This is a genomic window from Maritalea porphyrae, from assembly GCF_030159895.1.
In the GTDB taxonomy this organism is placed as follows: domain Bacteria; phylum Pseudomonadota; class Alphaproteobacteria; order Rhizobiales; family Devosiaceae; genus Maritalea; species Maritalea porphyrae.
The window spans coordinates 575401-632186 of sequence record NZ_BSNI01000001.1 but is presented as its reverse complement, the minus strand read 5'-3'; the positions used below and the strand labels follow the sequence as shown (position 1 = coordinate 632186).

At 49.9% G+C, this 56786-nt stretch carries 58 protein-coding genes (1 of these 58 running past the window's edge); 41 read left to right on the top strand and 17 right to left on the bottom strand.

What is annotated here, in order from left to right; all coding sequences use genetic code 11:
• Positions 1 to 12: 12 nt before the first annotated feature.
• Positions 13 to 486, bottom strand: a complete 474-nt coding sequence (locus tag QQL65_RS03175; RefSeq protein WP_284361978.1) for an Lrp/AsnC family transcriptional regulator — start codon at positions 484 to 486, stop codon at positions 13 to 15.
• A 121-nt stretch (positions 487 to 607) separates the two neighbouring features.
• Between QQL65_RS03175 and hppD the strand changes: the two genes are divergently transcribed.
• A complete protein-coding gene (gene hppD / locus QQL65_RS03170) occupies positions 608 to 1732 on the top strand; it encodes a 4-hydroxyphenylpyruvate dioxygenase (protein WP_284361976.1) in 1125 nt (374 codons plus the stop codon).
• A gap of 74 nt (positions 1733 to 1806) precedes the next feature.
• Here hppD and QQL65_RS03165 read toward each other — a convergent pair whose 3' ends face one another.
• Complete coding sequence (locus tag QQL65_RS03165; protein ID WP_284361975.1) at positions 1807 to 2685, bottom strand: MurR/RpiR family transcriptional regulator; 879 nt, start codon at positions 2683 to 2685, stop codon at positions 1807 to 1809.
• A gap of 228 nt (positions 2686 to 2913) precedes the next feature.
• Between QQL65_RS03165 and QQL65_RS03160 the strand changes: the two genes are divergently transcribed.
• The 11 genes from QQL65_RS03160 to QQL65_RS03110 all read left to right on the top strand — a co-directional run bounded on the left by QQL65_RS03160 (position 2914) and on the right by QQL65_RS03110 (position 13990).
• A complete protein-coding gene (locus QQL65_RS03160; RefSeq protein WP_284361974.1) occupies positions 2914 to 3420 on the top strand; it encodes a TRAP transporter small permease in 507 nt (168 codons plus the stop codon).
• Complete coding sequence (locus QQL65_RS03155) at positions 3417 to 4697, top strand: TRAP transporter large permease (protein WP_284361973.1); 1281 nt, start codon at positions 3417 to 3419, stop codon at positions 4695 to 4697. The genes QQL65_RS03160 and QQL65_RS03155 overlap by 4 nt, the downstream gene beginning before the upstream one ends.
• 75 nt (positions 4698 to 4772) lie before the next feature.
• Entirely contained in the window at positions 4773 to 5828 is a 1056-nt protein-coding gene (locus QQL65_RS03150) for a TRAP transporter substrate-binding protein (RefSeq protein ID WP_284361971.1), read from the top strand.
• A 115-nt stretch (positions 5829 to 5943) separates the two neighbouring features.
• Positions 5944 to 6447, top strand: coding sequence for a hypothetical protein (locus tag QQL65_RS03145; protein WP_284361969.1), 504 nt, complete (start codon positions 5944 to 5946; stop codon positions 6445 to 6447).
• 135 nt (positions 6448 to 6582) lie between these two features.
• On the top strand, positions 6583 to 8790 hold the full coding sequence (locus tag QQL65_RS03140) for a hypothetical protein (RefSeq protein ID WP_284361967.1): 2208 nt from the start codon (positions 6583 to 6585) through the stop codon (positions 8788 to 8790).
• A gap of 98 nt (positions 8791 to 8888) precedes the next feature.
• Positions 8889 to 9284, top strand: a complete 396-nt coding sequence (locus QQL65_RS03135) for a COG4315 family predicted lipoprotein (protein WP_284361966.1) — start codon at positions 8889 to 8891, stop codon at positions 9282 to 9284.
• Between the two features lie 91 nt (positions 9285 to 9375).
• Entirely contained in the window at positions 9376 to 9873 is a 498-nt protein-coding gene (locus QQL65_RS03130) for a sigma-70 family RNA polymerase sigma factor (RefSeq protein ID WP_284361965.1), read from the top strand.
• Positions 9870 to 10646: an anti-sigma factor family protein gene (locus QQL65_RS03125; RefSeq protein ID WP_284361963.1), complete on the top strand. Its 777-nt coding sequence runs from the start codon at positions 9870 to 9872 to the stop codon at positions 10644 to 10646. The genes QQL65_RS03130 and QQL65_RS03125 overlap by 4 nt, the downstream gene beginning before the upstream one ends.
• A gap of 81 nt (positions 10647 to 10727) precedes the next feature.
• Positions 10728 to 11234, top strand: coding sequence for an arsenate reductase ArsC (locus tag QQL65_RS03120; protein ID WP_284361962.1), 507 nt, complete (start codon positions 10728 to 10730; stop codon positions 11232 to 11234).
• Complete coding sequence (locus QQL65_RS03115; RefSeq protein ID WP_284361960.1) at positions 11227 to 11883, top strand: MIP/aquaporin family protein; 657 nt, start codon at positions 11227 to 11229, stop codon at positions 11881 to 11883. Before QQL65_RS03120 ends, QQL65_RS03115 begins: the two co-directional genes overlap by 8 nt.
• 112 nt (positions 11884 to 11995) lie before the next feature.
• A complete protein-coding gene (locus tag QQL65_RS03110; protein ID WP_284361959.1) occupies positions 11996 to 13990 on the top strand; it encodes a putative bifunctional diguanylate cyclase/phosphodiesterase in 1995 nt (664 codons plus the stop codon).
• Between the two features lie 4 nt (positions 13991 to 13994).
• Here the strand turns inward: QQL65_RS03110 and mctR are convergent, their stop codons facing one another.
• Positions 13995 to 14630 (bottom strand): two-component system response regulator MctR, encoded by a 636-nt coding sequence (gene mctR / locus QQL65_RS03105; RefSeq protein WP_284361958.1) that lies wholly within the window; start codon positions 14628 to 14630, stop codon positions 13995 to 13997.
• The gene (locus tag QQL65_RS03100; protein ID WP_284361957.1) at positions 14627 to 16015 is read right to left on the bottom strand and encodes a cache domain-containing protein; all 1389 of its coding nucleotides are present in this window, start codon (positions 16013 to 16015) and stop codon (positions 14627 to 14629) included. The genes mctR and QQL65_RS03100 overlap by 4 nt, the downstream gene beginning before the upstream one ends.
• A 259-nt stretch (positions 16016 to 16274) precedes the next feature.
• On the opposite strand from QQL65_RS03100, the gene QQL65_RS03095 reads away from it, so the two are divergent.
• The 7 genes from QQL65_RS03095 (at position 16275) to QQL65_RS03065 (ending at position 22535) form a co-directional block, all read left to right on the top strand.
• Positions 16275 to 17375: a TRAP transporter substrate-binding protein gene (locus tag QQL65_RS03095; protein ID WP_284361956.1), complete on the top strand. Its 1101-nt coding sequence runs from the start codon at positions 16275 to 16277 to the stop codon at positions 17373 to 17375.
• A 94-nt stretch (positions 17376 to 17469) separates the two neighbouring features.
• Positions 17470 to 18021, top strand: coding sequence for a TRAP transporter small permease subunit (locus tag QQL65_RS03090; protein ID WP_284361954.1), 552 nt, complete (start codon positions 17470 to 17472; stop codon positions 18019 to 18021).
• Positions 18018 to 19391 carry a TRAP transporter large permease gene (locus QQL65_RS03085; protein ID WP_284361953.1) on the top strand — a complete coding sequence of 458 codons (1374 nt, stop codon included), beginning with the start codon at positions 18018 to 18020 and terminating at the stop codon, positions 19389 to 19391. The genes QQL65_RS03090 and QQL65_RS03085 overlap by 4 nt, the downstream gene beginning before the upstream one ends.
• Positions 19392 to 19563: 172 nt before the next feature.
• Complete coding sequence (locus QQL65_RS03080; protein WP_284362071.1) at positions 19564 to 20256, top strand: cytochrome c biogenesis CcdA family protein; 693 nt, start codon at positions 19564 to 19566, stop codon at positions 20254 to 20256.
• A gap of 16 nt (positions 20257 to 20272) precedes the next feature.
• Positions 20273 to 20677, top strand: a complete 405-nt coding sequence (locus QQL65_RS03075; protein WP_284361951.1) for a thioredoxin family protein — start codon at positions 20273 to 20275, stop codon at positions 20675 to 20677.
• Between the two features lie 54 nt (positions 20678 to 20731).
• Entirely contained in the window at positions 20732 to 21613 is an 882-nt protein-coding gene (locus QQL65_RS03070) for a c-type cytochrome (protein ID WP_284361950.1), read from the top strand.
• Positions 21614 to 21692: 79 nt separating this feature from the next.
• Positions 21693 to 22535, top strand: a complete 843-nt coding sequence (locus tag QQL65_RS03065; RefSeq protein WP_284361949.1) for a TerC family protein — start codon at positions 21693 to 21695, stop codon at positions 22533 to 22535.
• Between the two features lie 16 nt (positions 22536 to 22551).
• Here the strand turns inward: QQL65_RS03065 and QQL65_RS03060 are convergent, their stop codons facing one another.
• Positions 22552 to 24141: an L-aspartate oxidase gene (locus tag QQL65_RS03060; RefSeq protein WP_284361946.1), complete on the bottom strand. Its 1590-nt coding sequence runs from the start codon at positions 24139 to 24141 to the stop codon at positions 22552 to 22554.
• A gap of 229 nt (positions 24142 to 24370) precedes the next feature.
• Here QQL65_RS03060 and QQL65_RS03055 point away from each other — a divergent pair, with 229 nt between their 5' ends.
• Positions 24371 to 24874: a CreA family protein gene (locus QQL65_RS03055; RefSeq protein ID WP_284361945.1), complete on the top strand. Its 504-nt coding sequence runs from the start codon at positions 24371 to 24373 to the stop codon at positions 24872 to 24874.
• Between the two features lie 67 nt (positions 24875 to 24941).
• Positions 24942 to 25151, top strand: coding sequence for an alkylphosphonate utilization protein (locus QQL65_RS03050; protein ID WP_284361943.1), 210 nt, complete (start codon positions 24942 to 24944; stop codon positions 25149 to 25151).
• A 3-nt stretch (positions 25152 to 25154) separates the two neighbouring features.
• Here the strand turns inward: QQL65_RS03050 and QQL65_RS03045 are convergent, their stop codons facing one another.
• Positions 25155 to 25760, bottom strand: coding sequence for a COG3904 family protein (locus tag QQL65_RS03045; RefSeq protein ID WP_284361942.1), 606 nt, complete (start codon positions 25758 to 25760; stop codon positions 25155 to 25157).
• 20 nt (positions 25761 to 25780) lie between these two features.
• Complete coding sequence (nadA, locus tag QQL65_RS03040; RefSeq protein ID WP_284361940.1) at positions 25781 to 26863, bottom strand: quinolinate synthase NadA; 1083 nt, start codon at positions 26861 to 26863, stop codon at positions 25781 to 25783.
• Positions 26864 to 27008: 145 nt separating this feature from the next.
• On the opposite strand from nadA, the gene eda reads away from it, so the two are divergent.
• The 4 genes from eda to QQL65_RS03020 are packed head-to-tail and all read left to right on the top strand — an operon-like array spanning position 27009 to position 30088.
• A complete protein-coding gene (gene eda, locus QQL65_RS03035) occupies positions 27009 to 27644 on the top strand; it encodes a bifunctional 4-hydroxy-2-oxoglutarate aldolase/2-dehydro-3-deoxy-phosphogluconate aldolase (protein WP_284361939.1) in 636 nt (211 codons plus the stop codon).
• A 2-nt stretch (positions 27645 to 27646) separates the two neighbouring features.
• Positions 27647 to 28369: a molybdate ABC transporter substrate-binding protein gene (modA, locus tag QQL65_RS03030; protein ID WP_284361937.1), complete on the top strand. Its 723-nt coding sequence runs from the start codon at positions 27647 to 27649 to the stop codon at positions 28367 to 28369.
• Positions 28369 to 29070: a molybdate ABC transporter permease subunit gene (gene modB, locus QQL65_RS03025; protein WP_284361936.1), complete on the top strand. Its 702-nt coding sequence runs from the start codon at positions 28369 to 28371 to the stop codon at positions 29068 to 29070. Before modA ends, modB begins: the two co-directional genes overlap by 1 nt.
• Positions 29063 to 30088, top strand: a complete 1026-nt coding sequence (locus QQL65_RS03020) for a molybdenum ABC transporter ATP-binding protein (RefSeq protein ID WP_284361935.1) — start codon at positions 29063 to 29065, stop codon at positions 30086 to 30088. The genes modB and QQL65_RS03020 overlap by 8 nt, the downstream gene beginning before the upstream one ends.
• Here QQL65_RS03020 and QQL65_RS03015 read toward each other — a convergent pair.
• Both QQL65_RS03015 and QQL65_RS03010 read right to left on the bottom strand, forming a co-directional pair.
• The gene (locus QQL65_RS03015) at positions 30066 to 30593 is read right to left on the bottom strand and encodes a DUF6886 family protein (protein ID WP_284361933.1); all 528 of its coding nucleotides are present in this window, start codon (positions 30591 to 30593) and stop codon (positions 30066 to 30068) included. The two genes, QQL65_RS03020 and QQL65_RS03015, sit on opposite strands and share 23 nt — an antisense overlap.
• Positions 30590 to 31216 (bottom strand): trimeric intracellular cation channel family protein, encoded by a 627-nt coding sequence (locus tag QQL65_RS03010; RefSeq protein WP_284361931.1) that lies wholly within the window; start codon positions 31214 to 31216, stop codon positions 30590 to 30592. The genes QQL65_RS03015 and QQL65_RS03010 overlap by 4 nt, the downstream gene beginning before the upstream one ends.
• A 134-nt stretch (positions 31217 to 31350) precedes the next feature.
• Here QQL65_RS03010 and QQL65_RS03005 point away from each other — a divergent pair, with 134 nt between their 5' ends.
• From QQL65_RS03005 to QQL65_RS02985, 5 genes are read left to right on the top strand one after another with little or no spacing between them, the layout of a single operon-like run.
• Positions 31351 to 31743 (top strand): hypothetical protein, encoded by a 393-nt coding sequence (locus tag QQL65_RS03005; RefSeq protein WP_284361929.1) that lies wholly within the window; start codon positions 31351 to 31353, stop codon positions 31741 to 31743.
• Positions 31740 to 32174: a hypothetical protein gene (locus QQL65_RS03000; protein ID WP_284361928.1), complete on the top strand. Its 435-nt coding sequence runs from the start codon at positions 31740 to 31742 to the stop codon at positions 32172 to 32174. The genes QQL65_RS03005 and QQL65_RS03000 overlap by 4 nt, the downstream gene beginning before the upstream one ends.
• Positions 32175 to 32208: 34 nt before the next feature.
• Positions 32209 to 32625: a hypothetical protein gene (locus QQL65_RS02995; RefSeq protein ID WP_284361927.1), complete on the top strand. Its 417-nt coding sequence runs from the start codon at positions 32209 to 32211 to the stop codon at positions 32623 to 32625.
• Positions 32626 to 32647: 22 nt separating this feature from the next.
• Positions 32648 to 33040: a hypothetical protein gene (locus QQL65_RS02990; RefSeq protein WP_284361926.1), complete on the top strand. Its 393-nt coding sequence runs from the start codon at positions 32648 to 32650 to the stop codon at positions 33038 to 33040.
• Between the two features lie 32 nt (positions 33041 to 33072).
• The gene (locus QQL65_RS02985) at positions 33073 to 33489 is read left to right on the top strand and encodes a hypothetical protein (RefSeq protein WP_284361925.1); all 417 of its coding nucleotides are present in this window, start codon (positions 33073 to 33075) and stop codon (positions 33487 to 33489) included.
• On the opposite strand, the gene QQL65_RS02980 is transcribed toward QQL65_RS02985, so the two are convergent.
• Entirely contained in the window at positions 33472 to 33891 is a 420-nt protein-coding gene (locus tag QQL65_RS02980) for a MarR family winged helix-turn-helix transcriptional regulator (protein ID WP_284361924.1), read from the bottom strand. The genes QQL65_RS02985 and QQL65_RS02980 overlap by 18 nt on opposite strands.
• A 144-nt stretch (positions 33892 to 34035) precedes the next feature.
• Here QQL65_RS02980 and QQL65_RS02975 point away from each other — a divergent pair, with 144 nt between their 5' ends.
• From QQL65_RS02975 to hemH, 4 genes are all read left to right on the top strand, one after another.
• Positions 34036 to 34830, top strand: a complete 795-nt coding sequence (locus QQL65_RS02975; RefSeq protein WP_284361923.1) for a creatininase family protein — start codon at positions 34036 to 34038, stop codon at positions 34828 to 34830.
• A 66-nt stretch (positions 34831 to 34896) separates the two neighbouring features.
• Positions 34897 to 36474, top strand: a complete 1578-nt coding sequence (locus tag QQL65_RS02970; protein WP_284361922.1) for a HoxN/HupN/NixA family nickel/cobalt transporter — start codon at positions 34897 to 34899, stop codon at positions 36472 to 36474.
• Between the two features lie 188 nt (positions 36475 to 36662).
• Positions 36663 to 38255, top strand: coding sequence for a bifunctional metallophosphatase/5'-nucleotidase (locus tag QQL65_RS02965; protein WP_284361921.1), 1593 nt, complete (start codon positions 36663 to 36665; stop codon positions 38253 to 38255).
• 200 nt (positions 38256 to 38455) lie between these two features.
• A complete protein-coding gene (gene hemH / locus QQL65_RS02960; protein WP_284361920.1) occupies positions 38456 to 39481 on the top strand; it encodes a ferrochelatase in 1026 nt (341 codons plus the stop codon).
• Between the two features lie 26 nt (positions 39482 to 39507).
• Here hemH and QQL65_RS02955 read toward each other — a convergent pair whose 3' ends face one another.
• Positions 39508 to 39948, bottom strand: a complete 441-nt coding sequence (locus QQL65_RS02955; protein ID WP_284361918.1) for a CopD family copper resistance protein — start codon at positions 39946 to 39948, stop codon at positions 39508 to 39510.
• A 185-nt stretch (positions 39949 to 40133) separates the two neighbouring features.
• Here QQL65_RS02955 and QQL65_RS02950 point away from each other — a divergent pair, with 185 nt between their 5' ends.
• Together QQL65_RS02950 and QQL65_RS02945 are read left to right on the top strand one after the other, a co-directional pair.
• Positions 40134 to 41093 (top strand): SPFH domain-containing protein, encoded by a 960-nt coding sequence (locus tag QQL65_RS02950; RefSeq protein WP_284361916.1) that lies wholly within the window; start codon positions 40134 to 40136, stop codon positions 41091 to 41093.
• 3 nt (positions 41094 to 41096) lie between these two features.
• The gene (locus QQL65_RS02945; protein WP_284361915.1) at positions 41097 to 41546 is read left to right on the top strand and encodes an NfeD family protein; all 450 of its coding nucleotides are present in this window, start codon (positions 41097 to 41099) and stop codon (positions 41544 to 41546) included.
• A 52-nt stretch (positions 41547 to 41598) separates the two neighbouring features.
• Here the strand turns inward: QQL65_RS02945 and QQL65_RS02940 are convergent, their stop codons facing one another.
• Together QQL65_RS02940 and QQL65_RS02935 are read right to left on the bottom strand one after the other, a co-directional pair.
• Positions 41599 to 42456 (bottom strand): OmpA/MotB family protein, encoded by an 858-nt coding sequence (locus QQL65_RS02940; protein WP_284361914.1) that lies wholly within the window; start codon positions 42454 to 42456, stop codon positions 41599 to 41601.
• A 12-nt stretch (positions 42457 to 42468) separates the two neighbouring features.
• The gene (locus QQL65_RS02935) at positions 42469 to 43236 is read right to left on the bottom strand and encodes a motility protein A (RefSeq protein WP_284361913.1); all 768 of its coding nucleotides are present in this window, start codon (positions 43234 to 43236) and stop codon (positions 42469 to 42471) included.
• 256 nt (positions 43237 to 43492) lie between these two features.
• Here QQL65_RS02935 and QQL65_RS02930 point away from each other — a divergent pair, with 256 nt between their 5' ends.
• Positions 43493 to 44677, top strand: a complete 1185-nt coding sequence (locus tag QQL65_RS02930) for an outer membrane beta-barrel protein (RefSeq protein WP_284361912.1) — start codon at positions 43493 to 43495, stop codon at positions 44675 to 44677.
• On the opposite strand, the gene galU is transcribed toward QQL65_RS02930, so the two are convergent.
• Positions 44664 to 45566 (bottom strand): UTP--glucose-1-phosphate uridylyltransferase GalU, encoded by a 903-nt coding sequence (gene galU, locus QQL65_RS02925; RefSeq protein WP_284361911.1) that lies wholly within the window; start codon positions 45564 to 45566, stop codon positions 44664 to 44666. The two genes, QQL65_RS02930 and galU, sit on opposite strands and share 14 nt — an antisense overlap.
• Positions 45567 to 45673: 107 nt before the next feature.
• On the opposite strand from galU, the gene galE reads away from it, so the two are divergent.
• Genes galE through QQL65_RS02910 form a run of 3 tightly spaced genes read left to right on the top strand, consistent with a single transcriptional unit; the run spans position 45674 to position 49108 of the window.
• The gene (gene galE, locus QQL65_RS02920) at positions 45674 to 46675 is read left to right on the top strand and encodes a UDP-glucose 4-epimerase GalE (RefSeq protein WP_284361910.1); all 1002 of its coding nucleotides are present in this window, start codon (positions 45674 to 45676) and stop codon (positions 46673 to 46675) included.
• A 44-nt stretch (positions 46676 to 46719) separates the two neighbouring features.
• A complete protein-coding gene (locus QQL65_RS02915) occupies positions 46720 to 47928 on the top strand; it encodes a lytic murein transglycosylase (protein ID WP_284361909.1) in 1209 nt (402 codons plus the stop codon).
• 10 nt (positions 47929 to 47938) lie between these two features.
• A complete protein-coding gene (locus tag QQL65_RS02910) occupies positions 47939 to 49108 on the top strand; it encodes an SGNH/GDSL hydrolase family protein (RefSeq protein WP_284361908.1) in 1170 nt (389 codons plus the stop codon).
• Between the two features lie 78 nt (positions 49109 to 49186).
• Here the strand turns inward: QQL65_RS02910 and QQL65_RS02905 are convergent, their stop codons facing one another.
• The 3 genes from QQL65_RS02905 to QQL65_RS02895 form a co-directional block, all read right to left on the bottom strand.
• Entirely contained in the window at positions 49187 to 50614 is a 1428-nt protein-coding gene (locus QQL65_RS02905; RefSeq protein WP_284361907.1) for a glutamate synthase subunit beta, read from the bottom strand.
• Positions 50615 to 50626: 12 nt separating this feature from the next.
• Positions 50627 to 55321, bottom strand: coding sequence for a glutamate synthase large subunit (gene gltB / locus QQL65_RS02900; protein WP_379863137.1), 4695 nt, complete (start codon positions 55319 to 55321; stop codon positions 50627 to 50629).
• A gap of 490 nt (positions 55322 to 55811) precedes the next feature.
• Complete coding sequence (locus QQL65_RS02895; RefSeq protein ID WP_284361904.1) at positions 55812 to 56279, bottom strand: Hsp20 family protein; 468 nt, start codon at positions 56277 to 56279, stop codon at positions 55812 to 55814.
• 418 nt (positions 56280 to 56697) lie between these two features.
• On the opposite strand from QQL65_RS02895, the gene QQL65_RS02890 reads away from it, so the two are divergent.
• On the top strand, positions 56698 to 56786 hold the beginning of the coding sequence (locus QQL65_RS02890) for an alpha/beta fold hydrolase (protein ID WP_284361903.1). 907 nt of this gene lie beyond the right edge of the window; only the first 89 of its 996 coding nucleotides appear in the window; the start codon lies at positions 56698 to 56700; the stop codon falls past the right edge of the window.

The window sequence follows — 56786 nt, the reverse complement described above, 5'->3', positions numbered from 1 at the left end:
GGAATGGCGAACTTACCCCAAGGGCAAGCTCGATGTGTCCTTCAAGGTCTCCAACACAATTGAGGTTTTCACGTTCTGCACGGATTCATGAGGCAAAAGAACATCATTGACGAATTCGCGTAAGCCGTTGAGGTCAGGCGCGACGACTTTGATGAAATAGTCCATTTCGCCGGTCAAAGCGTGCGCTTCTTGGACTTCGGGAAGATCTGAAATCAGTGCCGCGAAGCGTTTGGAGTTGTCTGGATTGTGGGTAGCAAGGGTCACGTTAATGATGGTGACAATGCCCAGGCCGACTTTCTCGCGGTCCAATTTGGCATGGTAACCGGCGATCAAGCCGTCATCTTCTAGCCGCGTGCGGCGGCGCGAACATTGAGAAGGGGACAGGTTTACTTGTTCGGACAATTCGTTGTTGGTCAGGCGCGCATCTTTTTGCAAAAGTGCGAGGATCGCGCGGTCAAATCGATCAATTATGTCATAACTGTGCATGTATACGCCTAATATTGCGTGAAGTGTGCGTATTTTTGATGAATATGTGAAATTTTGCAAGCCTCTTGCATGGATTATGCGCAATAATTGACAGCAGAGAACATGATAGGGAGAGTTTGAAATGGGTCCATTTCCTCACGACGCCCCGGTTGCCACCATTAGCGAGAGCAACCCAGCGGGTACAGACGGTTTTGAATTTGTAGAATTTGCGCATGATGAGCCAGAAAAGTTGGAAGAGCTTTTCACCAAAATGGGCTACGCAAAAGTTGCGACACATAAATCTAAGAACATTTCTTTGTGGCGCCAAGGCGATGTGAATTACATTTTGAATGGCGAAAAATCGAGCTTTGGCGGTAAATTCGTCGATCTTCATGGCCCCTGTGCGCCTTCTATGGCATGGCGGGTTGTTGATGCGCAGCATGCGTTTGATCACGCTGTCAAAAAGGGCGCAACGCCATATGAAGGCGATGACAAGTGCATTGATGCGCCAGCAATTTTGGGCATTGGCGGATCGCTTCTATATTTCATCGATACCTATGGGGATAAAGGGTCAGCCTATGACGCGGATTATGATTGGCTCGCAGAAGCCAACCCGCGTCCGGAAGGGGTTGGTTTTTACTATCTCGACCATCTGACCCACAATGTGTATCGCGGCAATATGGACAAGTGGTGGGACTTTTACCGCGACATGTTCGGCTTTAAGCAAATCCACTTCTTTGACATTGATGGCCGGATTACTGGATTGACCAGCCGTGCGATTACCTCGCCATGTGGAAAGATCCGCATTCCGCTGAATGAGTCAAAAGACGAAACCAGCCAAATCGAAGAGTATTTGAAAAAATACAAGGGTGAAGGCATTCAGCATATCGCGGTTGGTTGTGATGATATTTACACCTCTACCGACAAGTTGGCGGACAACGAATTGAAGTTTATGCCTGGCCCACCGCAGACATATTACGATATGTCCTCAGATCGGGTGAGCGGACATGATGAGCCGCTCGATCGGATGGCCAAGCATGGCATTTTGATTGACGGAGAAGGCGTGATTGATGGTGGCATGACGAAAATCTTGCTGCAGATTTTCTCCAAGACAGTCATTGGCCCGATCTTCTTTGAGTTCATTCAGCGCAAAGGTGATGAAGGCTTTGGCGAAGGTAATTTCCGCGCATTGTTTGAATCAATTGAGCGCGAGCAAATTGAACGCGGTGTTCTTAGCGTTGAAGATTCAATCACCGCTGCAGAATAATAGCCGGGCAAATTGCCTCCCAATTTGAACGCTAGAAGGTGCTCCTGGACTAATGTTCAGGGGCACTTTTTGCTTTAGTCACCGATCGGTTGCGGGCCGGTGTCGCCGTGAATGGCGGTCAGGCTGGAGCGAATGCGGCGCAGCTTTTCCTTGGTCTCGTCTGGGCGCAGCCGTGCAACGGTGGCCGCAATAATGTCTATTGTGGCTAAGAAAACCAAGCGAGATGCGGTGGGCTTATAGATGTCTGGGTCTTCTGGCAGGCTAAGGCCAATGGTTAGGTCGCACGCTTGGGCTAAGGGTGAATCTGCCTTGGTCAGTGCGATGGTTTTCGCGCCATATTGTTTAGCAACATTGGCGCTATCAATGTTGGATCGTGGTAGGCCGGTGGCCGAGATAAAAATGATGGCGTCGCGCTTGCCAAGTGTTGCGGCGTGCATCCGCTGTAGATAGGCATCTGAGACCGCAACCGCGGAATAGCCAAGACGGAAGAAGCGATTTGCCGCGTCAAAGGCAACCGTTGTCGATCCGCCGCCGACGCCGCAAAAGATTAGTTTTTCAGCATTGTTGATATGCTCAGCTGCGAGCTTGATCGTTTCTTCGTCCAATTGCGAGCGCGCGATGTTGGCGGTGACGTAAAGCGTTTGGAATACTTGATCGATGAGGTTTTGCGGCTCGTGCTCTGCCTCGTCGCGTGTGTCGAGATATTGCAATGAAACCGCAACATTTTGCGCCAAACGAATTTTGAAATCCTTGAACCCGGCGCAACCCAATGATCTGCAAAAGCGGATAACCGTCGGTTCAGAAACGTTTGCTGCGTCCGCAAGGGCGGCGACTGACATTTCGGAAACGGTCTCTAAGTTTTTCAGGATGTAGCTAGCGACTTGCTGCTCGCGCGCATTGTAGTTGCCGTCATTTTGGCGAATTTGCGAAATGATGTCCAAAGCTGCAGTCAAAAGTTATCTCCCAAGTCGATGCAAAATGTGTTTGCGCTCTAGGCAATGCGGCGGTTTCGCCGCGTTCGAGCACATGCATTTTTTGCGAAAAAGATAAGTGCACGATTCGCGACCCTGTGCACATAAAATGCTTTTTCGTTTGTGAAACTACATAAATTGCCCTTTACACGCAATATAATCTAACATATTTGTAGTTTTACTACATATGAGAGGTGTGGAGGGGATAAGTTGTCAGAATATGCGCGCATGCTGAGTGCAAGACTGAATTGGATCGTGGAGCGTGTCGTTGCATTGCTCATGGTCCTCTTGGTGCTTGATGTTTGGATTGGCGTTGTTGACCGCTACATTTTTCATTGGCAGCTGCCTTGGCCCGAAGTGCTGGCGCGCTACTTGATGATATGGGCCGCGATGCTTGCGATTTCTGCGGGCATTGCAAGGCGCGAGCATATTGGCCTTCTGATGCTGATTTCAAAAATTCCGGATCGGTTCCGCCGCGTGATTGTTCTGGCTTTGGATGCGGTGACTTTTGCTCTTTTTGTCTATGTGGCTTGGTACGGGCTGGCGTTCGCACAAACCGGTGCCAACCGGCAGGCGATGATCTTTGGCGCGACCCTGTTCATTCCATTTTTGTCGATACCCGTTGCAGGTGCACTTTGCGCCATTCAGACATTGCTTGTGGCACTGCGGGATCAGGGCGCACTGCGTGAGCCTTCTATAGCGGGGATGACCGAATGATCGTTGCCCTTGCTTTCGTCGCCTTTGTTGTTTTGGGATTGCCGATTGGGTTTGCTCTTGGCGTGGCCGGGGTGATTGGCTTGTTCCAAATTGGTGGGGAGAATTTCTTTGCACTTGGTCCGGGCAAAATGTTCAACGGGCTAAACATCTTCCCGTTTCTTGCCATGCCGTTCTTCATCCTCGCTGGCGAGATTATGAACCACACCGGCATAACCAATCGCTTGGTGTTGCTTGCGCAGGTTCTGGTTGGTCACTTTAGAGGCGGGTTAGCGCACACCAATATGCTCGCATCAGTCTTCTTTGCGGGTCTTACGGGGGCAGCAACGGCAGATGCGGCAGCGTTCGGCAAAACGCTGGTGCCTGCAATGGTGAAAGAAGGGTATGACCGAGATTATGCCTGCGCCGTGACTGCTGCGGGGTCGATTATCGGTCCAACTATTCCGCCGTCTGGCTTGATGGTTGTTTATGGCTCTTTGATGGGTGTTTCAATTGGCGGACTGTTTGCGGCTGGTATATTGCCCGGTCTAATCATCTGTGCTGTGTGTATGGCGGTGATTGCAATCGGTGCGCGTGCGAACAATTTGCCACAAGCCGAAGAGCGGGCGCGGCTGCCAAAAATCTGGGCGACGTTCAAGCAGTCGATTTTGGCTTTGATTATGCCGGTGATAATTCTCGGTGGTATTTTGGGCGGCATTGTCACACCAACGGAAGCGGCTTCGATTGCCGTTGGCTATGCATTGTTCATTGGTGTCTTCGTTTATCGCAAAATTCGAATCAATGATCTCATTCAAATGCTTATCCGCACGGCGCGGGTGACTGGTGTCATTTTCGTTATTATTGCATTTGCCTCTATTGTTGGCTGGTGGTTGAGCTTCAACCAAATCCCGCAAGCAATCGCGACGCAAATCTTGTCAGTTTCTGATAACCGCTACGTCATCATTGCGCTGATCATTGGTCTGCTGTTGGCCATCGGTATGGTGATGGATATTACCGCCATTTTGATCATCTTGGCACCGGTTTTGGTGCCACTTACCGCTTCGATTGGCCTTGAGCCAATTCACGCCGGCATCATCTTTGTTTTGGCACTCAACATTTCATTGATGACCCCGCCTGTTGGCGCCTGCCTGTTTGTTTTGTCGTCTGTAACGGGCGAACGCTTGGAGCGGATCGCTGCAAAGCTTTGGCCGTTTTTGCTGGCCGAAGTGGCCGTCTTGTTCATCTTTGCATTTTTCGAAGATTTGGCGCTGTGGGTGCCCCGAATGCTCGGATTTGCGTAGAGGGCGCATCGCGCCATTGGCACGCGGGTCAAGCCAAAATTCAACTGGCCCGAGAATCCTAGAGGGAGAAGATAAATGGATTTTAAAAAACTTGGATTGGGATTGGCGTTAGGAGCAACCGTTGTTGCAACTGCGTCGGGCGCATTTGCAGACACGAAGGTGCTCAAATTTGCACATGACAACAAAACCGACCCGTTTGAAAACCCCGCTCATGCTTGTACCGCCGTATTTGCCAATATCGTCAACGCGGACACAAATGGCTCGGTTAAGGTTGAGGTGTTTCCATCAAACCAACTTGGCTCTGCTTCAGAACATGTGCAGTTCTTGCAAGACAATGTGATTCAAGCCACGTTGACCTCAACAGGTGCAATCTCATCTTATTACCCGCGGATCGACGTGTTGAACCTTGCCTTTGCATTTGACCACAACGCGGCCACTTATGATGTGTTTGACGGTCCATTTGGCGCTGCGCTCGCTGCCGATATAGAAGCGAGCATCCCAAATGCGAAAGTTCTTGGTTTCCCAGATACGGGCGGGTTCTTTGCGATTACCAACTCAAAACGCCCAATCAAAACGCTGGATGATTTTGATGGCATTCGGGTGCGCACAATGACTTTGCCTTCACACCAAAAGATCATTCAAGCACTGGGCGGCGAAGCATATCCATTGTCATGGGGCGAAGTTTATTCTGGATTGCAAACAGGCGTGATCGACGGGCAAATGAACCCTGTGCCGATCATTTCATTCGCAAACTTTGCTGAAGTCCAACAATATATGACGCTGACCAATCATTTGTTCTCGCCATATACATTCATGATTTCGGATAGCTTCTGGAACTCGCTAACACCTGAAGAGCAACGGGTAATCAATTACGCTGCCAAGTCTTGCGTAACAGCAAGCCGTGGCATTAGCCGTATCATTGAAGCTTCTGATCGTGGGCTTGCTGGATTGATGGACAAAATCGAAGTGACGGCTTTGACCGCTGAAGATCGTCAAGCCTTCAAGGATGCGGCACAGCCTGCCGTGTTGGCACACGTTGAAGAAGCGCTTGGTGATGAGGGTGTGGCATTGCTAGAGCAATTCCGATCGGCTGTTGAAGACGCAAACAACGCGACTTACCTCAAAAACTAGAACTTGAATAACCCTTTGATTGTTGCACTGGCGGGTCGTAATTGACCCGCCTTTTTTGATTTATGCCAAGGTGGGCGCGTCGTTGGGTGCTAGGTTGGAGGCAAGGAGAATGCCAATGACCCAATACTTTGCCTATTTGAGAAGCTGCATATGGTTTTGGGTGCCACCGCTTTTGGTGAGTTTTTCCTTCTGGCCAAATTTGAGCGCTGCCTATCAGCCCGAGATTTTTTGGCGGGACATTCCGCAGGCGCTTGGTTGGGTTGAGAATGTTTCTCGGTTTGCTGTGATCGGACTGTCGGCAATTATGCTTATTGAATGGCGCACGAGCACACAGAAATTGGGGTTCGCCATATATGTGATTGGCCTTGCACTATACATATTGTGCCAATGGGCAATCGTCGCTGCGCCCGATGGGGTTTGGGCGACAAGCTTTTTTGGATTTTTGGCCCCTGCTTATACGCCAGCAATATGGATTGTGGGCATTGGCATGATTGGCCAACGCGCCATTGATGCCCGCATCGCCTGGCGAAATGTTGTCTTCTTTGGTTTTGCGGGGCTGTTTCTTGTTGCCCACAATGTCCACGCATGGCTGGTTTTCAGCCGCTTGCCAAACCTTTGAAGCGGTAGATCCTACAAGTTGTTGCACAGAAGCCGTTTTCAACTGGTTGCCTAGTTTGCCCATTTTGGCCATTTGGTCTTAGACTGACCAGTGTTTTCACGAAACTAGGCAGTTGCTGAGGGGCAAGGAAATACCATGCGCACAAGAACCAAAGCTGTAAGTCGTTGCTTGTTTTCTGTGGGACTTTTGATGTGCTTTCTTATTGGCACCACAAGTTTGCGTGCTCAAGAGTGTCAGCTTGATCCCGCCGGAATGAGTAGCGTTCCAGATTCTGGCGAGGAACTGCGCGCTTTCATGATTAAAAAAGCGCAATACATTTTGTGCACAACGGCGACGCTGGAGGATCGTTCATTCCGAGTGAACTTCCCAGGCCAAAAGCAGTTGATTGAGAATTATGCAGCACATCACCAGTCTGAATTGGATCTGTGGACGTCGCGCAAATCTGTGCCGACCTTAAAGCAAATTCGAGAAGCTATTTCATCGCGAAAAACAACTGATGGGCAAACCGTTTTTGGCAAGGCTATGGCGAATTTTGCTCTGCACTTGAACATCTCTGAAGCTTTGTTTTGGGAGGGGCAGAAAATTCCTTCGCCCTATCTAGATGACATGCGGGCAAAGGGGATCGACCCGAGCAGCCATGCCGCAGAACTTGCGCTCAGCACGACAATTCCTGAGCCAGATGCATGGTTCACTATTGGCTGGGCATCAATTGATCGCACAAAAAAGGACCTTGAAGAGACCAAGATCAAACAGGGTTTCAAGGACGCAGTTGCGGCACATGAGCGGGCAATTGGTGATTTGGCGGCGGAAAAGAGTCGCATGGCGATGGTGCTGGGTGAACGGCAAAGGTTCGTCAAAGAGAGCGCCGAACACTTATCGAAAATAGATCGGGAAATTGCGGGATTAGGTGCCCGTGGTGTCGATGTTCCTCAGTTGCTAGCCAAAAGACGAATTGATGCCATTTCGCGTCATGAATCTGATCTAGAAAATTTCAAGAATTATGCAGATGAGTTTGTTCGCACTATCGATCAGATTGAAAAGCGAATTGAGAAGACGCGAGATGGAATGGTCAAACCCTCTGAACGCTATATGAGGTATCTGGATGGGCTGGGTGGCACGATATTGCGGGTCGAAACTGAGCAAGCGGTGCTTGAGCCCACCGATGTGGAGGGACTTCGCAAAATCCAGAACTTAATCAAAAGCGCCTATGAGGAAGTTAGTGCGCGTTCGAAGAACAAGCAGAAACTGATGGAGGCACGTCGTGCAGCCAACAAGGCGCTGGAAGCGGCAGTTGCCGACGCAAATGATGCTTCTGATGATTTGGCGCTAAGGGGTGCTTTGTCGGTTGCCTATCAATTTATGATCGAGGTGCAGGCTTCAGCGGCAAATCTCGCCCTAGCCTCGCGTGGAGGGCCCGGAGGCGTTTTGGCGGAAGCAGTTGGGCAAATTGCAACAAACGTGGCTGGCGGCTCGAAATATGTTGTGGGTGGCGTCGCGCTTGCCGGACCCTCATATTATGATGCAACAGGGCTTTTCCGGGATATCCCTCAGCTCAAGCAGGAAGATGCGATTGAAAATGACTCGCCAGCCTACACCTTTGAAGATGGTGAAAACTCGATCAAAACGATCGTCGCTCGGGAAACAATGGCTTTGCCCTATCGCACGCTTGTAGCAATGGCAACCGCCGCTGAAACCGCAAATGCGTCGGGCGCGCATCGTTCGCTTTTGCAGTCGCTTGCTGCCGAAGGATTAACCCCGAACGACGGCCTTTTGAGGCAAATGGCCAAAAAAGATATGGCTTCGCGCGAGGCTGCACAAAAGCTGGGCGAAGCCATTGGCAAAGCCGGGTTCAAAGGCGTGGTGAAGTCTATCTTGGCTGAAGCAGGTCAGAACATTGCAAAGGAGCTGACCAAAGAGGGGTTTAAGCGTGCCGCAGCGGAAGTCATTGAAGGCGGAGCGCTGGTAGATTATGCGGCAGCGCAGATGGCAGTTTCTGAAGCATACGCGCGAATGATGATCGCTGGCGACGCTTATTGGGAGAATGAAGCCGCGATTGAGACACTATTGGGGTTCATCAAGTCGCTTACTGAGCGGCAGCATTTGGGAGAAATGCAAGCCACAAAGAATGATGCATTTTATCCCTTGCCGGGTTATCGCTTCGTGATTTCCCTTGTGCCGGGTTCTATTCCAAATACAAATAGGTTTGATGCAGATGTATATCTTCATGGCGTAAAGCTTGGGCGAGATCAAAACTCTACACAGCTCGCTTGGAAAATCCCAGACGATGCGAAATTTGGCAAAGATTTGCCCGAAACGCTGACATTGAGGATCGAAATTAAGTAGCCGCATGAAGTCACTCTGAACATTTTCAAGATTTTTGGGAATAAAAACGCACTGGAACTGTTGTCTCCATATTCATCAAACAAATATGGGAGATCAAAATGTCGATATTTTCAAAAATTTCAGGTGCCGCAATTGTTGCGATTGTTGCAGGTGGCGTAGCGTTTGCCGCGGGTCATATTCCGGTCCAGCAATATGAAACGGACCTTGGCAAGGTGCTCGCCGACAAGAACAATATGACGCTCTATACTTTTGACAAGGATGAGACGGGCGTTTCCAATTGCTATGATAGCTGTGCGGATAATTGGCCGCCGCTATTTGCTGATATTGACGAGCATGATGGCGATTATAGCGTTGTTGAGCGCAAGGACGGCACGAAGATGTGGGCCTATAAAGGACAGCCGCTTTATCTTTGGGTTGGGGATACAGAGCCTGGTGACACTTCTGGCGATGGTGTTGGTGGCGTTTGGCACGTTGCAAAGCCATCCATGTACTAGTGCAGTTGCAAGGTGCAACATTGCAATCGCACCTTGACGGATACAAGTTGGCTCGCCGATGATCGGCGGGTCAATTGGAGATAATTTAGCGTTGAATTTTCGGGTGGAAGATCAGTTTGCGGTTCATATCCCCGCGTTGCAAAGATTTGCGCGGACGTTGACCAGTGCGCCAGATCTTGCTGATGACTTGGTGCAGGACTGTTTGGAACGGGCAATCCGAAAGAAGTCGCTGTTTCGGAGCCCCGCAAACCCGCGCGCTTGGCTCTTTAAGATCATGCATAACTTGCATCGGAACCAAGTGGTGCAGAAACGCCCGCATATTGGCAGCGTTGAATTGGTAGATGCCGCTGAACCGCCTCGCCAACTGGCTGCATCCGAACTGAACGATGTAAAAGCCGCGATGGAAATGCTGAGCCAAGAACACAAACAGATATTGATGTTGGTGGCGGTTGAGGGGCTCAGCTACAAAGAAGCCGCACAGATATTAGGCATCCAAAAAGGCACAGTGATGTCTCGATTGGCTAGGGCGCGTGATCAATTGCGTTCGATTATGAATGGTGATCAACAAACCAGAGGTGAAACAAGATGAATATATCTGATGATCTTTTGGTCGCCTATGTGGATGGCGAATTGAGCCAAGCCAAGCGCGAAGAAGTTGAAACTTATTTGGCGCAGAATCCAGAGCAAGCAGAACGTGTTAAGCAGTGGCAGGCAAATGATTTGGCGCTAAAGCAGGCTTTTTCGTTGGATGACGTGCCGGATGTTCAAAGCGAATTGCCAACTGCGCATAATGATAACAATCGTTGGCAACAACTTACTCGGTACGCTTTGGCTGCTTGCTTGCTGCTCGCAATAGGTTTTGGCGGCGGATTAGGTCTGTCTCAGTTGCCGTTCGGGGATGTCAAATATCAATTGCGCGTGGCCGCTTGGGCCAATGAGGCACATGAGGTTTTTGCCACGGACAAGAACCGTCCGGGTGAGTTTGATCAAGATAGTTTAGATGTCGCGACGGGATGGCTCCAAAAGCGGGTGGGTGTTGACGTGTCGATCCCAAATCTTGAGAGTAATCAGCTTCGGTTTGTGGGTGCTCGACTTGTTGGCCAAGGCGGTTTGCCCGGTGCGTTGATGACGTACGAAACGGCGAGTGCGGAACGCATATCGGTGTTTGTGCAGGCGCATAGCGAGCAACTGGCCGAGGTTGGCTATTGGTTTGTTCCAAGTGAAGATAAAACCACCTGCGTTTGGCTCAATCAGAATATCGCGTTCTCGGTCACAGGTGACATGAGTAACGATGATCTCAAGGCAATTGCTTTGCGGGTGCGCGATAGTCTTGGCCTTGGGTATCAGGGACGCAACGTATAGAAGACGCTGTTCTCCAATTGTCATTAAACTGTCATTGAAGCTGATTAGAGCCGCATAAACTGAGATGTTTTGGGGCATGCAATGGCAGATCAACCAATCGGAATTTTGTTCTTGTGTACGGGCAATTCGGCGCGATCCGTGATTGCTGAGCGATTGATGGCAGAGCTAGGTGGAAAAGAGTTTTTAGCATATTCTGCAGGCTCTCAACCAACAGGCAAACCAAACCCATTCGCGCTCGAAGTGTTGGCGAGTAACGGTATCGACATTTCGGGTGTTCGCTCCAAGAGCTGGGACGAGTTTACTGGCGCAAATGCACCGGCGATCGATATTGTGATCACTGTGTGCGACAGCGCAGCAAGTGAAACTTGCCCTGTTTGGCCCGGCCACCCGATTACCGCCCATTGGGGCGTTGCCGACCCTGCAGCAATTGAGGGGGACGAAGAGAAAAAGCGATTGGCTTTTGCCACAACATATTCTCAGATGTTGGCACGGATATCGGCTTTGTTGCGACTTGAATATACCAATCGCGATGAAGAATTTCGCCAGGCACTTCGTGATATCGGCAGGATGGAGACGGCCCATGTTTAGTCGGTCGCAAATTTTGGTTGCTGAGTTTTTGGGCACGGCGCTTTTGCTCGCAACCGTTGTCGGTTCTGGCATCATGGCAGAGCGGCTAGCAGATGGTAACGTTGCAATAGCCTTGCTGGGCAATACCATTCCAACGGGTGCAATTTTGGTGGTGCTGATTACCATGTTTGGTCCAATATCGGGCGCCCATTTCAACCCCGCCGTGACGTTGGCTATGTTCCTAAATGGAGATCTCAAGCGGATTGATGGAGTGCCATATGTTCTGGCGCAGATCGCTGGTGGGATATTTGGGGTTTGGTGTGCACACATGATGTTTGCTGAGCCATTTTTTCAATTGTCGCAAAAACCGCGCTTTGGCGCGGGTCAGTGGTTCGCTGAATTTGTAGCGACGTTCGGACTGGTGTTGGTGATTTTTTTGGTTGTTAAGTTCAAACGTGACGCAATTGCGATGGCTGTTGGCCTTTATATCACCGCGGCCTATTGGTTCACCGCCAGCACGTCGTTTGCTAACCCAGCCGTGACCATCGCGCGTGGATTTTCGGATAGCTTTGCTGGCATTGTGCCCAGCTCAATCCTGCCATTTATCTTGGCGCAGCTGTTTGGCGCAGTTGCTGCGTGGGGCGTGTTTCGGTTCCTTTCAGCGGAATAATATCGTTAAATAACAATAGTTTAATATAAGTTTTGAGTGCGACTTTGTTGCAAAACTGTCATATTGCGGTGTTCTACTTTGTCTCTGGGTCGAGTAGAAATTGCGGGGTTGTATGAGCCGAATTGGATTTGCCGGTTCTTTTGTTTTGTTTCTATCGGCCTTTGCTTTGGCCGTTGTCGCGTCAGCCCTTTTGGCTCCCGGAATCGTGCAACAATTGTCATCTTTGGATGCACGGCTACTCGCCCGTGACTGGGTCGTGTCCATAAAAAGCCAATTTGATTTGCCCGGTGAGCCGATCGAATTTGAAGTAAGTCTGATGGATAGGCTTGCAGCAACGATGTTGCAGCAAAAGGACAGCGAGCCAAGTGAAGTCAACTTGTTCCGGCCACTAGAATTTCAATCACTTGAGCACTTTGGCAATATTCGCGGCTATGCGGTTTTCACCAAATTTGGTGAGCTGTTCATCGCCGGCGGTACGCCACAAATGCGCGATATGTCCAACGTAAATTTCGCAAAAGCGGCACAAGATGCTATGCGTCACCAGAAAAGCATGGTTTTTTCACGCGGGGCGGTTGGCAACAAAGACAAGCCTTCACTGATTGTACTCATTCCGTTGCAACGCTTTGGTGCTTCACGTGGTGTGATTAGTGTCGAAGTTGAACGCCATCATATCGAGGATGTTATGGAGCGTGGTGTTCAATTCACCGGACTAGTCACCGCAATATTGCTGGCTGTTCTGTCCGCGATTGTGATGATCACGTTGTTTTATTGGGGGCGGCAGCGACGGCTTGCAGAGAGAGAAGCGATACGTCTAGCGTTTTATGACCCGCTGACAGGATTGCCGAACCGGCGTCGTTTTCACAAAGATTTGCCGCAACGTGTGGCTCTGGCAGCCGCGCAGAAACTCCAGTTTGGTCTCCTGAGCATTGACGTCGATAAGTTCAAACAGATCAACGATCTATATGGTCATGGTGCGGGCGATCTGGTGCTCATGGAAATTGGCAAGCGTTTGCATGAACAAGTTGGCACCAAGAATGATGTATATCGACTTTCTGGCGACGAATTTGTGGTCATCCTTGATCATGTTTTTTCATCGACCGATCTTGCTGCGCTTTGCACAAAACTCGTTGATGCAATGAAATTGTCGATTGAAGTGGAAATGAGCCATATCGTGGCTAGTATTTCAATTGGAGCTGCCGTTTTCCCACTGCATGGAGATGATGATCGACAATTGCTAAAGCGGAGTGATTTGGCGCTATATCACGCGAAAGATGCAGGGCGCGCTGGCTTTACGATTTATACGCCACAACTTGAAGAAGAGCAGAACCGAAAGGCGTTGATTGAGCGTGAATTGCGCATTGCGTTGGAAGTGGGTGGCCTTGAACTGCATTATCAGCCACAGGTTTGCGCGATGACCGGCCGGTTGATGGGTTTTGAGGCTTTGGCTCGGTGGTGCCACCCGAAACTTGGCAACATTAGTCCAGATGAATTTGTTAGCGTTGCTGAACAATCTGGATTGATACATGTGCTCGGAGAATGGGCGCTTGCCACCGCGTGCAAAGAGGCTGCGACTTGGGAGTATGACGATCTTACCATCGCTGTGAATTTATCGCCGTTGCAGTTGCGCGATGCTCAAATTGTCAATTGTGTGCGTCGTGTTCTTGCTGAAAGCAGGCTATCGCCTCATCGCCTTGAGTTGGAAATCACTGAAGGTGTCTTTGTATTTGATACCGCGCAGGTGAGGCACACATTAGATGAGTTGCGGGCGCTGGGCGTTGGCATCGCCATGGATGATTTTGGCACCGGATATTCGTCGTTGAATTATTTAACGCGCATACCACTGACCAAGCTCAAAATTGATCGCTCATTTGTGTCGAATTTCCACTTGGGCAAAGCTGACGATGCAGTGGTGCATTGCGTTATTGGTTTGTCAAAGTCATTGCGATTGTCGGTGGTAGCTGAGGGCGTTGAAAATGAAAGCCAGCTGCAAGCACTTCAATTGGCAGGATGCGATATTTTGCAGGGCTATTATTTTGGCAGGCCAACCAACACACCCAAGGCATTTATTGTCGCGGCATATTCTCAATCGATCATGGCTGCTGGTTAGAGCGCTAAGCGCCCAACAAACCATGCGTGATGGCGTAACGCGTTAAGCCAGCAGTCGTTGAAATACCAAGCTTTTTCTTGATGTTCTTACGGTGCGTTTCGACCGTGCGAATTGAGATGTCGAGTTTGGCGGCCACGTCCTTGTTGCTTTTGCCTTCCGCCACAAGCAACAGCACGGCCTGTTCTCTCGTGGTGAGCAAAGAGTTGGCGCCAGTATCGTTTTGCTCGCCCATTAGAACCTGAGAAACGCCGGTTGAAAAATAGGTGCCGCCAGCGGCGACCTTTTCAATCGCTGTGACAATCTCCGACGTTGACACATCTTTGAGTACATAGCCGGACGCACCATACATGGTTGAGGTCGAAATATATTCTCGGCTGTCGTGCATCGAAAGCATTAATAGCTTGGTAGCGGGTAGCTGATCTTTGAACAGTTCGATGGCGTCGATCCCGTTCATATCCGGCATGTTGATGTCCATCAGCACAACATCGGGTTGGTTCGATTTTGATGTGGCTAAGCCAGCTTTAGCTGAGGATTCAGCACCCACCACTTCGATGTGATCATAGGTTTCTAAAACCGAGCGGATCCCTTCAAGTACCAATGGGTGATCGTCAATCAACAAGACTTTGATAGCAGTGGTCATGCGCCTTGCATCTCCAAGTTTTCTTTCGAGCTGGTGAGATAAATCGAGCGGGGCAAACGTGCAACCAGCCGCGTACCTTTGGGGGTCGAGATAACCTCCAAATTACCATTAAAGTGTTCCATGCGCTCTTGCATGTTGCGCAATCCCAATCCGCCGGACGGACCAACCATTTTGTCTTTCTGGTTCTGTTTGGGCATGAAGCCGCGGCCATTATCGATGATGACCATCTCAAGGCCCGCATTGGTGCTTTTGAGGCGAAGTTTTACCGCATCTGCGCCGGAGTGGCGTTCGATATTGCTCAGGGCCTCTTGCGCTACGCGATAGATCGCGGTTTTTGCATCTGATGGCAATACGTTCTTAAAGGCGACACTTTCAAAGTCCACGTCGATCTGCGTGCGTTCTTCAAAATTGTTGATCAGTGCTTCAAGTGCTGCGCTCAACCCCAAATCATCAAGTTGGCCCGGGCGAAGGTCGTGAGAGATTCGCCGCACTTCTTTGATGGCGGTGTTAAGTGCGCCTGCGCCGCGCTCAATTGTTTCAAGCGCGTTTTGCTTGCCTTCGCGTACCTGTCGCTCGGCTAAATCCAGCACGTAGCGCACCCCCACCATGTTCTGGCTGATCCCATCGTGCAGTTCACGGGCAATGCGTGAGCGCTCTTCTTCTTGAGTGTCCACGATCCGCTGGGTCAATTCTTTGAGCTTGCTGTCTGCCAAGCGACGTTCACGCAAATTCATAATAATGCCGGTGCCAAACACGGCAAGAACGGCCGGCACAGTGATTAGGGCAACCAGCAAGAATGTTTGGTTTACGGTATTAGAAAGCGACTGATTGGCGGCTTCAGTCTGCGCGAGAATGTCATCAATGTAGGCGCCAGTACCAATCATCCATTGCCACTTGTCCATACCAACCGCATATCCCATCTTGTCAGAGACTTCGCTTGATGAGGGCTTTTCCCAAACATAGCGATGGAAGCCGCCTCCATTTTGCGCATATTCAAGTAGGGCGGCAACGTCTGGGTGATCGGCCCAGTTTTTGCCGACGCGGAATGGTTGGCGCGGGTGCACGACATTGGTGCCGTCATAATGATAGACGTAAAAGTAGCCATCCTCGCCAAAGCTGAGACGTTTGAGAATTTGCTTTACTTGTTCCTTGGCGATTTCGTCGTCTGGGCTAGCATTCTCGTAGACGGGTCGAATGGCGGTCATCGCTAATTCGATATAATTCTTCAACTCATCCTGTTTGGCGCCAAGCATCGACTGCTCAAAGGTTTGAATGCCTTCTTTGGAAAGTTGGCTAGATTGCCAAGTGACAAGCGTTGTGATGGCCAAAATGGCCAGCAAAAGTGGAATCGTCGTGAGTGCCAGAATCTGTTGTCGAAACGTCATTTTAGCGCCATCTCAAAAGCAATGTTGAAAGGCATTTTAGCATTTATTGGCAATTTCATCTCCGTATTTATGGGTAAATACTTAAAACGAAACGCTTGGACTACCCAATAACCGCAAATCGTTGCGATTGGCTCTTGAAAGTTTCACAATTTTTCTATGCACTGTGCCCCAAGGTGCAGGCGAGGAGCATGGGCCTTGTTGTTGATTGCATGGGCGCTAGGACGCGATGCAGTTGAATTAATCTCTTTGGGAGGATTGAATGAAAAGACGTGAGTTTTTCAAAAAAGCAGGTGTAACAGTTGCAGGCGCTGCGGGTGCAGCGACTTTGGCTAGCCCTGCATTGTCACAGGGTCGCACACAGTGGATCGGTGTTTCTGCGTTCGGCAAAGCGGGTCTTTTGGGCGCTGCATACGAGAACTTTGCAAAAACAGTTAGCACACTGACTGAAGGCAGCCTTGAAATTAAGCTTTATCACTCTGGTGAGCTTGTTGGTGGCCTTGAAGCATTGGATGCTGTGCAGTCAGGTACTGCCCAAATGGGTTATGGCGCGCCATACTATTGGGCTGGTAAATCTGATGCGATCTCATTTGTTGCGGCTATGCCTTACGGCTTGAACGCGCAAGAGCAAAACGCTTGGTTCTACTATGGCGGCGGCATCGAGCTTGCTGACGAAACAAGCTACAACCCATTGGGTCTGAAGTTCTTGCCTTTGGGCAACTCAGGCAACCAAATGGGCGGTTGGTACGCTAAAGACATCAACACTGTTGCTGATCTTGAAGGCTTGAAGTTCCGTATGCCAGGTCTTGGCGGTGAAGTATTGAAAACATTTGGCGTGAACGTTGTTCTATTGCCAGGTTCTGATGTGCTTCCTGCGCTGACTTCAGGTGCGATTGACGGTACAGAGTGGATCGGCCCAGCGGCTGACCTTGGTGCTGGTTTCTTTAAAGTTGTGAAAAACTACTACTATCCTGGTTGGCACGAGCCTGCCACAGTGCTTGACGCCTTCTTCGATAAGGGCGCTTGGGATTCACTAAACGACACCCAGCGTGCTGCAATTGAGCAAGCTGCGATGGCGACAAACTTGGGCGTTCTTTCACGCTTCCAAGCTGTAAACAACGCATCGCTTAAGAAGCTTGTTAACGAGCACGGCGTTCAGTTGAAGCCTTACTCTGACGAATTGCTACAAGCGATTGGTGAGCGTACACCAGAAGTGACTGCTGAGTTGGCGAAAAAGTCACCAGAAGCAACCAAGCTTTACAACTCAATCGTTGAGTGGCGTGAAGGTATGGTTCAGTGGTCAGGTATTTCTGAAGGTAAATTCATGAATGCCCGTACATCAGCACCGTTCAAAACCATCTAAGGTTTGAATCGGGTTTGAGAACCTATTGGCGGGGTCGATTGGCCCCGCCTTTATTATACCCTATAGTGAGAAAAATTTCGTTGGGGGGAATTAAATGTCTGGGCTCATAAATGGCATCAGACTCGTGGCAGGGGTTATTGACTGGATCAATGAAGCGATCGGTCAAATCCTAGCGTGGTTGGCGCTGCTACTTGTTGTAAACGTCTTCTTAGTTGTTGTGTTGCGCTATGTGTTTTCATATGGCGATGTTTGGATGCAGGAAACCTACATCTGGATGCACGCATTTATCTTCATGCTCGGCGCGGGATACACGCTGTTGCATGATGGGCATGTGCGTATTGATTTGATCTATTCGGGCGCATCAGATCGATACAAAGCGTTCGTCAATTTCTTCGGTTCGATTATCTTGGGCGCACCGGTTCTTTGGCTGATTTATACACGCGGTATGGACTTCTTTTATCGCTCGTTCTCTCGCCTCGAAACATCACCGGAAGCTGGCGGTTTGCCTGCGCTTTATGTGCTAAAGGCAGCAATTCCTGCTCTTGCAATCGTTTTGAGTTTGCAGGTTTTGTCGATGGCGCTTCGTTCGCTTGACACTATAATTACGGGCCGCAAAATAGTTGAAGAAGAAGAGCCGCTAACATGACCCCAGAAGTTTTAGCATTTGTAATGTTTGGGGTGACCATTTTTGTGTTGCTCCTTGGTTTCCCTGTGGCGCTGTCACTTGCCGGTTCTGCGATCATCTTTGCCTATATTGGCGACCAGTTGGACTTGTTCCATTTCGCATTCCTCAATCTGTCACCGACACGCATATTCTCAACGATGAAAAATGAGCCGCTCGTTGCGGTGCCGCTATTCGTTTATATGGGGGTAATCCTCCAGCGATCGGATATTGCAGGGCAGTTGCTTGAATCGATGGGACAATTGTTTGGCACAATCCGAGGTGGTTTGGGCTACTCAGTCATCATTGTGGGCGCATTGCTCGCAGCTTCAACAGGCATTGTGGGCGCAACTGTTGTGACCATGGGCCTTATGAGCCTACCGGTGATGCTGAAGGCTGGCTACAATCCCAAGATTGCTGGTGGTATTATTTGCGCATCAGGGACGTTGGGACAAATCATTCCACCGTCGATTGTTTTGGTGTTGCTTGCCAACATCTTGCAGGGCGTGAACGAAGAAGCGGCTGCGTTGACGGGTAATCTGGCACCAGAGCCAGTCACCGCGATTGACTTGTTTGCCGGTGCGTTGTTCCCCGGGCTTCTTTTGGTTGGCCTATATCTCCTTTGGATTTTCATCCTCACCATTGTTCGTCCTGATGATGTGCCATCAATGAAAGATGAAAGTGTTCACGCGCCAAGCGTTGGGCAACTTATCGGTGCGGTTGCACCACCACTTATCTTGATCGTTTTGGTATTGGGCTCAATTTTGGCCGGTATTGCAACACCAACAGAATCCGCGGCGGTTGGTGCCGTGGGTGCGGCGGTGCTTGCTTGGCGTGCGAAGAAGTTCAACTTCACCTTGTTCAAAGAGGTGGGCATTGAAACAGTAAAAGTGTCGTCCATGGTGTTCTTGATCATCATCGGTGCGGGTCTTTTCTCAACCGTGTTTAAGGGCTTTGGCGGCGATGACGTGATCGCTGAGTTCTTGCGCAACCTTCCTGGTGGTGCATTCTCTGCGCTATTGCTGGTGATGCTATTGATGTTTTTCTTGGGCTTCTTCCTTGATTTCATCGAGATCATCTACGTGGTTGTACCGATTGTTGGACCAATTCTGATCGCGCTGGGATATGACCCACTGTGGCTTGGCGTGATGATTGCCATCAATTTGCAGACTAGCTTCTTAACGCCGCCATTTGGATTTGCACTGTTCTATTTGCGCGGGGTGGCCCCCGCCGACTTCAAGACCAGCGATCTATATTCTGGGGTGATGCCATTTATCCTCATTCAAGTGATCGCACTTGCAATTTTGTGGGCATTCCCTGGCGTTGTGACTTGGTTGCCGACAACCTTGTTCTAGGGCCGCGAACATTACAAAGAATATGGGCTGCGCGAGGGAAACCTTGCGCAGCTCTTTTTTTGCTCACGGCTTCGTGAAAATTGGTTAGCAGCCTTACGCATTGTCGTGCGCTACAAATAGCCAACAATTTCAATCAAGGGCTGTAGGTTTGCTAGATTTCGTTTTCGCATATGTGGCTGGGCTATTGACCCTGATCAACCCTTGCGTCTTGCCGCTTTTGCCAATCGTTTTGGCAGGGTCTGTTTCCAAGAACAGGCTAGGGCCGGTTGCAATGGCCCTCGGACTCGCAGTTTCATTCACCGTAGTTGGATTTCTTGTTTATGCGGTCGCCCAGAATATCGGGCTGGATCAGGACGCGATCAGTCGATTTGGTGCTGGTATCATGATTGGCTTTGGTGTGGTTTTGATCGTGCCGCAGTTTGAGCGGCAATTTTCAAAAGTGACGTCTGGCATGGCGGCAGGTGGCAACAGTCGGATTAATTCTATCGATGGCGATGGGCTTGGTGGCCAACTTCTCACCGGCGTACTTTTGGGTGTTGCTTGGTCGCCGTGCATTGGGCCGACGCTAGGCGGTGCAATTGGCTTGGCAAGCCAGGGTGAGAATCTTTTTTATGCTTTGATGATTATGGCCGTTTTTTCGCTTGGGGCAGCCACGATTGTGCTTGCACTGAGCTACGGTTCTCGAGAATTGATCGGGCAGCGCCGTGATTTTCTCAACGGCCTATCTCAATATGCAAAGCCAATTATGGGGGCAGCTTTATTGGCTGTCGGGTTGGCAATTTGGTTCCATTTTGACCGGGTTGTTGAAATTTGGGCGCTCGATACGTTGCCGGAGTGGTTGATCGATTTATCAGTACGATTTTAGTTAGATGGAGGTCGCGATGCGACAATTGATGAAAAGTTTCATGGTGGCTTGTGCCATTTTGGTTGGCGTGACCGGTGCGGCATTTGCTGATACTAAGCACACTGAATTTACGGCAGATGTTTTGGCCAAAGTGGAAAAAAGTGGGGACCCTTACCTGCTCGATTTTTACGCTTCGTGGTGCAGCACGTGCCGGACGCAGGACAAAGTGCTTGGTCAACTTCAGGCCGAGAACAACAAGTATTTAGATGTCACAATATTGCGCGTGGATTGGGATGACCCAAAGTCAAAACCGCTTATTCAAAAACTCAAGATTCCGCGCCGCTCAACGCTGGTTATGTTCAAAGGCACAACAGAACTTGGCCGCGTTGTGGCCCAAACCAGCAAATCCAAAATTCGTGATTTACTTGAACTTGGCCTCTAGCCGTTTGACAGCCTTTGATGCCGCGTAGATAATTTGCCTTTAGGGGAGATTACTATGCGGCGTCGATATATCTTTTTGGCACTCTTGTTGGTTTTTGCACTAGCAGGGATTACCTATTTTGTGTCGCCGCTGGGCGGCCCAAGCCGAAACCTCAATCTTACGGGCGACGTTGTGCGCGGAGAATATGTGATCCGCGTTGGCGGATGCGTTGCTTGCCATACGGACATTGCCGGCGGCGGTGCCCATTTGGCAGGTGGGTTGCCACTAAAAACGCCTTTTGGCGATTTTGTTCCGCCTAATATCACTTCAGACAAACAAGCTGGCATTGGCGGATGGAGTGTGGCCGAGTTTTCAGACGCTATGACCATTGGCGTCGGTCCCGGCGGCAAGCATCTTTATCCTTCTTTCCCTTATGACAGTTACACCAAAATGTCTGATCAAGACATTGTGGACCTTTATGCGGCGCTAATGGCGACCGAGCCGGTGCCACAAAGGGCTGCGGAACATAGTGTTGGCTTTCCGTTTAATATTCGGTTGGCCATGCAGGGTTGGAAACGGTTGTTCTTCACCCCAGAGCGGTATGAACCCGATGCAGATCGATCAGGCCGCTGGAACCGCGGCGCTTATTTGGCCAATGGTCCGGCCCATTGTGGCGCTTGTCACACTCCGCGCAATTTATTTGGCGCGGCGCTCAAAGATCAACACTTTAAAGGCACACCTTCTGGCACTCGGCCATTCTTCCCAGCGATTGACAGTGCGACCCTTAAAGATCGTGGTTATGATGAAGCGACGTTGGTAGATGCGCTTACGGGCGGTTTTGACCCAGACTTTGATACGCTTGGTGGGGCAATGGGCGAGGTGATCAATGAGAGTTTAGTTCATTGGACTAAAGAGGATTTGTCCGCATTGGCTGCATATTTACTCGATCAGGATTGAACCCATTCGCCATTGGGGGTTGAGTTTCAATCGCTTAATCGGCATTAGTTTTAAAAAGATTTGATAGGCGGAGTTTTAAATGGAAAGTCTTCTCTCACTGGAGAACTGGTTCACGCTTTTGATGTTGTTTGGGTTGCTGGCCGTTTTGGGCTTTGACAATCTCTTATATATCTCGCTGGAATCTCAGCGGGTTGAAAAGGACAAGCAACAATATGTGCGGCGTATGGGCATTGGACTGGCGGTCTTGTTCCGTATTGTGCTGTTGTTCTTGTTGCTGCGCCTGATTGAGTTTTTCCAAGAACCGTTCTTGATTTTGAACCTTACGGGTTTCGTCGAAACAGAGATGAATGTGCATGCATTCATCGTTCTCGTGGGTGGCGGTTTCATCATTTACACCGCCATTCAAGAGATCTTCCACTTGATCTCTGTGCACGACTTACACGATCAACATGGCGATAAGCGCAAGCGCGGCGTTGGTGTGACAATCTTCTGGCTCGTTGCGATGAACCTTGTTTTCTCGTTTGATAGCGTGTTGTCGTCAATCGCGTTGACAGACCAGTTCTGGGTGATGGCGGTCGCGATTGTTTTGTCTGGTGCGATGATGATCGTTCTTAGCGATTACGTTTCAGACTTTTTACAGCGCAATCGGATGTACCAAGTGCTTGGTCTATTCATCCTGCTTCTTGTCGGGATATTGTTGCTTTCAGAAGGTGGGCACCTTGCGCATCTGAAACTGTTTGGCTTTGAGATTTTGCCAATGGCAAAGTCCACATTCTACTTCGTGCTGTTTGTGATGGTGGCCGTGGATGTGGTGCAAAGTCGTTATCAGAAAAAGCTGATGCTTGAGCGTGAGCGTCGCGAAGCGCTTATTCGTGACGTGATCAGGAAAGAAAACGAGGGCGCGGCTGATAGCCACGCCTAAATCGCGAAAATAGAGCTTACGCTGACGCGCGGATCTTTAGCGCGTCAATAAGGGTCATTGTGGTGTGATCCTTAAAGGCTGGGTCCTTATCTGGGAAGTCGGTGCGGAAATGTCCGCCCCGGCTTTCTGTGCGTTTAAGGGCCGCCGCTGCCACAAGGGTCGCTGATGTGGTCATGTTGAGGTACGAACGCGTAACGTCTTTTGCGGTTTCTTCCAATTCTTGGATTTTGCGCAGCGCAAGACGTAGACCCATCTCGTTTCGCTCAACGCCCACATAGTCAGTCATAACCTGACGCAATTGCTGCACCGCATCCAAATTACGCAGTACGCGCTCTGCTTCTTCGCCCTCTTCCTCATCCCATTCGATGCCAAGGTACGGGGGCAGGCTTTTGTTGACCGGCTCTAGCCCGGAGATATCCTCAGCGATCCGCGCGCCATAGACCACCGCTTCAAGCAAGGAGTTTGAGGCAAGACGGTTCGCGCCATGAAGTCCGGTGCAAGATGCTTCGCCACACACCCACAAACCCGCAAGGGACGAACGCCCGCGCTCGTCCACTTTGACGCCGCCCATGTGGAAGTGGGTGGCTGGGGTAACCGGGATCATGTCGGCAACGGGGTCGATGCCCGCTTCTTTGCAGTAATTCGCAACAGTGGGGAACGCGGTCAATATCCGTTCACCCAGCACCTGTCTGGTGTCTAGGAAAATCTTGTTACCGGCTTGTATTTGCCGGAAATTGGCACGTGCAACCACGTCGCGCGGGGCAAGTTCGGCGTCTTCATGCACATCAAGCATGAAGCGCTCGCCCTTGTCATTTAGAAGGATCGCACCTTCGCCGCGCAATGCTTCTGTTGCCAATGGTGCTGGGTCTTGCCCCACGGCCATAGCTGTTGGATGGAACTGCACAAATTCGCTGTCTGCAATCAAAGCGCCAGCGCGTGCCGCCATACCCATTGCGTGTCCACGCACACCTGGCGGGTTTGTGGTCACTGCATAAAGGCCACCAAGGCCGCCTGCGGCCAATACCGTTGCGCGTGCCCTTATTAGGACGGGTTCGGCGTAGCGGTCGCCCAGCTTACGGGCGTAAACGCCAATCACGCGCCCATCGGCGCGAGCAAGGTCCACGGCGGTGATGCCTTCAACAATGCGGATCGATGGGGTGTTGCGCACTTCTTCGATTAGCGCCGCCATGATTTCGCGTCCGGCACGATCGCCGGATACACGCACCACGCGATTGACCGAGTGTGCTGCTTCTTTTGACAAAACGAAACTGCCATCTTCAGCGCGATCAAATGGGGTGCCCCATTTGGCCAGATCGGCAATTCGCTCCGCCGCTTCTGCCGCGACTGATTGTGCGACTTCAAAATCGACTATGCCTGCGCCAGCAATATCGGTGTCGCGGGCATGCGCCTCTGCGCTGTCACCTTCACCAACCGCCGCTGCAACGCCGCCTTGCGCCCAAGTCGAAGATGCACCTGTGCCCAGCGGTTTGGGCGATAAGACCGTGACAGGGCGCGGTGCGAGCTTGAGCGCGCAAAACAATCCGGCCAATCCGGCGCCGACGATCAACGCACCTTCAGCGTTTAACACATTGTCATAAATGGTCATTAGCGGTTCTCTTGATGATTGAAGGAAATGTTCTCAAGCCGAATGCTTGGAGTTTGCTGACTAGATTCGTTTTGCTGGCAGGAACGTTATAGATTTGATGGGGGGATTGGAAGGGCGCGCTGCGTCGCATGTGGTGGCCAACAGGCGATTGTTTGCCACATGTCTTGCAATTTTGCCTGTGTGTGCCCACTTGGAGTGCAAGGAACAGTATTTGCAAAGGGACCGATTGATGAAAAAAGCAATTGCCGCGGCCGTGTTGATATCGGCCTCTTTTGTGGCGACTTCTGGCCATGCCGAAGAAGTTGGAAAAATCGGTGTTGATTGGGTCGGAAATGATATTTTGGTCGAAGCGGTGCACGATCATGAAATTGAGGGCGTGACCTGCCATTTGGCCTATTTTGATCGCGGCTTTTTTGACCGTTTGTCCAAGGGCAATTGGTTTGAAGATCCTTCAAACTCATCGATTGCTTGTCGGGTGACCGGACCCGTGACGGTCGGAGACATCTCTTTGTCAAAAGGCGGGGAAGAAGTGTTCAAAGAAGGGCGTTCGTTCCTTTGGAAAAAACTCGTCGTCAAACGTATTTATGACAAAACAAACAACACGCTGATTTATCTTTCGCATACGCGCGAAGTGGCCGACGGTTCAGCAAAAATGTCAATTTCAACGGTTCCGTTATATGGCGCGGAAGTGACCTGGAGCGATAAATACTGGCCATCCGGGAAACCTGAATAGTTTTTAAGCGACAGGATTACACAACTGCTATATGCCTCGCTCAACAGATTGAGCGGGGGATGCTGGAATGAGCGCACGTGATTGTAATGGTGCTGAGTTAGAAGACGGCGACAATGTTCAAGTCAACAAAGACTTGAAGGTAAAAGGCATGTCAAAAACGCTGAAGCGTGGCACGTCGATTAAGAATATTCGCACCACGAACAAAGACACCGAAGTTGAATGCCGGATCGGCAAATCCACCATCGTGCTCAAAACCGAGTTTTTGAAGAAGGCTTAGGCCCTAGTCGATAATTGCATGTGTTAGTAGGCGGTATTTTTTGATTTCGCCCGCTGACATGATGTGAATGTCGTCAGCAGGTGCCGCCTCTAGCGTGAACCAATAAAAATCATCGCGTCCAAGCATGCGTTTTAGATAATTTCGATTCATATCATGTTCCGGTGAAGACCGCAGATAATCGGCGCCGTCTTTCACCCCATCGCTCCAGGAATGAACGCCAATAATGGCACCGCGCTCCATAGTGCGTTTTACGCCAGCTAAAAACAAATCCACACCGCCAGAGTAGATCTCTGAATCTGCCTCAAGGTGGGTTTTAAACTTGTGTTTGCGTAAATAGTAGCCAAGCTTGATCATCACTTCATCGTCGCTAGAGCCGTCAATCTCCAGCATCACAATCGTATCGATATTGGGATGCTTTTTGTGCAGTTTGACGAACTGGCTGTAGGTGCGAGATGTGATTTCATTGTCCATATAGACAATATTGTCTTCAACTTCGAAGTGGGTGCCCGCTGTCGCATGTGTTGGCGCAAACAGAATTGCCGCGAACAATGTCGCGGCAATCAGAAACAGTGTTAGCGGATGCTGGCGAAAACTCTGTTGATCTGTCATTTCGCCGCCTTCCATTTGATTTACGATTTGCGTTTGGCTTTTTTGTCTTTGCCAAATTCAATCATGCGTTCAACCGCACCGCGCGCCTTTTCCGCAATGGCGGGGTCAACGGTTACTTCTTCAGTGCCAGTGTGCAGTGACCACAAGATGTTTTCAAGGTTGATGCGTTTCATATGTGGGCAGATGTTGCATCCCTTAAGGAACTGAACGCCCGGTGTTTCTGCCGCCACGTTGTCGGACATCGAGCACTCGGTGACCATCACCACGTTTTTCGGCTTTTTGGTTTTTACCCAGTTGATCATACCCGACGTGGAACCTGAGAAATCACAGGCGTCGATTACATCGGTTGGGCATTCAGGGTGTGCAATGATTTTGGCACCCGGATAGGCTTCACGCAATTCAGCAATGTCGCCTGCAGTGAAAGTTTCGTGCACTTCACATGCGCCAGCCCAAGTGATGATTTTCTTCTTGGTTTTCTTCGCTGTGTTTTGCGCAAGATATTGATCTGGGATCATCATCACCGTGTCGCTGTCCAAACCCTCAACAATGTCCAATGCGTTGGATGAGGTGCAGCAAATATCGGTGACCGCTTTCACTTCAGCTGAAGTGTTTACATAGGTAACAACGGGCACGCCAGGATATTGCTCGCGCATGGCCATCACATCTTCTGCTGTGATTGAAGACGCCAAAGAACAACCCGCGCGCGCATCAGGAATAAGAACCGTCTTTTCCGGGTTCAGAAGTTTTGAGGTTTCCGCCATGAAGTGCACGCCGCACTGGATGATGGTGGATTGGCTCACTTTTGTCGCTTCAATGGCGAGCTGCAAGCTGTCGCCCACAACATCGGCCACACCGTGATAAATTTGTGGTGTTTGATAGTTGTGCGCCAGAATTACTGCGTCTTTTTCACGTTTGAGCTGATTGATCTGGCGAATCAGTGGTGCGTAGAACTGCCACTCAATCTCAGGAATACGATCTTTGAGATGTTCGTAGATCGGGGCGGTTTCTTTCTCAACGGCCTTAGTGAATTTAAGGTCAAACAGCCCTTTGAGCACGTCACGTGCTTCATCAAGTGGGGTTGTTGAATTGATCAGTTGAGCCATCGTTTTGCCCTTTCCCAAGCTAGTTGATGCGGAACTTAGGTATTTTTATTGTGTATTTCAATTGATCCTTCGTGTTAAAGCCCAAACCAATGTCGATTATCTCGCAATTGTGAATTGCGTGCACCCATATAGAGAAAAGCAGATCATGGCCCAAAACGTAGCTCAACTTACCCCAATTCTTTCCGCAGCACCTGTGGTGCCGGTTATTGTTCTTGATGATATTGAGGCAGCAGCGCCGCTTGCGCTTGCATTGGTGAAAGGTGGGCTACCTGCTTTAGAGGTTACCCTGCGCACGCCAAATGCACTTGCTATCATCAAAGAGATGGCAAAAGTCGAGGGCGCATTTGTCGGGTCGGGCACAGTGCGCAACAAGGCGCAAATCGAGCAGTCAATTGAAGCTGGCGCGCAGTTCATGGTGTCGCCGGGTGCGCCACTACAATTGTTAGAAGATGCCCTTCAGTATGATGTGCCGCTTTTGCCCGGTGTTTCCACTGCGACTGAAGCAATGGCCGCATCAGATGCTGGCTATTCTTATTTGAAGCTGTTCCCTGCCGAAGCCGTCGGTGGTGCGAAATTGCTTAAGAGCTTTGCTTCGCCATTGCCCGATCTTAAGTTCTGTCCAACCGGTGGTGTGAGCCCGCAGAATGCGATGGACTATTTGTCACTACCCAACGTGATTTGTGTGGGTGGTTCATGGATTGTGCCGGGCGATGCGATTAAGAATCGCGACTTTGACAAAATCGAAGCATTGGCGCGCGAAGCGTCACAAATCGGCAAATAGCCATGCTGAAGCGGCTTGGGTTTTTGCTGGCGGCGTTGCTTGGGATGATTTGTCACCCTGCGTTCGCCGACAGCAAAATCTTTGTCGCTTCGTCGCTTGTCGATGTTGTTGATCCCCTTGTTGAGGCTTCAAACATTGATGGTTTGACGATTGTTGTCGGCAGTAGTTCCAGTCTTGCGCGCCAAATCAAGGCCGGGGCACCTGCGGGTCTGTTTATTTCCGCCAATGAAGATTGGGCGCAATATGTGGCGGACGACAAAGAATTGCGGCCGCTTTTTTCCAATCGCTTGGTGCTGATTTCACATGAGCAACAAAGTATAGCCGATATTGCTCAGCTGCCTGAATTGCTCAAAGAAGGTCGATTGGCTGTTGCTGATCCGGATCATGTGCCAGCTGGCATCTATGCGCGACAAGCGTTGGAAAGCCTATCCGTTTGGCAAAGCCTGCACCATCGCCTCGCACCTGCAGACAATGTGCGTGCCGCCGCTCAATTGGTAGGTGCGGGCGCTGCACCCTTTGGAATTGTTTATCAATCAGATGCGCAGCTGTTGCAGTTGAATGTCGCATATGAGTTTGGCGCGGACACACATATGCCGATCATCTATTGGATGGTGGCCATGGGTCATGACCAACCTGAAGTTGGTGCCTTTGTTTCATTCCTTGGCAGTGAAGAAGCGCGTGATATAGTTGCATCTTATGGGTTTGTACCGCTTGAGAGGCAGTAGTGTCGGCTGAGATTTGGTCCATTGTATTATTGTCGCTCAAAGTGTCAGCATTTGCACTGATTTGGGCGGTGCCAATTGCTTTTGGGTTGGCCTACTTGCTCGCGCGAAAGCAGTTTTGGGGTAAGCAATTGCTCAGCGCGGTCATCATGTTGCCGCTTGTGATGCCACCGGTGGTTACAGGACTTGTGCTCCTATATGTGTTCGGCCCTTTAGGACCGGTTGGACTTGTTTTGGCACCGTTGGGTGTTTCGTTTGCATTCAATGCGGCTGGTGCAAGTCTTGCGGCCGGATTGGTCGCACTGCCATTGATCGTGCGACCGATAAGGCTGTCATTGGAGGCTGTCGACCCAAATCTAGATGAAGCGCTGGCTGTGGCTGGCCGTAGCCGGCTGCAGCGCTTTTCAATGCTTTATTTGCCAATGGCGCTCCCGGGTGTTGTTGCTGGCGGCATTTTGGGCTTTGCAAAGGCTATGGGCGAGTTTGGCGCGACGATAACATTTGTCGCCAATATTCCCGGTGAAACACAGACTTTTTCCCTAGCGATCCATTCGGCTTTGCAAAAATTTGATGGCGGCGAGACAGTTTTGCTGTTGAGCATTGTTTCGATTTTAATTTCTGTGATTGCCGTCTTAGGTTCTGAGTATTTGTTGAATTGGCTGCAAAAACGCATGCTTGGCGAGCAGGTGGTGCGTCATGCTTGAGGTTGATATTCAAGGCATTCGCGGCAACAGCTCTGCACTATTTCAGTTTCGCGCGCTGCCGGGGATCACGGCTATTGTTGGACCTTCGGGCGCGGGCAAGACATCTCTTTTGCGGGCGCTGGCGGGATTAGATGTTCCAACAAGCGGCAGAATTTCACTCAATGAAACGCCGCTTACTGGTGCGCCAGAGATGCGCGACATTGGCATGGTTTTTCAAGAGCCAAGATTGCTGCCGCATTTGAATATACGATCTAACATTGAGCTTGGACGGCAGTCCATCGTATCGATTGATCAGTTGGCGCATGATCTTGGGATCAATGCGCTACTAGATCGTATGCCGCATGGTTTGTCGGGTGGCGAAAAGCAGCGCGTGATGATTGCCCGCGCATTGTTTGGTTCGCCCAAATTGATGTTGTTTGATGAGCCACTGAGCGCGATCGATCCAAGGTTGAAAACTGACCTGATTGCACTTGTACGGCAACATTTTGCTGATGCGAAGATTCCCGTGCTTTATGTCACCCACCAGATGGATGAGGCGGCGCAGCTGGCAAATGAGTTGATTGCGATAGACGCTGGTCAAATCGTTGCGCAAGGTCCAATTGCCGAAACGATGGCCAAATTGGATGGTGCGGCCTTTTTTGAGAATGGGATCACCAGTGTTTTAAATGGACGGGTCGCTGCAATCGATAAGCGTTTTGATTTGGCGCAGATCGCTATTGGTGAGCAATTGGTTGATTTGCCTGCCCGCAATATGGCTGTCGGGGAGGAAGTGCGATTGCGCGTTTGGGCACGCGATGTGCTGTTGGCCAAAGAGCGCTTAGTCGGGGTAAGCGCGCGCAATCAATTGCTGGGCGCTGTTGAAACAATCTCAATGACTGATCAGGCCCACGCGGACATTTTGGTGCGGGTTGAAGGTTCGCTCGTCCGGGCACGGGTGATGTGCAAAACCGTGTCTGATATGGAAATGGCTGTGAACCAGCCAATTTTTGTTGTGTTCAAGTCTGCGTCGGTTGAATAGGCGCAGCATTGCGCATTCTAATCATAGAAAATGCAAAGCTAGAGGACAAAATAGTTTCTTTGAAACTGTGTAATTCTTCAAGCACTTCCAGGCGTGTACCTAGTCGGTTCAGATGGCGTAAGGGGTCGTCGATTTCTTGTACATCTTCTGGTATTTGATCCTGGTTTGAGGTGAAATATCCAGCGTTGGCATCTTCGATTTCAAATCCGTCACTGTCGAACATGTAGGCAAAAAGGGGCGTGCTTTCTGCGCGTTCAAACCACGCCCTTTCAATTGCTATGATTGAATTGGCGTGACGTAATTTGTGCCGATCTTGCTCGTTGGTTTTCTCGCCTGCCCAAACGCAAATTCGAGGGCAATTACGCGGCAGCAAATAGTTTTGGACGCGGTGGGCGCTGATCGCCCAAACACTCATATTTCCATTGCGATCTAAGCGGGGCCGGAACGAAGAAATGTTAGGTTCTTCGGAAATGTGGTAGAGCTTTTGATCGAGAAAATGGATCAATATTCTTTACCTTCACGTGGCTTGTAGCGCGGCAGTTGCCAACCAAATTGAATGGCACCTGCGCGCAAGATAAAGCCAATTACGGTGCCCGAGATGGCAGCGATTGTTGGAGTTACGCCGAGATAGACCAAAGAAATATAACCACCGGCGGCAAATAGCGCTGCGGTCGCATAGATCTCATCTTGAAGAATGAGGGTGTTCTCGTCGCTCACCACATCACGGATCATCCCGCCGAAGGTGGCAGTCATCATGCCTAAGGCGGTAGCCACGAAAAAGCCTTGGCCATGTTGGTGCGCAATGTGGGCGCCTAAAACGCCATAGGCCGCCAGTCCAATCGCATCAAGCCACAATAAGGCGATATATCGGCGCTGGATCAAATGAGAAGCAAAGAAGGCAACAACAGCAATTGCAATGCAGGTGATGAGGTAAGTCTGGTCGACCGTCCAGAAAACCGGACGATCCAATATGAGGTCTCGGACCGTGCCGCCACCAACACCGGTTAGGGTCGCCAACAGCGCGAAACTGATGATGTCGAGTTGTTTGCGGCTGGCCACCAACGCGCCAGTGGTGGCGAAAATCGCGACGCCGAAAAGGTCCAAATAGTAGATCGGAACGCTGAACATCTTTATTTTTCTCTCAAATCACCTAAATGGAGTTTAGCATCTGATCTGCGTCTTGGAAGTAAAATTGCGCATTGCTTTGACAGTGCGATTGGATAAATTGGCAAGATATTTTGTTGATTTGGATTATGAACTTTATGGATTTATTGAGCGCATTTGGGCGCCACCTTAATAGAAAGACCGTTGCCCTGTTTGGCGTTGCTACAATCGCTGGGCCGTCTCTTGCGCTCGTCTTAGACGACCCGGTTTATTATTGGGATATGTTTTATTGTCTGACCTTCATGCTGGGTGCGTTGTTTATGGTTGCTATCCAATCGGCAAACAAAGCGGCCGAACATCCAGTTGTGGGCGCGAAATGGGGCGTCGGCTTCGTCTTCTTTTTGGCGATGCTTGCAGCAAGCTTCTTTTTCAATCACCCGGCATCTAGCGTAGGCACCAAACTCGTTTATTTGACATTTGGCGTTTTGTTGCCTGGTTCTTTATATTCAGCGACAAGTTGGGTTCTGAAAAAGCGGGATGGTGGTATTTGAATTTTCAGACAAGGTTCGCAGAGCACTTTTTTCATCGTGCCAACTGGTGGCTTATCGCTGTGTTGGTTTGGTTTGCCATTCACTGGCGGTTCGATTTTGCCTTCGACATGGGTGAGGCGCGTGACGCCCTGCCGCCTATCATTTTGCTGTTGAGTTATTTCGCCTTGTCGCCAGCTTTCTTTTTCGCACTTGCGGGTGTTGATCCATATGCCGCTTCACGCAGTTGGGGTTATTTGGTGGAAGCAAGATGGCCCGTTTATGTGCTCGATCACATCGTAAATCTGATAACGCTCACTTGGCTATATTGGTTGCTTGACGCGCCGTTAGGGTGGGGGTTGTTTTTGCCGCTGACACAAACGGTTTATTTGGTCTTTTACGCCGCGCGCGGCTATCTTCGCCGCATCGCATATTACAAGTTTGAAGATGAATGATATGAGATTTCGAGAATTGTTTTGGGCGCATTTGATGCAAGGTCATTCGCGAGCATTGTTTTATTTCAACATACTGGGGTTAGCAGCTTGTTCGCTTTTTTTGGTGGTTGCCTTTCCTTCAGAAGACATCTTTGCATTGCTATTCAGCTTTGCACTCTGGTCGCTGTGGTTAACGCTTAGCACTCCATTGATATATGCATTGGTTGAGGTGCCTGTCGATCATCCCAAGAGGCATTATGCATATTATGCTCGCGCCAGTTGGACGGTGCTTGTTTTGCATCAAGTTGCCACAATTGCTGTCGGTGGAATTTGGTTCTGGGGAATGGGCTTTTTTGACCAATATGCACCGATCTACACATTTTCACTGCTTGGGGTGATGGCAATAATAGGGCTCGGGATGACCACATATTATCACCGCAAATATTTCGGGGTTCCGCTCGATGCGCTTTAAGGAACTGTTTTGGGCGCATTTGATGCACAAAGAGATGCGCTGGATAAACGCAGCAGTTCTTTTGGTTGTCGTCTCGCTGGGCGTCGCTGTTGTCTGGCCGGAAAGTGCCATGACGCTAGGGTTGTTTTTGGGGTTGTCATTTTTCTTGGTGATGCTGGTCGTGCAAGTGCCTTACTTTTACGCGCGAGCTCAAGTGCCATTGGACGCTGAGAGTAGAGGTCTTCACTATTATTACAATGCGCCTTGGCGTGTATATCTTTCGCAGCAAATCGCTTTGATGTGTTTAAGCATTTTGTTTTTGGTTTGGGTGCGCAACCCGATATGGCCGCGAATGGCGTTGGTTATTGCTGTCCTTATTTTGGGCTTTGCGGTGTGGCGGTTTTTCAAACTTCTAACACGGAAGAAGTCAGTTTAGTTTTTGTATTTTTTTGGTGGTCTGAATATTGAATGGATAAGTTGTTGCTAGGCATCGATGGAGTTCGTCTCTGGCATTGGGGTGTATCGCTTTTGCCAATCACCGTTTTTGCGCTTTTGAACGGAAATGAAGCATGGATGAAAGCCCAATTGCAGGTTGGATTTTTGGTTTTGTCGGTTGGCATCGTTTTCCGAATGGCCAGGGAGCTAAAGCGCCTGGTTATGCGCGCTGAGCTATCTGACAGACAAGCAAAGCTTCTGTCGGATTTGATTGATTTGGGAAAGTTTGTGTTTGGCGTGGGGGCGTCAGTCTTTGCGTTAAACGAAAGTGAGATTTCCGGTTCAGAGTTCCCAATTGCCGTGTTGGCGTTGCTGGCCTCACTTGCGATCCTTGTGGGGACGAGTTTGCTGTTTCACCGAGTGCAAGAGAGCTCAAAAACTGTCCGCTAGCTTGTGCAGTGCTTTTTTGAGCTTTTTGTTTTTCTTGGGCTTAAGTTGGGCGCGCAACTGTTTGTCGAGCGTGCGCCAATGATGTTCGAGCGCATCGATTAGGCGTTGGCCCCCATCGGTTAATGTCACGTCCAGATCGTCTCCATTTTGGGATGGAGTGCAGATGATGAGACCAGCATTTTGGAAACGGAACAATGTGGTGCGCAGGGATTGCTTGTCTAACCCCAATTCAAACATCATTTCGGAAAACTCTGTTTCTGGATTGCCATTGAGCCACAACAAAATCGCATCATCGCCGGGCACAAGACCAAGTTCGCGCAAAGGTGCGATGGCGGCTTGACGGCTTAGGGCGCCGGCTTCAATGAGTGCGAACAGCAATGTATTTTCGGTTTTCTTGGCCATAATTATTTGTAGCGCAATCGAATTTGCAATTGAAATCAAGGCTTAGACTATCGTTAATCGGTTAATTTCAACTGACCCGCTTTGCAAATGATGGAATAACTGCGAAAACCAAAGTAAAGCGATTTGGGCGGAGTGAACAATCTAATGCCAGTCTTTAATCTGATGGATTTAAAGCGCGATGAATTGGCTGCGCTAGTTGACGAGCAAACCATTGGTGTGCTGCCCGTTGCCGCAATCGAGCCGCATGGTCCCCATTTACCGCTTTCGACAGACTGTGACATTGCACAAGGTCATCTACGCGCTGCGCAATCAGCTGGCTGTGCAGCAAATGTGTTGGTTTTCCCAATACAGCAAATTGGAGCCAGTGACGAACATGACCACTTCGTAGGTACGCTAAGTTTTGATGCGGATCAGCTTTTGCAAAACTGGTATGAGATCGCAGCGCGGTTTTATGCCTGGGGAGGGCAGCGATTGATCATCATGTCATCGCATGGCGGGAACAGTGCGGTTGTGGACCAGTTGATATTGGCACTGCGGCGCGATTTTGAGATGCTGGCAGTATCGTCGGCTTGGTTGCGCTTTGGTCAGCCAGAAGGCTTGTTTGACGCCCATGAGCGCAAATATGGCATTCACGGCGGTGACATCGAAACCTCTTTGATGTTGCACTACGCGCCAGACAAGGTGGATATGGATAAAGCACGAGACTGTGCGAACTCGCTTGGCGAAATCGAGGCGCAAAGTAAACATCTTACTGGTTTTGGCAAACACCGTTTTGGCTGGATGAGTGACGATCTGCATGAAGAAGGTGTGGTCGGCAATGCGAAGGCAGCGACGGCTGAAAAAGGTGCCGCGAGTGCTGCACATGCCGTTGAGGGCTTTTTTGAACTTGTTGAAGACGTGGCGAAATTTGACCTGTCGCGTTTTGAAAATAAAGAATGACGCGTTGATGCCGCAATTGGTGTTTATGCGGCATTTGAACAAAGATGAGCCGGGGCAAATGGTTTTATGTTGCGCATAATCGCAGTGATTTTGATGGTGCTGACCGGTATTGGCGGCGCTTTTGCTCATCCGCACATTTTTATCGATGCACGTGTTGTTATTGCGTTCAATGATGCGGGGCAAATCACCGGTCTTCGCCAAGCATGGACCTTTGATGCGCTTTATTCGGCCTGGGCGATTCAGGGCCTAGATGAGAATGAAGACGGCACGGTAACCAGCGACGAGTTACAGCCCTTGGCCGACGACAACATGCTCGGCCTCAAGGAGTTTGACTATTATACTGTTGCTGGTTTGTCGGGTGGTGAAAATGTTAAATTTGCGACCGGGCGCGATGCGCGAATGGAATATGATGGTACCAATCTACAATTGGCATTTGCGATAGACTTTGAGCAAGCCATTGCTCCTACGTCTGACGTTGAAATTGAGGTTGCAGATCCAGAATACTATTCCGCTTTTCAGTTTGCTGAAGGGGATGCGGTCTATTTCGACAATGCGCCCGAGGCCTGTTCGGCGGAGGCCAATGGACCACGCCCAATCGATCCCGAGATCGAAGAACGCTTGTATGCGCTAGGAACCGATGTGCTCGAGTTGCCTGCAGATTTAGCGCAAGCGGTCAAAGATCTTTCAAACATCATTATAGTGCGTTGTGATGGCACAAATGTTGGCGCCGTGACGCCCGTTGTGAGTGAAAAGCCAAAGGGGTCTCCTTTTGTGGCGCCGCCGCAAGAGCCGAACATTGGCGGACAAACCACCGGGTTTTTTGGCTGGATCAACGTGCAGCAAAAGGCATTCTATCGCGCGCTTACTGACAGTTTGGCGCGCATGCGCGCGGATGGAAGTGCGTTTTGGGTTTTGGGTGGCCTGAGCTTTCTATATGGCATTTTCCATGCCGCCGGGCCCGGGCATGGCAAGGTTGTTATTTCATCATATATGCTGGCGAATGAAAGCGAACTCAAGCAGGGAATAGCGCTGAGTTTTGCTACCGCCTTGATGCAATCCATCGTTGCAGTGTTATTTGTTTTGGTTGCGGCAAGCGTGCTGCAATTGACCAGTTTTGCCATGTCGGACGCGGCGCATTGGATGGCCGTGAGTTCTTATGGTTTGGTGATGTTGCTTGGCCTTTGGCTTATCTGGCGGAAGCTATTTAGTAAGTCAAAGCATGCCCATGTGCACAATCATGACCACTCTGACCATCACCATGATCATGACCACGATGCTGAGCATTGCGAACATTGCAACCACGCACCGGACCCAGAGCAATTCCGAGCAAAGCCTTGGCGCGAGCAAGTCGGGTTGGTGGTTTCTGTCGGGTTGCGCCCCTGTTCTGGCGCTTTGGTGGTCTTGGCTTTTGCGCTGAGCCAACAACTGTTGCTAGCCGGCATTGCAGCGACTTTCTTGATGGGGCTTGGCACCGCGATTACGGTTTCTGCACTTGCGGCGGTTGCCGTCTACTTCAAGAGCTTTGCAAAGTTGCGGGCCGAAGCTGGTGGGCGCGTGTGGTCGGAGGTTTTCGCAACAGCAGAATTGGCCGGTGCTTTTGTGGTTTTTGGGTTCGGCGCGATCTTGCTTTACTCGTCATTTTGATCCAATTCGATTTGTCCAAATGGTCTAATTTTGTGCTGGCCACTGTCACAAATCTGTCATAAGCTCTAGTGCAAGCCAGTGTCTGTGGGAGGAACGGCGCGCACAAAAATCATCGCAAATTGTCAAAAATCTGCCATGAGGCGCGGCCTATAAGGGGCTGGTTGAATTTTATTTGGAGGCTCATAAAAATGAAGAAAAAAGCACTCGCGCTTGCGCTTGGTACCTTGATGGCCAGTGCCACGGCGCCAGCATTCGCAGATTATACGCTAAGTATTTTGCACATTAATGATGTTCACTCGCGCATACAGCCGATCAACAGATTTGATTCAGGTTGTCGTCCATCTGATAATGCCGAAGGTAGCTGCTTTGGCGGTATGGCGCGTGTTGCCACCGCAATTGATACGCGCCGTTCTGCGCTAGAGGGCGCTGGCAAGAATGTTATTACGCTCGACGCTGGCGACCAGTTCCAAGGTTCCTTGTTCTATACAACGTACAAAGGTTCTTTGGCTGTTGAGTTGATGAACATGATTGGTTTTGATGCCATGGCCGTGGGTAACCACGAGTTTGACGATGGTCCGGAAAAACTTGCAGAATTTGTTGACGCTGCGGATTTCCCTGTGTTGTTTGCCAACACCAATTTGGCGAATGAGCCATTGTTGGCCGGCAAAATTCCATCACACATCATCAAAGAAGTTGGCGGCGAGAAGATCGCAATCATTGGTGTACTCGCAGAAGATACTGCAGAAACATCTTCACCGGGCAAAAACGTCCCGTTCATTCAAGCTGAAGACATTTTGAAAAAGCTTGTCACCCAGCTCGAAGCTGATGGCATCAACAAGATTATTTTGCTGTCTCACGTTGGCATCAACCGCGATATGGAAATCGCAGCGGCTGTTGACGGAATCGACGTGATTGTTGGCGGACATTCTCATACATTGTTGGATGAATATCCAACAGTTGTTGATGCGCCAAACGGCAAGCCTGTCCAAATCGTTCAAGCATATGCTTACTCAAAATATTTGGGTGAGTTGACTGTTACTTGGGACGATAATGGCGATGTAACCGAAGCTGAAGGTCAACCTTGGTTGTTGGATGCACGTGTTCCTGAAAACAAGGAAATGCTTGCGCTGATTAATGAAAAAGCTGCGCCTTTGGAAGAGATCAAAGCCAAAGTAGTTGGTGAAACAACGGACATAATTGATGGTGATCGTGCGAATTGCCGCGCTAAAGTTTGTTCAATGGGCGTATTGGTAACTGAAGCGATGCTTAATCGTGTACAGGACCAAGGTGTGAGTATCGTTATCCAAAACGGTGGTGGTTTGCGTGCATCAATTGATGCTGGCGAAATCACTATGGGTGAAGTGCTTACTGTGTTGCCATTCCAAAACACGTTGGCGACATTTGAACTTAAAGGTGCAGACGTTATTGCAGCGCTGGAGAATGGTCTAAGCCAAGTTGAAAATGGTGCAGGTCGATTCCCACAGGTTGCAGGTATCAGATATGTTTGGGATCCTAAGGCAGAGCCAGGCAGCCGTGTCGTGTCTGTTGAAGTCCTGGGTGATGAAGGTACATATGGTCCGCTGGTTGAAGACGCAACATATGGCGTAGCGTCAAACAACTATATGCGTGGCGGCGGCGACGGATACAGTGTCTTTGAGACAAAAGGTATGAACGCCTACGACTATGGTCCGGGCCTCGAAGATGTTGTTGCTGAGTACATTGCTAAACTTGGCGGCGCATATACCCCGATGGTTGATGACCGCATTCGTGCTGTAGAATAGTCACTGCACTAAACAAATTGTTGCAAAAGGGCGATCCATTGGGTCGCCCTTTTCGTATTTGCTTTTAGGAATGTACCCACTATGTTAGGCGGCGAAGGTTAGGGGATATCTGCGACAATTCGAACACTGCATTTTGCTGTGTGCGTCTTTATGTTGTGGCCACCTAGCGGACGCCGAACCATAAAGAATAATGAGGCAAAATGTCGTCGCATCTCCCAAAAGATCATCCAGCAGTGCAACCCAAGAAAATAGGGGTGTTGCTTTTAAATTTGGGCACGCCAGATGCCACAGATTATTGGTCCATGCGCCAGTATTTGAAAGAGTTCTTGTCGGATAGCCGGGTGATTGAAATTCCAAAGTGGATTTGGTGGCCGATACTGAATGGTATCGTTCTGACGGTTCGTCCCAAAAAATCGGGCGCCGCGTATGACAAAATTTGGGACTATGAAAATGGCGACAGTCCGTTGCGCGTGATTGCTAAGAGGCAGGTCGAAAAATTGCGCTCAAGTTATGCTGACCAGCCAAATGTGGTTGTTGATTATGCCATGCGTTATGGCAATCCATCGACGCAATCGAAATTGGAAGAGCTGCAAGCACAAGGGTGCGACAAGATCTTGCTTGTGCCGCTGTATCCGCAATATTCAGCGGCCACCACGGCCACGGCAAACGACAAGGCGTTTGACGCGCTTAAGCAATTGCGTTGGCAACCAGCGGTGCGAACCGCACCTGCCTATTTTGAGAATGATGCATATGTGAGCGCACTTGCAAAATCGATTGAACAGGGTCTGGCGAATTTAGATTTTGAACCTGATCTGGTGATCACCTCATATCACGGCGTGCCCAAAAGCTATTTGATGAAGGGCGATCCCTATCACTGCCAGTGCTATAAATCGACACGTCTGGTGCGCGAAAAGCTTGGATGGCCCGAAGACAAGATGATGGTTACGTTCCAGTCTCGTTTTGGTCCGGAAGAATGGCTGCAACCTTACACCGACAAAACGTTGGAAGCGCTGCCCGAAAAGGGGATCAAAAAGATAGCGATCCTTACGCCTGGATTTTCTGTTGATTGTCTTGAAACGCTTGAAGAAATTGCGATGGAAGGCAAAGAGGAATTCATGGAAGCGGGCGGCGAGGAGTTTGCCTATATTCCGTGCCTCAATGATTCTGAACTAGGTATGGACGTGATTGAAGACGTGGTAAAGCGCGAACTTGCCGGCTGGCTCTAAGCTATCGGTTGGTTCCACGCCCTATTTCACCAGGTGAAATAGAACATGCCTTTTGCAAGGATCACGATTAACACCATGTGGGTGAATACGCTGATGTGAGTTAGCTGGAACTTCTTTGAGTTCATGCACCCATTTTTGGCATTGGTGAGCGCCCACACAAAATGGCCGAGCACGCTTAGGGCTAGTGCGATTTTGAGGCTTAGTAGGATCGAAAAACTGTCCTGCCATAGAACGCCCATGCCCTGAAATTGGGTGTAGCCTAGATATCCACCTGACAGAAACAGGGTGCCAACGATATATGGCATAATTTGTCGTGCACGTTTGACCAGACCGGTTTCGATTTCCACCATCGTGTTTTCGGTTATGTGTTGGCGCATACCCTCTAGGATAAATACTTCAAAGAATACCACGCCGATAAAAGCAGTGGCGCAAAAAAGGTGAATAATCAGGGCAATTGGATATAGCATCTGGGCCACTCGTGATGGATATTTAGGTTGTTTTGCTAAATATGATTATAAAAATCAAGATAAAAATGATCTAGGTCAAACACCATGCAAGAAGGGGCGCGATTTTGGGGGTTCAACATTGCTTTTCTTGATAAAACCGCTCATTGTCCCCACATGTTTGGAAAATTGATTTTTGGGAGAGTGTGATGGACGGTTTTTCGATTGCAATCATCGTAGGCGCCGTACTGGTAATATTGGTCCTTGTTGCAGGCGTGAAGACCGTGCCGCAGGGTTTCAATTATACAGTTGAACGGTTTGGCCGATATACGCGCTCACTGAAGCCTGGTTTGAATCTCATTATTCCTTTTGTTGATGGCGTTGGCCGAAAGATCAACATGATGGAGCAGGTGCTCGATGTGCAGCACCAGGAAGTGATCACCAAAGATAACGCAACAGTTACTGCAAATGGCGTTACTTTTTATCAGGTTATGGATGCCGCTGCCGCGTCATATGAAGTGAATAATCTTGAGCACGCGATCCTTAATCTCACCATGACCAATATCAGAACGGTAATGGGTTCTATGGATTTGGATGAACTTCTTTCCAATCGCGAAGAGATCAATGCGCGCTTGCTCAATGTCGTCGATGCCGCGGTGTCACCTTGGGGCGTAAAAATCACGCGCATCGAGATTAAGGACATTGATCCACCAAAAGACTTGGTCGAATCCATGGCTCGCCAAATGAAAGCCGAGCGCGAAAAACGCGCGACCATTCTTGAAAGTGAAGGTCGTCGCCAAAGCGCGATTTTGGAAGCTGAGGGTGAAAAACAAGCTCAGGTTCTAGAAGCGGAAGGGCGTAAAGAGGCCGCGTTCCGGGATGCGGAAGCGCGCGAGCGGGCGGCGGAAGCGGAAGCAAAAGCGACACAGATGGTGTCCGAAGCAATCGCGTCAGGCGATGTGCAGGCGGTGAATTATTTCGTTGCCAACAATTACATCAAAGCGTTGGAAGGTATCGCCAAGTCACCAAACCAAAAAGTGTTGATGATGCCGCTTGAGGCGGCCAGCGTGATCGGTGCCGTTGGCGGTATTGCAGAAATCGCGCGCGAGGCATTTGGAGGTGACAAGCCAAAACGGCAGCCCGGGCGCGTGCCAAACTCGGAGAGTTAAGACATGGATTTGATGGCGCTAATTGCTGAATATGGCGGCTGGTCTTGGATTATTGGTGGGTTCATTTTGCTTGCCATTGAACTGGTGGTGCCCGGCGGCGTATTTGTCTGGTTTGGCGTTTCTGCTGTGCTGGTGGGGTTGGCAACGCTCACCCAGGCGTTCAATTGGCAAACGCAGTGGATTTTGTTTGCCGTTCTGTCGGTGGCAAGCGTTGCGATTTGGACGCTATACTTCAAGGGGCGTAAAGACGCATCAGACCGACCTTTTTTGAATGCACGAAACCAAAAATTGGTTGGTCAAACTTTCAGGCTCGACGAGCCGATTGTCGATGGTAAAGGGCGGTTGAAGGTTGAAGATAGTTTTTGGCGCGTAACTGGGCCCGATCTTGAAAAAGGAACCAAAGTTACCGTGGTCTCTGTTGAGGCGACCGTGTTGAAAGTTGAAGCGTCTTAAGCGCAATGGAATGAATAAGAACAAAGAAACGGCGCCATAAGGCGCCGTTTTTTTATGGTTTTAATTCAATTGGCACTGGCGGGCTTTCCTGCATCACGAGGATCGAGATGCGGCGGTTGGCCGAAAGATAGGGATCGTTCGGGAATAGAGGGTCAGCATCGCCTTTGCCGACGACGGAGAAAATCCGTTCAGATGGCATGCCAAATTCTTCCATTAGGCGACGCACGACATTTGCACGATCAGACGATAGCTCCCATGGTCCATAGGCTGCTGTCTGATAAGACGCGCCGGCGGCGGTGTGGCCAGTGACTCGAATTTGGTTCGGCAAGCTTTTCAAAATAGGTGTCATGATCGCAATAGCCTGACGGGTGGTCTCATAAGGGTACTTTGACCCTTCGGGGAACATGGTGCGGCCTTCTTGATCCACAATTTGAATGTGCAAGCCTTCTTCGGTTTCTTCGATAAGCAAATTATCCGCAACGAAGGTGATTTCGGGCAACTCCTGCCATGCTTGGCGCAATGTTGTCGTTGCTAGCGCAAATTGGCGTGGGATCTCTACATCGGATTTTTCGATGTCGTGCGTGTTGGCTTCCGGACCTTGTTTGGAGCGATCATTGTGTTTAACTTCGGCAAACTCTGTCTGAGTATTCTGCTCGTCAAGTGTCAGCGACTTGACAAAGTCGCGCTGCGGGTTGCCATCGCGTTCGATAATCCCGGCACGGGCTTGAATCTTGATCACCCCAAATGCTTCTTTGATTGATCCAGCGACCACCTGAAGTTTTTCGTCGTCCTGAATTGAAAAAGAAATAATCAAAACAAAGAAACACACCAAAATGGACATCAAGTCGGCAAACGTCACCAGCCATTCTGGGATGTCACTGCCGCCTGCTGCTTTTTCTTTCTTGGCCATCTTTGCTTCCTATTAAGCCGCTTCGTCCAGTGACTCGCGTTGCTTCTCTGGGAGGTAAGCGGTAAGCATTTCCTTGATGAGGGCAGGGCTCTTGCCATCGCGGATAGACATAATGCCATCAATAACGAGCGTCTGGTTGATATCCTCTGTAACCAGTTTTGCTGATAATTTGTCGGAAATAGGCAAGCAAACAAGGTTGGCAAGAACCGCGCCATACATTGTGGTCAAAAGAGCAACCGCCATCGCGGGACCAATGGCGGATGGGTCTGACATGTTTGCAAGCATCTGCACCAGACCAACAAGCGTTCCGATCATCCCGAATGCAGGTGCTGCATCGCCCAATGACTTAAAAACACGCTGCCCTTCTGAAAGGCGCGTAATGTATTGATCGCGCTCAAGTTCCATCGTCTCGCGGATAAAAGCAGCGTCGTAGCCGTCAGCAATATACTGGGCACCTTTTTTCAAATTCGGCTCTTCAACTTCAACATTCTCAAGACCTAGTGGACCGTTCTTACGAACAATGTCACCCATTTCAGCGATCTGCTCGATCAGTTCACGAGGGTCGACCTTTTTATGAGTGAACGCCACCTTGCCACCAGTTGAGAAAGCGGTGACGACACCAGCCAAGGGAAAGCGAATAAGTGTTGCGGCGATGCCGCCGCCCACCACGATCATGATCGAAGGCGGATCAACGAATTGCGAAAACGAGCCGCCCATAAAAATCGCAGCAGCGATAAAGCCTGCACCGGCGAGCATGCCAAGAATTGTGGCTAAATCCATTAGACCCTACTCCTTACTGCAGCCCATTTACGGATGGGCGCTAGGTCAATTACGTGAGGGCAGTTTAGCGCGTTAAGGCTAATCAGCTGTTAATGGGGGACGGGGCTTGGATCACGTTTTGCAACACATGTTTGTGATGCAACCTATTGATAAAAAGCATTTTTTTATGAAAATGCCCGCACCCGAATTATCACTTCATTAACCATAATCGAGCAGGATGCAGGTAGATTTTTGTAAGTAGAACAGGCGGAAAATCGTGGCAATAAATTCAAAGGCTGGTTATCAGCGTTTGATAGCGGCAAGCACATTGTGCCTTGGCGCATCTGTTTGTGCGCCTGTTTTCGCTCAAGACATTTTGCATGATTGGGACCTTTCAAGCGAAGTCACCTTGCGTGGCGGGTTTGAAAATGTAAATGGCGAGAATTCGCATTTTGTTATAGCTGCGCCTCAGTTTTCCCTTCAGCGGCAAAATGATGACTTGTCCATATCTCTTAGTGGCAATGCCGAGTTGGACCAAGTTGGTGGCGACCAGTTTTCTGCTCGTTCTCTGGGCACTCAGGCGACGGTTGGCCTTAGATTGAATCAGCATGCCGCAGCCGAACTGGGCATTAGTTATGGCATCACCCAGCCACGATCATCCGATCCCGATTTACCCACAGATGTAAAAGTGGCTGGGCATGAGCAACAGTTTGGATTGGTGGCGCAATATAGTCACCAGTTCAGCAAAACAGCGATGCAGTTGCGTGGCTCAGTCGGTCGATCGCAAACTGCAAATTCATTGCTCAATGATAATAGTTACCAATCTAACGCTGACCAAAACGCTTGGACCTATGGCATTGGTGGGCGAATTTCACGCGAATTGACCCCAACCATTCAAGCGTTCGTGGATGCGCAACTCAGCCGCTCTCGATTTGATGCAACAAGTACCACACTTGGAGCAAGTCGGAACAGTTGGACTTACGAAGCTGAAATTGGTGCTGAAGTCAGCTTTGACCAACGGTTACAGGGTACCGCATCGTTGGGGTATTTGCGGCAGAGTTTTGATGACACCAGTCTTGACGCTTTGCAGACCTTTACATACGGGGCCAACCTTGATTGGCAAACAAGTGACACGTCACAAGTCGTGCTTGCTGTTGATACGAACATTAGTCCTTCGCCATCATCGGGCGAAGCCATGCGGATCGTTGATACGGGACGGCTGACGTTTAATCAGCAGATCAATTCTAGTTTGCAGGGGTCGGTGTTTGGGGAATTGCAGCGAGAGCACTATCAAACAAGCACAGATGAAATTAAAACGACGCGCGCTGGATTGGGTTTGCAATATCAAGCGAACAAGCAATTGTCGGCTTTTGCGAATTACAGCTTTTCGTTGCGCGAGGCGCCCACTGATGTGCGCCGCACGCATTTGATTGAGGCGGGGTTGCGCTTTAATCGGCAATAGTGAAGTTGTCGAGCAGTTCGGCGGCCACTTCGCGCAGTTCTGACTTGAAGTCTGCTGCAATATCTTCACGGTCCATTGCAAAAACGACGTTCGCCGTTAAGAAGCCAACTTTCGAACCGCAGTCAAAACTATGCCCTTCATATTTCACGCCTGTGAAATTTTGTTGACCCATCAAGGTCACCATCGCGTCAGTGATTTGAATTTCACCGCCTGCGCCTTTTGACTGCTTGCTCAGCAGATCAAAAATCTCGGGCTGTAGGATGTAACGACCCGAAATGATGAGATTTGAAGGTGCTTCGTCAGCAGAAGGTTTTTCGACCATCTCAGAGATCGTAAAGCCTTCGTCCGGCCCGTCGCCGCGGCCGACAACGCCATAAGATGAGACATCGTTGGGTTCAACTTCTTCAACCGCTATAACGTTGCCGCCATTTTGATTGTAGCTTTGCATCATTTGGGTCAAAACGCCCGGCTTTGATCGCATAAGCATATCTGGCAGCAAAAGCGCAAATGGCTCATTCCCGACAATGTCACGCGCGCACCATACCGCATGCCCAAGGCCCATTGGCTCTTGTTGGCGCGTGAAACTTGTTTGGCCTGGCTTGGGCAAACCCTCACCAAGCATTTTCAGCATGTCGTGTTTTTGTCGCTGGTGTAGCGTGATTTCCAATTCAACCTGGCGGTCAAAATGATCTTCAATCACGCCTTTGTTGCGGCCAGTTACAAAGACAAAATGTTCAATTCCGGCTTCTCGGGCTTCGTCCACGGCATATTGAATCAGAGGCTTGTCCACCACTGGCAACATTTCTTTTGGCATGGCTTTGGTGGCAGGTAAAAAACGCGTGCCGAGGCCAGCAACGGGAAAAACGGCGGTCCGAACTTTTTTGCTCAATGGGCTTTCCTTTTACAGAATTTGTACCACAACTAGTCATTGTGTAATGCAATCGCAACCCTTCAAGTGATAGACGAGGTTTGATTAATAATGTTTGAGGACGTGCAATGAGCATATTGGTAACAGGCGGCGCAGGTTATATTGGCGGTCACACCGTGCTTCAGCTCGCAGATGCCGGTGAGAAGGTTACGGTGCTGGATAATCTAACCACGGGCTTCCAGTGGGCGGTGGATGATCGTGTTGACTTTGTTGAGGGAAATGCTGGCGATACCGAAGCTGTAACAGCGCTTTTGCAGGAACGTGGAATCAAGTCGATATTGCACTTTGCGGGGTCAATTGTTGTTCCAGAATCCGTTGAAAACCCTTTGAAATACTATCACAACAACACAGCCACAACGCGCAACTTGATTGAAGCTGCCGTGAATGCAGGTGTGAAGCACTTTATTTTTTCGTCGACTGCTGCAGTTTATGGCATGGCGGGCATGGAGCCGGTTGGCGAAGAAAATCCACTTAGTCCAGAATCACCATATGCGAAATCAAAACTGATGAGCGAAATGATGCTTGCGGACGTCGCATTTGCGCATGACATCAAATATGGCGTGTTGCGCTATTTCAATGTGGCGGGAGCTGATCCACAAGGACGGTCCGGGCAATCGACGCCACTCGCGACCCACTTGATTAAGGTGGCGTGTCAGACCGCGCTTGGTCAACGTGACAAGATGAAGATTTTTGGCACAGATTACGAAACGCCTGACGGCACTTGTATACGTGATTATATCCATGTGACTGATTTGGCCGAAGCACATGCGTTGTTGCTAAACTATTTGCGCGATGGTGGAGAAAGCACGACGATGAATTGCGGCTATGGTCGTGGCTATAGCGTGAAAGAAGTTGTTGGTGTTGTCAAAAAGGCGACAGGCATTGACTTTGTTGCCGAGGAAACAGGTCGTCGCGCTGGAGACCCGGCTGCGATTGTTGCGCAAGCGGATCGTGCACGATCTGTCCTTGGTTGGGAGCCAAAGCACGATGATTTGCGTGAGATTGTAGACCATGCTTTTGCTTGGGAAAAATATTTGCTGACCCGCAATGATCGCCCTGAATTGGGCTAAAATCTGTGCCACGATGCTCATCTGACAATGTGGAGGTGAGTTTTGTGCGCTTGCTATGGGCGACGATTGTTTTTGTATCGCTTTTTGTTGGTGTAGCTTATGCCGCACCAACACAGAGTTTTGTGCAGTTCGTCTCGAGTTTTGAGAAAAAAGCGGTTGCGGCCGGAATCCCAAAATCACTCTATCGACAATTAACTCAAGGCTTGGTGCCTGATCCTGCGATCAAAGTCGCCGAAGGCAGCCAGCCCGAGTTTGAGCGCCCAATTTGGGACTATTTAGACCGGCGGATCACGCAAGACCGCATAAGTCGAGGTCGCAATGCTTTTGCGCGCAACGAGCAAGTATTCCAGAAAGTCGGCGCAAAGTATGGCGTAGACCCGTATATGCTCGCAGCGATTTGGGGCGTTGAAACAGACTATGGGGCGATTATGAGCAATGATCGCTATTTTAAGCCCGTATTGCGCTCATTGTTTAGCTTGGTTCATCAGCGGCGTGGGCGCGTGAAACTTGATGAAGCAGAATTGATCGCTGCGCTGAAGATTTATGCCAGAAACGAAGCGCCAGCGAGCGGACTGAAAGGGTCTTGGGCTGGAGCGCTAGGACATTTGCAAATCATGCCCTCTGCATTTCTTACCCATGGGACCGATTTTGATGATGATGGAAAACGCGACCCGCATGGGTCATTGGCAGACGCGTTGGCCTCAAGCGCGAAGTGGTTATTGGGACTAGGATATCAGGCTGGCCATGATTGGGGTTACGAGGTGAACCTTCCGAATGGGTTTGACTATATGCTTGCGGGCCGCGATCAATTTCGACCGGTGTCGTTTTTTGCGGACCGTGGCGTTCTGCGTGTTAAGGGCCGAAAGTTTGGTGATCGAGATGAGCAAGTCTTTCTTTATGTGCCAGCAGGTGCGAACGGGCCAAAATTCTTGATGACGAAGAACTATTTGGCCCTCAAAGGGTACAATTTCGCAGATTCTTACGCGCTTGCTGTTGCGCACCTTACGGACCGCCTTAAAGGTGCAGGACCTCTGATTAATGACTGGCCGCGCAATAGCAAATTTTTAAATCGCGAACAGCGTATCAATTTGCAAACGAAATTGACGCGTTTGGGCTATTATCAGGACAAGATCGACGGGCGGCTTGGGCCAATTAGCCAGCAGGCATTGCGAGCGTGGCAGCACAAAAATGGATATGTTGCGGATGGCTTTCCCACCATGGGCGTATATGATGCTGTGATGAAAGCAAAATAGATTGTTTGAGATGCGAATAGCGAACTGTTTACGATTGTTTGTTGTGACTTTGCTGCTGGCAATGCCATTGGGGCTGCCGGGCGTTGTGGGTGCGACGCTAGCTGATGATCGCATCGTGGTTGCGCAAAATAGTGAACCCAAGAAACGCTCCCTTTTTGATATTTTATTTGGGCGAAACAAACCTGCAACGCCACCAAAATCGACAAAGAACACAAATTCGACAAAGCGGAAGTCGTCGCCAAGCATTACCACTGTGCCAACAGTCAAAATGATCGAAAAGGCGCCGGACGCAAAAACCCTTCTGGTCGTTGGTGATAGTTTGGCGATTGATCTTGCAAAGGCACTTGATCGTTTTTACGCGTCGGAAACCCAGTTGGCGATTGTAAGCAAAGGCGTCGGGTCGTCGGGGTTTGTGCGGGACGATTATTTTGACTGGAATGCTGCAATTGATGATTACTTGGTCAACCAGCCATTCGATCTGTTGGTTGTTGCGATTGGTATTAATGATCGTCAGGAGATTAGAGCGGCAGATGGTCGTCACCAACCTTTGACCCCTGGTTGGCGCCTAGAATATGAGCGGCGGCTAAACCTGTTTTTGTCAAAAGTAGCGCAAGCGCAAAAGCCGGTGGTGTGGATGGGTCTGCCACCAATGCGCAAAACATCTTACTCAAAAGCCATGAGCCAAATATCGTCCATGCACCGCCTGGCAGCATTTGCAAACGGTGCGGAATATGTCGACATTTATGAGCGATTTGTCGATGAGGATGGCAATTATTCGTCTTATGGCCCGGACTTGAATGGCCAAAATGTGCTGATGCGCAAAAGCGATGGCATCCACCTTTCATCTGCAGGCAGTGATAAGGTTGCCTTCTTTGTCGATAAGGTTGTTAGTCAATACTATCGCGGCGGCGAGATATCTGTTGCCGTTGTCGATCCATTAGAAGGCACAGATGCATTTGATATGCTGCGCCCACCTTTCCAAGGCATTGCGCAAATTCGCAAACTAGAGCTCGCCGGCGCTATCCGTGAGCTTGGGTTAAAGCACAAAAGCCGGGAACTGGTGCTGGCGACAAAGCCTGAAACGATGGCATTGCCGGTTGAGCAATTGTTTGGTGCGCCAGAAGGGCGTGCAGATGCGTTTGGCGTTGGTGTGGCTTTAGAAGAACCAGCAACTGAATAGCATAGAAACGATTAAGCCGGCATCGATGGGGTCACATAGATGCCGGCTTTTGCCAAGTCAGTTGCGCTGATTGTGGGTTCAGCGCGGCAGACTTGTTTTTCCCATTAGGTCAAAGTCGATTGAGCGTGCTGCCTGACGGCCCTCGCGAATTGCCCAAACAACCAAGGACTGGCCACGTCGCATATCGCCTGCTGCGTATACGCCCTCGACGCTTGTTTTATATGACATGGTGTCGGCAAACAGGTTTTTGCGTGGGTCGAGGTCGGCACCTAGCTCTTCGAGCATGCCTTCAAAAATTGGATGCGCGAAGCCAATCGCCATCAAAACAAGATCTGCCCTTAGGATGAACTCGCCGCCTTCAACTGGTTGACGCTTTTCATCCACACGTGAGCATTTCACGCCGTTTACGTGGCCCATTTTGTCGCCCATGATCTCAAGCGTTGCCGCCTGGAACTCACGGTTTGCGCCTTCAGCTTGCGACGACGAAGTGCGCATTTTGATTGCCCAGTTTGGCCAAGAGGTGAGTTTGTCCTCTTTTTCTGGAGGTTGTGGACGGATATCAAGCTGGGTAACAGACACTGCGCCTTGGCGGAATGCTGTACCAACGCAGTCAGATGCAGTGTCTCCGCCGCCAATCACGACAACTTTTTTGCCAGTGGCTAAGATGGGGTCGAGGCCTTCAACGTCTTCGCCGCCATTGCGCTTATTTTGTTGCACGAGGTACGGCATAGCGTAATGCACGCCAATTAGGGTCTCACCTTCGCAACCTGGATCACGCGGATGCTCAGAACCGCCACATAGCAAAACAGCGTCGTGGTTTTTCTTTAGGTTTTCGACCGTGCGTGTCACACCGATATTTTCATTGTAGTGGAACGTCACGCCTTCAGCTTCCATTTGCTCAACGCGGAAGTCGATATGACTTTTTTCCATTTTGAAATCGGGAATGCCATAACGCAACAGGCCACCAGCTTTCGCTTCACGTTCAAATACGTGCACGTCGTGGCCAGCTCTTGCCAGTTGCTGGGCGGCGGCGAGCCCTGCAGGCCCAGAACCGACGATGGCAACTTTTTTGCCCGTTTTGGTCTCAGGCACTTGCGGCTTAATCCAACCGTTTTTGATTGCGCGGTCAGCGATGGTTTGCTCGACCGTCTTGATGGTCACCGGTTGATCTTCCAAGTTTAGCGTACATGCCTCTTCACATGGTGCAGGGCAAATGCGGCCCGTAAACTCAGGAAAATTGTTAGTTGAATGCAGATTGATGGCAGCGCGTTCCCAATCGCGTTGATAGACCAAATCGTTCCAATCAGGAATTTGGTTGTTCACTGGACAGCCAGTATCGCCATGGCAATAGGGAATGCCGCAATCCATGCATCGAGAAGCTTGGCGAACAATTTCGCCTTCGGTTAGCGGTACTGCAAATTCGTTATAGTGACGAATGCGATCAGATGCTGGCTCATACCGTGCTTCTTGACGATCAATTTCGAGAAAACCTGTGTGCTTACCCATTTGCTTTCTCCCTTACGCTTTTGCCGAAGATTGCTGGCTTTTTTGCTGTTCCATCTCGAGGATGGCGCGGCGATATTCGACCGGCATAACTTTTACAAACTTGCCACGATAGTTTTCCCAGTCGTCAAGAATGTCCTTGGCGCGTGTTGAACCAGTGTAGTGCAAGTGGTTTGAAATCAGCTGATATAGACGCTCATCATCGTGTTTGGTCATGTCGCCAGAAATATCAACGCGACCATGCCACTCGATGTCTCCACCATGGTGGTGGTGTTCGCGCATCAGCTCTTCTTCTTCAAGAACAGGCTCGATATCCACCATTGCTAAGTTGCAACGTGAGCGGAAGGTTTGGTCTTCATCAAGCACATATGCAACGCCGCCGGACATGCCGGCCGCAAAATTGCGACCTGTTTCGCCGATAACAACAACGATACCGCCGGTCATATATTCACAACCGTGGTCGCCTGTGCCCTCGACAACCGCGACTGCACCTGAGTTGCGCACAGCAAAGCGTTCGCCCGCAATGCCGCGGAAATAACATTCGCCAGAAACCGCGCCATAAAGCACTGTGTTGCCGACAATGATTGCGTTTTCAGGCACAATGTTTGTGTTTTCAGGAGGGCGCACAACAATGCGACCGCCAGATAGGCCCTTGCCTACATAGTCGTTGGCTTCGCCGACAAGGTCAAAGCTGACGCCGTTCATTAGGAACGCACCGAAGGCTTGGCCCGCAATACCCTTCAGGTTCACCGCAATAGTATCTTCAGGCAGACCCTCAAGACCATATTTCGCAGCAACTGCGCCCGAAAGCATTGCACCAGCTGAGCGGTTTTTAGATTTGATGTCGATATCAAATTTGACCGCCTCACCTTTTTCAAGTGCAGGTTTTGCTTTCTTGATCATTGTGCGATCAAGCACTTCTTCCAACTCATGATCTTGCACTTGTGAGTGGTAGTAAGTGTCGTCGCCTACAAGCTCAGGCTTGTGGAACAGTTTGGTGACGTCCACACCTTGTGCTTTCCAGTGACCTTCAGTTTTCTTCTGTGCCAATAGATCAGAGCGACCAACCAATTCGTTGATTGTGCGCGCGCCCAATTGAGCCATGAGCTGGCGCAATTCTTCAGCTACATAGAAGAAGTAGTTCACAACGTGCTCGGGTGTGCCTTTGAAGCGTTTGCGTAAAACAGGGTCTTGTGTTGCAATGCCCACAGGGCACGTGTTGAGGTGACACTTGCGCATCATCAAGCAACCTGCCGCAATAAGTGGTGCAGTCGCAAAGCCGAACTCGTCTGCACCAAGCAGAGCGCCAACCAAAACGTCACGACCAGTTTTAAAGCCGCCGTCCACTTGCAACGCCACGCGCGAACGCAAACGGTTCAGCACAAGCGTTTGGTGGGTTTCAGCCAAGCCGATTTCCCAAGGGGATCCTGCGTGCTTGAGCGACGTAAGTGGTGATGCGCCGGTACCGCCATCAAAACCAGAGATCGTGATGTGGTCCGCGTGCGCTTTTGCAACGCCAGCCGCAACGGTGCCGACACCTAACTCCGAAACGAGCTTCACAGAGATGTCAGCTTTTTCGTTAACGTTTTTCAAATCGTAGATCAGCTGTGCCAAATCTTCGATTGAATAAATGTCGTGGTGCGGTGGTGGAGAAATCAGTCCGACACCCGGTGTTGAATGCCGTGTCTGGGCGATGACAGCATCTACCTTATGGCCCGGCAATTGCCCGCCTTCGCCAGGTTTTGCACCTTGGGCCACCTTAATTTGGATCATGTCTGCATTCACCAAATAGTCGGTGGTCACGCCAAAACGGCCCGAAGCTACTTGTTTGATTGCGGAACGCTCAGGGTTGCGTGAACCATCTGGCAATGGGTTGTAGCGATCTGGCTCTTCACCACCTTCACCAGTGTTTGACTTGCCGCCGATCTGGTTCATTGCAATTGCAAGGGAAGTGTGTGCTTCGCGGCTGATCGAGCCAAATGACATAGCGCCGGTTGAAAAGCGCTTTACGATTTCTGTCGCTGGCTCAACTTCTGAGATATCAACCGGCTCGCCTAATGGCTTGAACTCAAACAAAGAGCGGATGGTCAAAAGCTGGTCAGATGCATCATTCACGGCTTGCGCGAAGGCATCATATTTCGCTTGTGCGGATTGAGGAGACTGCTCTGCAGTTCTTACGGCGTGTTGCAGGTCGGCAATCGCGTTTGGCGACCAAGCATGTGCCTCGCCGCGAATGCGGTATTGATATTCGCCGCCAACGTCCAAAGAGTTTGCAAGCACGGCATCATCACCAAATGCTTGGACGTGACGCTCTACAGTTTCACGGGCCACTTCATTAAGACCAACGCCCTCGATTGAGGTGCCTGTACCAAAGAAGAACTTCTCAACAAACTCGGTTGATAGACCAACTGCGTCAAAGATCTGTGCGCCACAATAGGATTGGAACGTGGAGATGCCCATCTTGGACATAACCTTAAGCAGGCCCTTGCCGATTGATTTGATGTAGCGCTCAACGCACTCATGCTCATCAACTTCTGGTGGGAATTGCCCTTCAGCCTGGAGCGCTGCAATGGTTTCGAACGCCAAATATGGGTTGATCGCTTCTGCGCCATAGCCAGCGAGAACAGCGAAGTGATGTACTTCACGTGCTTCGCCAGTTTCGACCACCAAGCCACATGACGTGCGCAGGCCTTTGCGGATCAGGTGGTGGTGAACAGCTGCCGTTGCCAGAAGCGCCGGGATGGCGATCCGATCGTGGCTAAGCAAACGATCTGACAGAACAATAATGTTGAGGCCCAAGCGAACAGCGCTTTCGGCGCGGTCGCAAATGGTCTCAAGTGCCATTTCCATCCAGTCTGCGCCTTTTTCAGCCGCATAGGTAATGTCGATGGTTTCTGTGAGGAACTGGTTGTCGCCAATATTGCCGATTGTGCGGATCTTCTCCAAATCTTCGTTGGTCAAGATCGGTTGACGCACTTCCAAACGCTTTTGAGTCGATAGACCTTCTAGGTCAAACAGGTTCGGGCGTGGGCCGATGAACGAGATCAGGCTCATCACGCTTTCTTCGCGGATCGGGTCGATTGGCGGGTTTGTTACCTGCGCAAAGTTCTGTTTGAAATAGCTATAGAGCAGTTTCGACTTGTCGCTGAGCGCCGAAATTGGCGTGTCCGTACCCATGGAACCAACGGCTTCTTGACCAGTTGTTGCCATAGGTGTCATCAAAAACTTGATGTCTTCTGTTGTATAGCCAAACGCTTGCTGGCGATCTAGAAGGGTTTCTGATGGTTTGATTGGGTGACGATCAACTGCAGGCACATCCTCAAGCACGATCTGTGTGCGGCCCAACCATTTTTGATAAGGGTTTTTCTGCGCGAGCTTTGATTTGATCTCGTCGTCAGAAATGATTTTTCCTGCTTCAAGATCCACAAGCAGCATTTTGCCTGGCTGCAAGCGCCACTTCTCAACGATTTGATCTTCTGGAATATCCAAAACACCAGATTCCGATGCAAGAATGATTTGGCCGCCTTTAGTGACGCAATAACGCGCTGGGCGCAGGCCATTTCGATCAAGCGTTGCCGCGATCCGGCGACCATCTGTCATGGTTAGGGCCGCAGGGCCATCCCATGGCTCCATAATAGCAGCGTGATACTCGTAGAACGCACGGCGCTCTTCATTCATTAGCGGGTTACCCGCCCATGCCTGTGGCACCATCATCATTGCTGCATGTGGCAAGTCGTAGCCACCACGCACCAAGAATTCGAGCGCATTATCAAAACATGCGGTATCTGACTGACCTTCATATGAAATGGGCCAGATTTTCTCGATGTCATCGCCAAAGCGTTCAGATGAAACTGATGCCTGACGCGCTGCCATCCAGTTCACGTTGCCGCGAATGGTGTTGATTTCACCGTTGTGTGCGACGAAGCGATAGGGGTGCGCCAGTTTCCAAGATGGGAACGTGTTGGTTGAAAAGCGCTGGTGCACGAGGGCAAGCGCTGATGTGAAATCTTCGTCGCCTAAGTCAGGGTAGAATGGGCCAAGCTGGTTGGCCAAAAACATACCTTTATAAACAACGGTGCGCGCTGAGAACGAAACGACGTAAAAGCCATTGTCATTGTCCGCTTCAGGTAGCGCTGCATAGATCGAGTTTGAAATGACCTTGCGCGTAATCAAGAGCTTTGTTTCAAACGTGTCTGTGTCCATGCCGTCGGGGCGTGCCACGAAAACTTGTTCAATAATTGGCTGGGTGCCAATTACGCCTTCGGATAGGCAGGAGTTATCAGTTGGCACTTCACGCGTGCCAAGCAGCTCAATGCCCTCTTTCTTTAGGCATTCAGCAAGTTTCTTCGCGCATTTCTCTTTAAGCTCTTTGTTGTTTGGATAGAACAACATTGCGACAGCATATTCGCCTTGGCTTGGCAGCTCAAAATCAACTGATTTGGCAAAAAATGCGTGCGGAATTTGCACCAGCATACCGGCGCCGTCACCCATGAGTGGATCGGCACCAACCGCACCACGGTGAGTAAGGTTGATAAGAATATCCAACCCATTTTGCACGATTTCGTGGGTCTTTGTGTTGTCAATATTCGCAATAAAACCAAGACCACAGGCGTCATGTTCGTTGGCAGGATCATATAGACCCTGTTTGGCGGGACGACCGTTGTAAGCGGATGTAGCGGTCATTGATGTGCTCCCCATCAATGTTGTCATGCTGTTGGCCATAAGCCCCTCCTTCAAAATTACGCCCAATCAGCTCGAATGAGCCAAAAATTGGGTCAGGTCGTTACGCTCGGGTCGTTCGTTGGAATACCACGAACGGCTCGTTGCGACGTTGCGCAAACAATTTTCAAAAGAACGGTCAAATTGAATTGTTGCCGTTCAACTTCGCGAGCTCGTTTTTGAGCTCTCCCCTAGCGCCTTACCAGCGGCGTATGACACGCGTTCAACGCCGCATCCTGATTATCACAAATCAGATATGGGCGTCGCGGTGTTTTATAATGGACAATATTGCTGTCCTATTTTGATCGGGAGATTGCCAGAAATTTCGCGGGAGGGCAAGGTGGTGGGGTAAGTTTTTTTGTCGCAGTGGACGAGAATATCTAGAATGTAAATGTTGCCCTTGAGCGTAGTAATCTGAAATAAACTCGCTCAAGGGCTGTATAGTTTTTGATACTATTGAAGCAATTGATGTAGTTGCGAATTAGTTCTTTACATCGCTTTCAATAGTCTTTGTTTCATTTGATTTGGCTGTTCCAATCGCAATCTTGCGTGGTCGTTTGCTTTCTGGAAGCTCGCGTACCAGATCAATATGCAACAAACCATTTTCTAGGTTTGCGCCCTGAACTTCTACATGGTCCGCCAATTGGAACCGACGTTCAAATGATCGTTCAGCAATGCCGCGATGCAGAAATTCACGTTTCTGTTCGGTAGTTGATGTTGATTTGGCGCCTTTAACGCTAATCGCGTTTTCTTTTGTCTCAATCACGATGTCAGATTCGGAGAAACCTGCAACGGCCATCGAGATACGATAAGTGTCGTCGCCTGTTCGCTCAATATTATATGGCGGGAACGCGTTTGCTTCTTGCGGCACTTGGTCGTCAAGAAGTGAAAACAAGCGGTCAAAACCGACGGTTGAGCGATAGAATGGTGATAGATCTAGATTTTGCATTACATATTCTCCTTTGAGCAACATGCTTTTGTTCTATTCAGAATTGAATGCCCCGACATATGCGGCGACAGTTCAAATCGGCCCCTTCAGTGGCGACCGATAACCTTAATATTGTGCGCAATTTTCGTCGTTCAAGAGGTTGGAATGCGGAAAAATATCCAAATGAACTGAATATGAATGAGGGTTTCGGAATTGGTTCAGTCGCGCTTTGGTATCTATTTGAATGTGGCGCTAAGAAAAGTCTGATCACTTCAACCAGCGTCACATCAAATCAACCTAACGGGATGTCATCATCCGCCCCCCGCATGGCATCCCACCCCAAAAGGCCAGCAATTCATTTTTTGGATTGCTGGTTTTTTTGTGCGTGGTGAATTACTAAGTGGGGAGACAATTATTCTCTTTGTTTGTGGCGGTGTTCATGTCTTTGGTTGCCAAACCCTCTTCGGTCTCTCAGATGGATGGACCCGAACTTGCAAATATTCCCTCAAATCCTGTGCCAGAAGGGGC

Bases quoted from the DNA above. Each gene is read 5' to 3' on its own strand.
- QQL65_RS03175 (WP_284361978.1), bottom strand. From the start codon at position 486: ATGCACAGTTATGACATAATTGATCGATTTGACCGCGCGATCCTCGCA.
- hppD (WP_284361976.1), top strand. From the start codon at position 608: ATGGGTCCATTTCCTCACGACGCCCCGGTTGCCACCATTAGCGAGAGC.
- QQL65_RS03155 (WP_284361973.1), top strand. From the start codon at position 3,417: ATGATCGTTGCCCTTGCTTTCGTCGCCTTTGTTGTTTTGGGATTGCCG.
- QQL65_RS03150 (WP_284361971.1), top strand. From the start codon at position 4,773: ATGGATTTTAAAAAACTTGGATTGGGATTGGCGTTAGGAGCAACCGTT.
- QQL65_RS03145 (WP_284361969.1), top strand. From the start codon at position 5,944: ATGACCCAATACTTTGCCTATTTGAGAAGCTGCATATGGTTTTGGGTG.
- QQL65_RS03140 (WP_284361967.1), top strand. From the start codon at position 6,583: ATGCGCACAAGAACCAAAGCTGTAAGTCGTTGCTTGTTTTCTGTGGGA.
- QQL65_RS03135 (WP_284361966.1), top strand. From the start codon at position 8,889: ATGTCGATATTTTCAAAAATTTCAGGTGCCGCAATTGTTGCGATTGTT.
- QQL65_RS03125 (WP_284361963.1), top strand. From the start codon at position 9,870: ATGAATATATCTGATGATCTTTTGGTCGCCTATGTGGATGGCGAATTG.
- QQL65_RS03120 (WP_284361962.1), top strand. From the start codon at position 10,728: ATGGCAGATCAACCAATCGGAATTTTGTTCTTGTGTACGGGCAATTCG.
- QQL65_RS03115 (WP_284361960.1), top strand. From the start codon at position 11,227: ATGTTTAGTCGGTCGCAAATTTTGGTTGCTGAGTTTTTGGGCACGGCG.
- QQL65_RS03110 (WP_284361959.1), top strand. From the start codon at position 11,996: ATGAGCCGAATTGGATTTGCCGGTTCTTTTGTTTTGTTTCTATCGGCC.
- mctR (WP_284361958.1), bottom strand. From the start codon at position 14,630: ATGACCACTGCTATCAAAGTCTTGTTGATTGACGATCACCCATTGGTA.
- QQL65_RS03100 (WP_284361957.1), bottom strand. From the start codon at position 16,015: ATGACGTTTCGACAACAGATTCTGGCACTCACGACGATTCCACTTTTG.
- QQL65_RS03095 (WP_284361956.1), top strand. From the start codon at position 16,275: ATGAAAAGACGTGAGTTTTTCAAAAAAGCAGGTGTAACAGTTGCAGGC.
- QQL65_RS03090 (WP_284361954.1), top strand. From the start codon at position 17,470: ATGTCTGGGCTCATAAATGGCATCAGACTCGTGGCAGGGGTTATTGAC.
- QQL65_RS03085 (WP_284361953.1), top strand. From the start codon at position 18,018: ATGACCCCAGAAGTTTTAGCATTTGTAATGTTTGGGGTGACCATTTTT.
- QQL65_RS03075 (WP_284361951.1), top strand. From the start codon at position 20,273: ATGCGACAATTGATGAAAAGTTTCATGGTGGCTTGTGCCATTTTGGTT.
- QQL65_RS03070 (WP_284361950.1), top strand. From the start codon at position 20,732: ATGCGGCGTCGATATATCTTTTTGGCACTCTTGTTGGTTTTTGCACTA.
- QQL65_RS03065 (WP_284361949.1), top strand. From the start codon at position 21,693: ATGGAAAGTCTTCTCTCACTGGAGAACTGGTTCACGCTTTTGATGTTG.
- QQL65_RS03060 (WP_284361946.1), bottom strand. From the start codon at position 24,141: ATGACCATTTATGACAATGTGTTAAACGCTGAAGGTGCGTTGATCGTC.
- QQL65_RS03055 (WP_284361945.1), top strand. From the start codon at position 24,371: ATGAAAAAAGCAATTGCCGCGGCCGTGTTGATATCGGCCTCTTTTGTG.
- QQL65_RS03050 (WP_284361943.1), top strand. From the start codon at position 24,942: ATGAGCGCACGTGATTGTAATGGTGCTGAGTTAGAAGACGGCGACAAT.
- QQL65_RS03045 (WP_284361942.1), bottom strand. From the start codon at position 25,760: ATGACAGATCAACAGAGTTTTCGCCAGCATCCGCTAACACTGTTTCTG.
- nadA (WP_284361940.1), bottom strand. From the start codon at position 26,863: ATGGCTCAACTGATCAATTCAACAACCCCACTTGATGAAGCACGTGAC.
- eda (WP_284361939.1), top strand. From the start codon at position 27,009: ATGGCCCAAAACGTAGCTCAACTTACCCCAATTCTTTCCGCAGCACCT.
- modA (WP_284361937.1), top strand. From the start codon at position 27,647: ATGCTGAAGCGGCTTGGGTTTTTGCTGGCGGCGTTGCTTGGGATGATT.
- QQL65_RS03020 (WP_284361935.1), top strand. From the start codon at position 29,063: ATGCTTGAGGTTGATATTCAAGGCATTCGCGGCAACAGCTCTGCACTA.
- QQL65_RS03010 (WP_284361931.1), bottom strand. From the start codon at position 31,216: ATGTTCAGCGTTCCGATCTACTATTTGGACCTTTTCGGCGTCGCGATT.
- QQL65_RS03005 (WP_284361929.1), top strand. From the start codon at position 31,351: ATGGATTTATTGAGCGCATTTGGGCGCCACCTTAATAGAAAGACCGTT.
- QQL65_RS02995 (WP_284361927.1), top strand. From the start codon at position 32,209: ATGCAAGGTCATTCGCGAGCATTGTTTTATTTCAACATACTGGGGTTA.
- QQL65_RS02990 (WP_284361926.1), top strand. From the start codon at position 32,648: ATGCACAAAGAGATGCGCTGGATAAACGCAGCAGTTCTTTTGGTTGTC.
- QQL65_RS02985 (WP_284361925.1), top strand. From the start codon at position 33,073: ATGGATAAGTTGTTGCTAGGCATCGATGGAGTTCGTCTCTGGCATTGG.
- QQL65_RS02980 (WP_284361924.1), bottom strand. From the start codon at position 33,891: ATGGCCAAGAAAACCGAAAATACATTGCTGTTCGCACTCATTGAAGCC.
- QQL65_RS02975 (WP_284361923.1), top strand. From the start codon at position 34,036: ATGCCAGTCTTTAATCTGATGGATTTAAAGCGCGATGAATTGGCTGCG.
- QQL65_RS02970 (WP_284361922.1), top strand. From the start codon at position 34,897: ATGTTGCGCATAATCGCAGTGATTTTGATGGTGCTGACCGGTATTGGC.
- QQL65_RS02965 (WP_284361921.1), top strand. From the start codon at position 36,663: ATGAAGAAAAAAGCACTCGCGCTTGCGCTTGGTACCTTGATGGCCAGT.
- hemH (WP_284361920.1), top strand. From the start codon at position 38,456: ATGTCGTCGCATCTCCCAAAAGATCATCCAGCAGTGCAACCCAAGAAA.
- QQL65_RS02955 (WP_284361918.1), bottom strand. From the start codon at position 39,948: ATGCTATATCCAATTGCCCTGATTATTCACCTTTTTTGCGCCACTGCT.
- QQL65_RS02950 (WP_284361916.1), top strand. From the start codon at position 40,134: ATGGACGGTTTTTCGATTGCAATCATCGTAGGCGCCGTACTGGTAATA.
- QQL65_RS02945 (WP_284361915.1), top strand. From the start codon at position 41,097: ATGGATTTGATGGCGCTAATTGCTGAATATGGCGGCTGGTCTTGGATT.
- QQL65_RS02940 (WP_284361914.1), bottom strand. From the start codon at position 42,456: ATGGCCAAGAAAGAAAAAGCAGCAGGCGGCAGTGACATCCCAGAATGG.
- QQL65_RS02935 (WP_284361913.1), bottom strand. From the start codon at position 43,236: ATGGATTTAGCCACAATTCTTGGCATGCTCGCCGGTGCAGGCTTTATC.
- galE (WP_284361910.1), top strand. From the start codon at position 45,674: ATGAGCATATTGGTAACAGGCGGCGCAGGTTATATTGGCGGTCACACC.
- QQL65_RS02910 (WP_284361908.1), top strand. From the start codon at position 47,939: ATGCGAATAGCGAACTGTTTACGATTGTTTGTTGTGACTTTGCTGCTG.
- QQL65_RS02905 (WP_284361907.1), bottom strand. From the start codon at position 50,614: ATGGGTAAGCACACAGGTTTTCTCGAAATTGATCGTCAAGAAGCACGG.
- gltB (WP_379863137.1), bottom strand. From the start codon at position 55,321: ATGACAACATTGATGGGGAGCACATCAATGACCGCTACATCCGCTTAC.
- QQL65_RS02895 (WP_284361904.1), bottom strand. From the start codon at position 56,279: ATGCAAAATCTAGATCTATCACCATTCTATCGCTCAACCGTCGGTTTT.